The organism is Pseudomaricurvus sp. HS19 (assembly GCF_009857815.1).
Lineage (GTDB): Bacteria > Pseudomonadota > Gammaproteobacteria > Pseudomonadales > Cellvibrionaceae > Pseudomaricurvus.
On record NZ_WVVW01000011.1, the window covers coordinates 228,634 to 279,967 of the forward strand.

General features: G+C 56.0%; 38 protein-coding genes and 1 pseudogene. 21 read left to right on the forward strand and 18 right to left on the reverse strand.

Going from position 1 to position 51,334, the window contains the following annotated elements:
- Nucleotides 1-57 precede the first annotated feature (57 nt).
- Nucleotides 58-939 carry an ABC transporter ATP-binding protein gene (locus tag GSF27_RS15160; protein ID WP_202410474.1) on the reverse strand — a complete coding sequence of 294 codons (882 nt, stop codon included), beginning with the start codon at nucleotides 937-939 and terminating at the stop codon, nucleotides 58-60.
- A complete protein-coding gene (locus tag GSF27_RS15165; RefSeq protein ID WP_160970658.1) occupies nucleotides 936-2,201 on the reverse strand; it encodes an AmpG family muropeptide MFS transporter in 1,266 nt (421 codons plus the stop codon). Before GSF27_RS15165 ends, GSF27_RS15160 begins: the two co-directional genes overlap by 4 nt.
- Nucleotides 2,202-2,395: 194 nt before the next feature.
- Between GSF27_RS15165 and GSF27_RS15170 the strand changes: the two genes are divergently transcribed.
- The 4 genes from GSF27_RS15170 (at nucleotide 2,396) to groL (ending at nucleotide 6,356) form a co-directional block, all read left to right on the forward strand.
- Nucleotides 2,396-3,430, forward strand: coding sequence for a YdiY family protein (locus GSF27_RS15170; protein ID WP_160970660.1), 1,035 nt, complete (start codon nucleotides 2,396-2,398; stop codon nucleotides 3,428-3,430).
- A gap of 201 nt (nucleotides 3,431-3,631) precedes the next feature.
- On the forward strand, nucleotides 3,632-4,108 hold the full coding sequence (locus GSF27_RS15175; protein WP_160970662.1) for an FxsA family protein: 477 nt from the start codon (nucleotides 3,632-3,634) through the stop codon (nucleotides 4,106-4,108).
- A gap of 242 nt (nucleotides 4,109-4,350) precedes the next feature.
- Nucleotides 4,351-4,644 (forward strand): co-chaperone GroES, encoded by a 294-nt coding sequence (gene groES, locus GSF27_RS15180; RefSeq protein ID WP_160970664.1) that lies wholly within the window; start codon nucleotides 4,351-4,353, stop codon nucleotides 4,642-4,644.
- A gap of 68 nt (nucleotides 4,645-4,712) precedes the next feature.
- The gene (gene groL, locus GSF27_RS15185) at nucleotides 4,713-6,356 is read left to right on the forward strand and encodes a chaperonin GroEL (protein WP_160970666.1); all 1,644 of its coding nucleotides are present in this window, start codon (nucleotides 4,713-4,715) and stop codon (nucleotides 6,354-6,356) included.
- Between the two features lie 239 nt (nucleotides 6,357-6,595).
- On the opposite strand, the gene GSF27_RS15190 is transcribed toward groL, so the two are convergent.
- Complete coding sequence (locus GSF27_RS15190) at nucleotides 6,596-7,021, reverse strand: hypothetical protein (protein ID WP_160970668.1); 426 nt, start codon at nucleotides 7,019-7,021, stop codon at nucleotides 6,596-6,598.
- A gap of 233 nt (nucleotides 7,022-7,254) precedes the next feature.
- Between GSF27_RS15190 and GSF27_RS15195 the strand changes: the two genes are divergently transcribed.
- Together GSF27_RS15195 and GSF27_RS15200 are read left to right on the forward strand one after the other, a co-directional pair.
- Nucleotides 7,255-7,971 (forward strand): response regulator, encoded by a 717-nt coding sequence (locus tag GSF27_RS15195; RefSeq protein WP_160970670.1) that lies wholly within the window; start codon nucleotides 7,255-7,257, stop codon nucleotides 7,969-7,971.
- Between the two features lie 10 nt (nucleotides 7,972-7,981).
- Nucleotides 7,982-9,385: an ATP-binding protein gene (locus GSF27_RS15200; RefSeq protein ID WP_160970672.1), complete on the forward strand. Its 1,404-nt coding sequence runs from the start codon at nucleotides 7,982-7,984 to the stop codon at nucleotides 9,383-9,385.
- Between the two features lie 305 nt (nucleotides 9,386-9,690).
- On the opposite strand, the gene GSF27_RS15205 is transcribed toward GSF27_RS15200, so the two are convergent.
- Nucleotides 9,691-10,077 (reverse strand): desulfoferrodoxin family protein, encoded by a 387-nt coding sequence (locus GSF27_RS15205; RefSeq protein ID WP_160970674.1) that lies wholly within the window; start codon nucleotides 10,075-10,077, stop codon nucleotides 9,691-9,693.
- Nucleotides 10,078-10,579: 502 nt separating this feature from the next.
- On the opposite strand from GSF27_RS15205, the gene GSF27_RS15210 reads away from it, so the two are divergent.
- The 3 genes from GSF27_RS15210 to GSF27_RS15220 all read left to right on the forward strand — a co-directional run bounded on the left by GSF27_RS15210 (nucleotide 10,580) and on the right by GSF27_RS15220 (nucleotide 12,957).
- Nucleotides 10,580-11,164: a Fe-Mn family superoxide dismutase gene (locus GSF27_RS15210; RefSeq protein ID WP_160970676.1), complete on the forward strand. Its 585-nt coding sequence runs from the start codon at nucleotides 10,580-10,582 to the stop codon at nucleotides 11,162-11,164.
- Nucleotides 11,165-11,365: 201 nt separating this feature from the next.
- On the forward strand, nucleotides 11,366-12,007 hold the full coding sequence (locus tag GSF27_RS15215; RefSeq protein ID WP_237457584.1) for a urate hydroxylase PuuD: 642 nt from the start codon (nucleotides 11,366-11,368) through the stop codon (nucleotides 12,005-12,007).
- A 158-nt stretch (nucleotides 12,008-12,165) separates the two neighbouring features.
- Nucleotides 12,166-12,957 (forward strand): hypothetical protein, encoded by a 792-nt coding sequence (locus GSF27_RS15220; protein ID WP_160970678.1) that lies wholly within the window; start codon nucleotides 12,166-12,168, stop codon nucleotides 12,955-12,957.
- 35 nt (nucleotides 12,958-12,992) lie between these two features.
- Here the strand turns inward: GSF27_RS15220 and GSF27_RS15225 are convergent, their stop codons facing one another.
- The gene (locus GSF27_RS15225) at nucleotides 12,993-13,304 is read right to left on the reverse strand and encodes a Lar family restriction alleviation protein (RefSeq protein ID WP_160970679.1); all 312 of its coding nucleotides are present in this window, start codon (nucleotides 13,302-13,304) and stop codon (nucleotides 12,993-12,995) included.
- 458 nt (nucleotides 13,305-13,762) lie between these two features.
- Here GSF27_RS15225 and GSF27_RS15230 point away from each other — a divergent pair, with 458 nt between their 5' ends.
- The gene (locus GSF27_RS15230; protein ID WP_160970680.1) at nucleotides 13,763-15,280 is read left to right on the forward strand and encodes a fumarate hydratase; all 1,518 of its coding nucleotides are present in this window, start codon (nucleotides 13,763-13,765) and stop codon (nucleotides 15,278-15,280) included.
- A 134-nt stretch (nucleotides 15,281-15,414) separates the two neighbouring features.
- Nucleotides 15,415-15,756: a 4a-hydroxytetrahydrobiopterin dehydratase gene (locus GSF27_RS15235; RefSeq protein ID WP_160970681.1), complete on the forward strand. Its 342-nt coding sequence runs from the start codon at nucleotides 15,415-15,417 to the stop codon at nucleotides 15,754-15,756.
- Between the two features lie 247 nt (nucleotides 15,757-16,003).
- On the opposite strand, the gene GSF27_RS15240 is transcribed toward GSF27_RS15235, so the two are convergent.
- The 7 genes from GSF27_RS15240 to metG all read right to left on the reverse strand — a co-directional run bounded on the left by GSF27_RS15240 (nucleotide 16,004) and on the right by metG (nucleotide 25,051).
- Nucleotides 16,004-16,714 (reverse strand): electron transport complex subunit E, encoded by a 711-nt coding sequence (locus GSF27_RS15240; protein WP_160970744.1) that lies wholly within the window; start codon nucleotides 16,712-16,714, stop codon nucleotides 16,004-16,006.
- A 5-nt stretch (nucleotides 16,715-16,719) separates the two neighbouring features.
- Nucleotides 16,720-17,415, reverse strand: coding sequence for an electron transport complex subunit RsxG (gene rsxG / locus GSF27_RS15245; RefSeq protein WP_160970682.1), 696 nt, complete (start codon nucleotides 17,413-17,415; stop codon nucleotides 16,720-16,722).
- Nucleotides 17,416-17,428: 13 nt separating this feature from the next.
- On the reverse strand, nucleotides 17,429-18,487 hold the full coding sequence (gene rsxD / locus GSF27_RS15250; RefSeq protein ID WP_160970683.1) for an electron transport complex subunit RsxD: 1,059 nt from the start codon (nucleotides 18,485-18,487) through the stop codon (nucleotides 17,429-17,431).
- Nucleotides 18,488-18,811: 324 nt separating this feature from the next.
- The gene (gene rsxC / locus GSF27_RS15255) at nucleotides 18,812-21,391 is read right to left on the reverse strand and encodes an electron transport complex subunit RsxC (RefSeq protein ID WP_160970684.1); all 2,580 of its coding nucleotides are present in this window, start codon (nucleotides 21,389-21,391) and stop codon (nucleotides 18,812-18,814) included.
- A complete protein-coding gene (gene rsxB / locus GSF27_RS15260; protein WP_160970685.1) occupies nucleotides 21,388-22,029 on the reverse strand; it encodes an electron transport complex subunit RsxB in 642 nt (213 codons plus the stop codon). Before rsxB ends, rsxC begins: the two co-directional genes overlap by 4 nt.
- A 20-nt stretch (nucleotides 22,030-22,049) precedes the next feature.
- Nucleotides 22,050-22,625 (reverse strand): electron transport complex subunit RsxA, encoded by a 576-nt coding sequence (gene rsxA, locus GSF27_RS15265; RefSeq protein ID WP_160970686.1) that lies wholly within the window; start codon nucleotides 22,623-22,625, stop codon nucleotides 22,050-22,052.
- A gap of 380 nt (nucleotides 22,626-23,005) precedes the next feature.
- Complete coding sequence (gene metG / locus GSF27_RS15270) at nucleotides 23,006-25,051, reverse strand: methionine--tRNA ligase (RefSeq protein WP_160970687.1); 2,046 nt, start codon at nucleotides 25,049-25,051, stop codon at nucleotides 23,006-23,008.
- A 209-nt stretch (nucleotides 25,052-25,260) separates the two neighbouring features.
- Between metG and apbC the strand changes: the two genes are divergently transcribed.
- The 5 genes from apbC (at nucleotide 25,261) to GSF27_RS15295 (ending at nucleotide 29,554) form a co-directional block, all read left to right on the forward strand.
- A complete protein-coding gene (apbC, locus tag GSF27_RS15275; protein WP_160970688.1) occupies nucleotides 25,261-26,358 on the forward strand; it encodes an iron-sulfur cluster carrier protein ApbC in 1,098 nt (365 codons plus the stop codon).
- A 131-nt stretch (nucleotides 26,359-26,489) separates the two neighbouring features.
- The gene (dcd, locus tag GSF27_RS15280) at nucleotides 26,490-27,059 is read left to right on the forward strand and encodes a dCTP deaminase (protein WP_160970689.1); all 570 of its coding nucleotides are present in this window, start codon (nucleotides 26,490-26,492) and stop codon (nucleotides 27,057-27,059) included.
- A gap of 194 nt (nucleotides 27,060-27,253) precedes the next feature.
- Nucleotides 27,254-27,637 (forward strand): EthD domain-containing protein, encoded by a 384-nt coding sequence (locus tag GSF27_RS15285; protein WP_160970690.1) that lies wholly within the window; start codon nucleotides 27,254-27,256, stop codon nucleotides 27,635-27,637.
- A gap of 30 nt (nucleotides 27,638-27,667) precedes the next feature.
- Nucleotides 27,668-28,279, forward strand: coding sequence for a glutathione S-transferase family protein (locus tag GSF27_RS15290; protein ID WP_160970691.1), 612 nt, complete (start codon nucleotides 27,668-27,670; stop codon nucleotides 28,277-28,279).
- A gap of 87 nt (nucleotides 28,280-28,366) precedes the next feature.
- Nucleotides 28,367-29,554, forward strand: a complete 1,188-nt coding sequence (locus tag GSF27_RS15295) for an NAD(P)/FAD-dependent oxidoreductase (protein WP_160970692.1) — start codon at nucleotides 28,367-28,369, stop codon at nucleotides 29,552-29,554.
- A gap of 568 nt (nucleotides 29,555-30,122) precedes the next feature.
- On the opposite strand, the pseudogene GSF27_RS15300 reads toward GSF27_RS15295, so the two are convergent.
- The 4 genes and pseudogenes from GSF27_RS15300 to GSF27_RS15315 form a co-directional block, all read right to left on the reverse strand.
- Nucleotides 30,123-31,171: pseudogene (locus GSF27_RS15300) on the reverse strand (IS5 family transposase).
- Nucleotides 31,172-31,590: 419 nt separating this feature from the next.
- Complete coding sequence (locus GSF27_RS15305) at nucleotides 31,591-32,205, reverse strand: hypothetical protein (protein WP_202410475.1); 615 nt, start codon at nucleotides 32,203-32,205, stop codon at nucleotides 31,591-31,593.
- Nucleotides 32,174-38,617 (reverse strand): ATP-binding protein, encoded by a 6,444-nt coding sequence (locus GSF27_RS15310; protein WP_160970693.1) that lies wholly within the window; start codon nucleotides 38,615-38,617, stop codon nucleotides 32,174-32,176. Before GSF27_RS15310 ends, GSF27_RS15305 begins: the two co-directional genes overlap by 32 nt.
- A 201-nt stretch (nucleotides 38,618-38,818) precedes the next feature.
- Complete coding sequence (locus tag GSF27_RS15315) at nucleotides 38,819-39,169, reverse strand: helix-turn-helix domain-containing protein (protein WP_160970694.1); 351 nt, start codon at nucleotides 39,167-39,169, stop codon at nucleotides 38,819-38,821.
- A gap of 41 nt (nucleotides 39,170-39,210) precedes the next feature.
- Here GSF27_RS15315 and GSF27_RS15320 point away from each other — a divergent pair, with 41 nt between their 5' ends.
- Nucleotides 39,211-39,759 (forward strand): hypothetical protein, encoded by a 549-nt coding sequence (locus tag GSF27_RS15320; RefSeq protein ID WP_160970695.1) that lies wholly within the window; start codon nucleotides 39,211-39,213, stop codon nucleotides 39,757-39,759.
- 224 nt (nucleotides 39,760-39,983) lie between these two features.
- On the opposite strand, the gene GSF27_RS15325 is transcribed toward GSF27_RS15320, so the two are convergent.
- Both GSF27_RS15325 and lhgO read right to left on the reverse strand, forming a co-directional pair.
- Nucleotides 39,984-40,634, reverse strand: a complete 651-nt coding sequence (locus GSF27_RS15325; protein ID WP_160970696.1) for a carboxymuconolactone decarboxylase family protein — start codon at nucleotides 40,632-40,634, stop codon at nucleotides 39,984-39,986.
- Between the two features lie 102 nt (nucleotides 40,635-40,736).
- Nucleotides 40,737-41,954 (reverse strand): L-2-hydroxyglutarate oxidase, encoded by a 1,218-nt coding sequence (gene lhgO / locus GSF27_RS15330; protein WP_160970697.1) that lies wholly within the window; start codon nucleotides 41,952-41,954, stop codon nucleotides 40,737-40,739.
- A gap of 347 nt (nucleotides 41,955-42,301) precedes the next feature.
- Between lhgO and GSF27_RS15335 the strand changes: the two genes are divergently transcribed.
- The 4 genes from GSF27_RS15335 to GSF27_RS15350 form a co-directional block, all read left to right on the forward strand.
- Nucleotides 42,302-43,876, forward strand: a complete 1,575-nt coding sequence (locus GSF27_RS15335) for an ABC transporter transmembrane domain-containing protein (RefSeq protein WP_160970698.1) — start codon at nucleotides 42,302-42,304, stop codon at nucleotides 43,874-43,876.
- On the forward strand, nucleotides 43,873-45,996 hold the full coding sequence (locus GSF27_RS15340; RefSeq protein ID WP_160970699.1) for a peptidase domain-containing ABC transporter: 2,124 nt from the start codon (nucleotides 43,873-43,875) through the stop codon (nucleotides 45,994-45,996). The genes GSF27_RS15335 and GSF27_RS15340 overlap by 4 nt, the downstream gene beginning before the upstream one ends.
- On the forward strand, nucleotides 45,993-47,294 hold the full coding sequence (locus GSF27_RS15345) for an HlyD family type I secretion periplasmic adaptor subunit (protein WP_160970700.1): 1,302 nt from the start codon (nucleotides 45,993-45,995) through the stop codon (nucleotides 47,292-47,294). Before GSF27_RS15340 ends, GSF27_RS15345 begins: the two co-directional genes overlap by 4 nt.
- A gap of 38 nt (nucleotides 47,295-47,332) precedes the next feature.
- Nucleotides 47,333-51,334: VCBS domain-containing protein (locus GSF27_RS15350; RefSeq protein WP_160970701.1), on the forward strand; the 4,002-nt coding region annotated here is incomplete at its 3' end.

Genomic DNA, 51,334 nt, shown 5'->3' on the forward strand with positions numbered 1-51,334 from the left:
TTATCGCTCTCGCTGGTTGTCGTGGCGGGTGGTTCCGGCCCGGCGCAAGCCGGGGTGTCACTCCCGCAAACTGTGTCCGGTGAGTTTCAGGAACAGGTCGTCCAGGGTGGCATTACGCACCTGTAGCGAGTGCAGCTTGGCGCCGGACTGCATCAGCGCCTGCAGCGTGCCCTCGATTGAGCGGCTGGCGATCACCGACTGGCGTCCCTGACGTGTGACACTCTCCATCTGCTGCCAGTCGGGCGGCAGGTCCTCGGAATCGAGGCAGACAAAGACATCCTGGAAATGGCTGCGCAGCAGGTCCCGGGGGGAGCCTTCGGCAATAATCTGCCCCTTGTCGACGATCACCAGCTGGTCGCACAGCTGCTCTGCCTCATCCATGTAGTGGGTGGTGAGCACCACGGTTTTGCCCTGTTGCTTGATCTCCTCGATCAGGCGCCAGAAGTTGCGCCGCGACTGGGGGTCGAGGCCGGTGGTGGGCTCGTCCAGAAACAGTATGTCCGGGTCGTTCACCAGCGCCAGTGCCAGTAGCAGTCGCTGCTTCTGGCCACCGGAAAGTTTGGTGGCGGGCTGGTCGATAAAATCACCCAGTTGGCACTGTTCGATCAGGTGAGGGAGGGGCTGGCTGTGCTGGTAAAAGCTGGCAAACAGTTGCAGAACCTCCCGTACCGAGAGGAAATCCATCAGGGCGGTGGACTGGAACTGGATGCCCGCTTCCTGTTTGAAGGCTGGGTTGTTCTGCTTGCCCTTGTAGAGAATCTGGCCGCTGCTGGGGCGGGTGATTCCCTCCATCATTTCGATGGTGGTGGTCTTGCCGGCGCCGTTGGGGCCCAGCAGGCCAAAGCAGATGCCACGGGGAATGGCAAAGCTGAGGCCGTTGACGGCCTGCACCCGCTTGAAATGCTTGACCAGCTGTCGCACTTCCATAATTGCTGTCATGCCCGGGCCTCCTCTGCCTGGGGTGCCTCCTGCCAGGGGGCCATCACTACCAGCAGCAGCATGCCCGGCACCGCCAGCAGTGTACACAGGTAGAAGAAGGTCTCCCATCCGGTGGCTTCGACAATATAGCCGGTGGCGGCGTTGGCCAGCGAGCGGGGCAGGGCTGCCACTGCTGTAAACAGGGCGAATTGGGTGGCGGTGTAACGATGGTCGGTGGTGCGGGCGATAAAGGCCACCATGGCTGCGGTGCCCAGTCCAACCCCCAGGTATTCAAAGCCGATCACCAGGCCCAGCAGCCACAGGTTGGCCCCCACGTGCGCCAGCAGGGCAAAGCCCAGGATCGACAGCATCTGCACCACACCAAAGACCCACAGGGAGCGATTGATGCCCAGCCGGATCATGATGATACCGCCGGCAATGCTGCCGAATACCATGGGCCAGAGTGCGGCGTTCTTGGCGATGATGCCGATCTCGCTGAGGCTGAAACCGAGATCAATATAGAAGGGCGTGGAGAGGGCGGTAGCCATGTTATCGCCCAGCTTGTAGAGAAAGATAAACGCCAGTATCAGGGTTGCCTGGCGTACGCCATTGCGGTTGAAAAACTCCTGGAAGGGCTCGGTGACGGCGCTGCGCAAGGTGTGCGGTGTATAGCGGTGTTCGGGCTCATCGATGCAAAGGGTGAGGGCGATACCCAGCAGCATAAATGCAGCGGTAACCGCAAAAACGGTCTGCCAGTCAAAGTGGTCGGCCAGGATCAGGGACAGCGATCCGGGAATCAGACCGGCAATACGGTAGGCGTTGATGTGTATGGAGTTGCCGAAGCCGAGTTCTGTGTCCGGCAGAATCTCACGGCGGTAGGCGTCTAAAACAACATCCTGGCTGGCGCTGAAGAAGGCCACTGCCGCTGCCAGCCAGGTAATGATCAATAAATTGTTGTTGAGATCCAGCCAGGGCAGGGCGGCGATGCTCAGCAGCAGCATAATCTGGGTCAGCAGCATCCAGCCGCGGCGCAACCCCAGAAATGGCAGGCTGAAACGATCCATCAGCGGTGCCCACAGAAACTTCCAGGTGTAGGGCAGGTTAATCAGGGTAAACAGCCCGATCTCTTTCAGGCCGATGCCCTCGGTGCGCATCCACGCCGGCACCAATTGCGCCAGGATGTAGAGCGGCAGGCCGGAACTGAAGCCGGTGAAGATACAGATCAGGGTGCGGCGGTTGAATATCGCTTGTTGCAGGGAGCTACGGGATTCGCTGGCTGTCATGGTTACGTCGGTCTGAAAGGCAGGGCTTACCATAGCGGATTGGTCGCGCAGTGAATAGCGTTTGCCGCCGCCGGCGAATGCCTCTGTGAACTGACCGGCTAAACCATTTACACCTTTGTAGCGTAGGCATTGCCAGCTTCATTGTTTACACTATCGCGCAATGTGATACGCCTGACAAAAAACGGGGAACAGTTATGATTCGAGTGGTAGCGGCTGCGGCTCTATCCGTTGCGGTAGCGCAGGCTGCCTACAGTGGTGAACTGGTACTTGCCAATGGGGACCGGATTGAGGGTGAGCTGGTCAGTATGGATAACGGCACCATTACCTGGAAATCCCCCAGTTTTGGTGAGGTGACCGTACCCAAAGAGAAAGTGGTCAACATGACCACCGGCACCCAGTTCAAGGTGCTGGGCAACAAGGAGCCCTGTGACCTGCTGGGCATGAGCGACAATCGCCTGAACTACAAATGTGGCGATGGTCCAGTAGAGGCGGGTGACCTGCTGGCGCTGCACGACATGGTGGCTTTCACCGATTACGCCGCAGATTCCGGCTACGTCTACAAGGGCAAGCTGTCGGTCGCCGCCTCCTTCGAGCGCGGTAATACCGTCGAAGACGATATAGACGCTGCTGCCGGGATCAGCTTCCGCAAGCAGGATATTCGTCATCGTCTGGATATGTCCTACAGCGGTGAGTCTTCTGACGAAGCGCCGCTGGATGAAGAGTACGACGTGCGCTATCGCTTCGACTACTTCTTTGACGAATTCTGGTACTGGTACAACCAGGCCCGCTGGGAGGCCAGCGAGCCGGACAACATCAGCGACCGTTACACACTGGGTACCGGTTTGGGTGTGCAGCTGTGGGAAAACGCCCGCTCGGCGTTCGCACTGGAAAGCGGTGTTGATTACATCAAGGAGTACCTGGACGGTACCGAAGCTGACCGGCTCGATCCCCTCTGGAATGCCAAGGATGAGCACATGGGCTGGCGTCTGGCCTCGGACTTCCGTCACAAGCTGCCCTACAAGATCGAGCTGTTCAACGTGAACGAATTCCTGCAGTCGCTGGAAGACCAGGATGACTGGGAGGTCAGTGCCGACCTGGGGGTTACCATGCCACTTGGTCCGGGCCTGTTCACGGAATGGAAGTACGAGTACGACTACGATAACCAGCCTGCGATTGGTGCCGGCCGGGAAGACAGAAAGTTCACCATCGGTGTTAACTATCAGTGGTAACACCTGCATCAACCCCGGGCGTCGGCGCCCGGGGTTGATTTCCCGCCGATTGTCCCCATCTCTCCTGACAGTGATGCTGCCCGCAACCAGGGCCTAACCGCCACCTCTGGCTGGCTCCCCAGTTGGCTGTCCCCGGAAGGTCCGGGAACACCGCCGCCTGTTCGCGGTCCATTGCACACCCCCCAATCTGCCGGAGAGAACATGCCCCTGCTTATTATTTTCGTCATCCTGCCCATTCTGGAGATGTGGCTGCTGATTGCCGTCGGCTCGCGCATTGGCGCCCTGCCTACCATCGGTCTGGTGCTGCTCACTGCCATGATTGGCCTGGCGCTGTTGCGGCGACAGGGAGCCCGGGCGCTGGTGCGTGCCAATAAGCGCATGAATCAGGGGGAGATCCCGATACAGGAGATGGTAGAGGGGATCTTCCTCGCCGTGGGTGGCGCGCTGCTACTGACCCCCGGCTTTTTCACCGACGCCCTGGGCTTTGCCTGCCTGATTCCCGGCTTGCGCCAGCTGTTGATCGGCCGCCTGTTACGCCCGGTGATCATGCAAACCGCCTCGCGGGCGGGCACGTTTTACCACTACCAGCGGCGTCCTGACGGCTCCGAAGACATTATCGAGGGTGAGTTCTACCAGCACCGGGACCCGTCGGATCCCGCTGACAAGCGCCTGCGCTGAGCCCGCAGCGGCCGTCTTTGCGGCCTTATGCCAGGGGATTGCCGGCAAATTGAAAAATTTTCATTGGCGGGTGTTGAAATCCCTTTTTTGAGCCCCATCTAGGTACCCACTTGGTTTTTGTGGCCCCGACCCCCGGTTGGGATCACGCCTCCGCCGGCCTTGCCCGAGCGGTGCTTTTATCTAAACAGCCAAGCTAAGTGCTTGAAATCAGTCCAGAAATTGACGTTTTGGAGAAGAAACGCATGAAAATTCGTCCTTTACACGATCGTGTTGTGGTTCGCCGCAAGGAAGAAGAAAAAACTACCGCTGGCGGTATCGTTCTGCCCGGCTCCGCTAAAGAGAAGCCAAATCAGGGTGAAGTAGTCGCTGTTGGTAGCGGTCGCGTGCTGGATAACGGCGAGAGCCGTCCTGTAGACGTAAAAATTGGTGACATCGTGGTTTTCGGCAAGTACGCCGGCAGCGACACCATTGAGGTGGACGGCGAAGAGCTGGTGATCCTGGCCGAGAGCGACATCAAGGCCGTTATCGAAGGCTAAGGGCTGACCCTCTGTCTCAGACACCTAATAACGTATTGATTCAAAACGAATTTCCAAGGAGCTAAAGAATGGCTGCTAAGATTGTTAAGTTTGGCGACGAAGCTCGTCAGGGCATGCTGGCCGGTGTAAACATCCTGGCTGATGCGGTAAAAACCACCCTGGGTCCCAAGGGCCGTAACGTGGTTCTGGACAAGTCCTTCGGTGCCCCAACCGTAACCAAAGACGGTGTTTCCGTGGCCAAAGAGATCGAACTGAAAGACAAGTTCGAGAACATGGGCGCGCAGATGGTGAAAGAAGTGGCTTCCAAGGCCTCTGACGACGCCGGTGACGGTACCACCACTGCTACCGTGCTGGCCCAGGCCATTGTGAACGAAGGCCTGAAGTCTGTTGCCGCTGGCATGAACCCCATGGACCTGAAGCGCGGTATCGACAAAGCCGTTATCGCTGCGGTTAAGCACATCCAGTCCATCGCCCAGCCTTGTACTGATACCAAGTCCATTGCCCAGGTAGGTACCATCTCTGCCAACTCCGACTCCAACATCGGTGACATCATCGCCGAAGCCATGGAAAAAGTGGGCAAAGAAGGCGTGATCACTGTTGAAGAAGGCAGCGGTCTGGAAAACGAGCTGGACGTGGTTGAAGGTATGCAGTTCGACCGTGGTTACCTCTCCCCTTACTTCGTCAACAACCAGGAGAGCATGAGCGTTGAGCAGGAGTCTCCGTTCATCCTGCTGGTAGACAAGAAGATCTCCAACATTCGCGAGCTGCTGCCTGTTCTGGAAGCCGTAGCCAAATCCGGCAAGCCTCTGGTAATCATCGCTGAAGACATCGAAGGCGAAGCCCTGGCTACCCTGGTTGTGAACAACATGCGCGGCATCGTCAAGGTTGCTGCCTGTAAAGCGCCTGGTTTTGGCGACCGTCGCAAGGCCATGCTGCAGGATATCGCTATCCTGACCGGTGGTACCGTTATCTCCGAAGAGATCGGTCTGGACCTGGAAGGCGCCACCCTGGAGCATCTGGGTACTGCCAAGCGCGTTACCATGAACAAAGAGACCACTGTGATCGTGGATGGTGCCGGTGATGCCGCTGACATCCAGGCTCGCGTTGCCCAGATCCGTGCCCAGATCGAAGAGTCCACTTCTGACTACGACCGCGAGAAGCTGCAGGAGCGCGTAGCCAAGCTGGCTGGCGGTGTTGCCGTAATCAAGGTTGGCGCCATCACCGAAGTGGAAATGAAAGAGAAGAAAGCCCGCGTTGAAGACGCCCTGCACGCTACCCGTGCTGCGGTAGAAGAGGGCGTTGTTCCTGGCGGCGGTACTGCCCTGCTGCGTGCCGTTGCGGCCATCGCTGACCTGACCGGTGACAACGAAGACCAGAACGCTGGTATCGCCATCGCCCGTCGCGCCATGGAAGCGCCTCTGCGCCAGATCGTAGCCAACGCCGGTGACGAAGCCTCTGTGGTTGCTGAGCGTGTTCGCAACTCTGACGGTAACTTCGGTTACAACGCCGGTACCGGTGTTTACGGCGACATGCTGGAAATGGGTATCCTGGATCCAGCCAAAGTTACCCGTACTGCACTGCAGGCTGCTGGTTCCGTTGCTGGTCTGATGATCACCACCGAAGCCATGGTTGCCGATGCACCTGACGAGAAGGGTGCCGGCGGCGGTATGCCTGACATGGGTGGCATGGGCGGTATGCCTGGCATGATGTAATTTTTACAGCGGGGCGGGGTGACCTGTCCTGATGGTAAAATTCGGAAAAGGCTCACTTCGGTGGGCCTTTTTTGTTTGCCTTGTCCCGGGGCGATCTTTTGCATTGGCACTATGTCTGGTGGTTGGCCACAAAAAAGGCCACCTGAAAGGCGGTGGCCATAAAGGCGAACATTTGACGACGTTCGCAGAGGTTGGCAATGGGAAGCAGCCCCGGGCAGGACTGCCATCATGTCCGGTATTCAGCTCGCTTTGGCTTCAGCCCGCTCCTGCATGCGTTGCTGCATGCGCTCGAACTTCTCCAGTGGCATACCGTTGGGTGCCAACTGCAGCTCTTCGACCAGCGAATTGTCCTGAGTGACGACAGTAACGTTAAAGCCACTGTCTGTGGGAGTGACTTTCCCCACCTTGATATTCTCGTTGCCCTGCATCAGTAAGCGGGCGGAGACGAGTGTATTGATTTGATCGGCGTTGAACTTGCGCTCCATCATGGCTCGTCGATCCATGTGCTTGCCGCCCTTGAAACCACCGTGCTCGCGCATCTCGTGTTTGGGGCCTTTGCCGTCACAATCGCCACGGCCTTTGGTGTCACCGTCGAAAGCCAGGGCGCCGGCACTGGCAACGGTGGCGGCCAGCAGGGTTGAAAGCAGCAGTTTACGTTTCATCATGTGCATCTCCTGTCGATGTCTGTCTGGCGCTCCCGGATTATGTTGGGTCAGGAGGGCCGGTTTGACGAAGGGGCTGCCCCCTTGGTGAGTCCATTAAAGCAGAGAGACTGACCAAACCTTTGCCAGATGCCTGTAAAAATGTATCAAAGTGTCTCTGCACCTCCTGTGACAGTTTGATACAACTCGGCCGACGGTGGCTTTGTATAATGAGGCCAGTGGAAGGAGCTTTACCTATGACCCCCAATCACATCCTGGTTGTCGACGATCACCTGGAGATTCGCGAATTGCTGGCCAGTTACCTCACCCAGCACGGCTATGAAGTGACCACCGCCGATGGTGGTGAAGCCATGCGCAAGCTGTTGGCGGAGCGGGAATTTGACCTCATTGTGCTGGACCTGATGATGCCCGGTGAGGACGGTCTCTCCCTCTGTCGCCATGTGCGGGAGCGGCAGGGGCCGCCGGTCATCATGCTCACCGCCATGAGCGAGGACGCCGATACGGTTGTGGGCCTGGAGATGGGGGCGGATGATTACGTCACCAAGCCTTTTGTGCCCAGGGTGTTGCTGGCGCGGATCAAGGCAGTATTGAGGCGAGCCGAAAGCAGGGTGGAAGAGGTGCAGCCTTCGGCGCTTGCCAAACGCTGCTTTGATCGCTGGTGCCTGGATAACCTGCAGCGACAACTGGTACGTGATGACGGCTTGCTGGTGCCATTGAGTACGGCCGAGTTCAAACTGCTGGATGTCTTCCTGCAGAATCCGCAGCGGGTTTTGAGTCGCGATGAGCTTCTGAATTTGACCAAGGGGCGGGATGCCGAACCCTTCGATCGCAGTGTCGACAACCAGGTCAGCCGGCTGCGGCGCAAGATTGAGGCTGATGCCCAGAATCCCGCGCTGATCAAAACTGTCTGGGGTGGTGGCTACCTGTTTGCCGCCGCCGTTACCGGAGAATAAACCTGTGCGCATGCTAGCCCGTTTGTGGCCCCGTAAATTGCTGGGACAAATGATCCTGCTGGTGGTGCTGGCCCTGCTGCTGGCCCAGGGTATCAATCTGTGGTTGCTGTCCGAAGCCCACGAGCGCGCGCTGCGTTATAACAGTGAGCGCTTTATTGTGCGGCAGTTTGCCAGCGCGGTGGCCGTCATAGAGCAGACCCCGTCCTCGTTGCACCGCTCCGTGTTACGAGCCTGGCAGCGTCCGGGAGGGCGTTACCAGCTGACGGGTACAGAGCCGGAGTTGCCGGAGGATCGCAGCAGTTACGCCCGTGAATTACGTGAACAGCTGCTGGAGCGTCTGGGGGGTGAGTACGCGGCGCGCACGAAAGTCTCTATTGATGAAGTCCGTTTCCCCGAGCGCGATGCCCATCATCGTTCGGAACACCGACCGCCTGATACCTGGTTCCGTTACCGTCCCCGCCCGCCCCTGCGGGAAGTAAGGCTGGCGGTACAGCTCAATGGCGGGGATTGGCTGGTAACCCGGCAGCGCGCGCCGGATGGAACGCCAATGCTGGCCGCGTCTACCTTCATCTTTCTTTCCCTGGCATTGCTGATGGTGATCGCCGTGGTGTTCTGGCAGATGCGCCGCATTACCAGACCGCTGCAGCGCCTCGCCCGGGCGGCGGAGGATCTCGGCCGCGGCAAGAAAATTCCGCCGTTGCTGGAGGAGGGGCCGGAAGACATCAGTCACACGGTGTCGGCGTTTAACAGTATGAATCACCGGATCGAACGGTTCGTCTCTGAACGCACGCAGATGCTGGCCGCGCTGTCCCATGACCTGCGCACACCCATTACAGCGATGCGCCTGCGCCTGGAACTGATGGCCGACAGCGAGGAGAAGGACAAACTGCTGCGCAGCCTGGAGGAGATGCAGCAGATGTCGGAGGCTACGCTGGCGTTTGTGCGTCAGTCCGGTGACGGCGAGGCAACCCGTCCGGTGGATATCAATGCGTTGCTCGGCAGCCTGTGTGATGACTTGCAGGAGATGGGCATGGCCGTTGAGTGGCAGGAGGGCGAGCCTGTGGTGCTGGAGGTGCGGCCGGTCAGCCTCAAGCGCGCGTTGCGTAACTTGCTGGAGAACGCGGTGAAGTACGGCTCCTCGGCAAAGGCGTCCATGACGGCCACTGCGGGTTGGCTGACCATTGAGATTTGCGACCAGGGGCCGGGCATTCCGGAGGAGCAGCTGGAGGCTGTGTTCGAGCCCTTCAGGCGGATAGAGCAGTCGCGCAACCGGGGCACCGGCGGTACCGGTCTGGGGCTCTCTATTGCGCGGCAGATTGTCACCAGTCACGGTGGTTCCCTCACCCTGCACAACGCTGACACTGCGCAAGGCACGGGTGCCGGCCTGATAGCCCGGGTGCGCTTGCCTCGCTGAGGAGTTAGCACACAGCTGTGTAGACCGTGCTGTAGATGGATTGCCACGCTGCGCTCGCGATGACGATTTGGGTTTGTTTGCAAGCGGGATAACAACTCCAGCCCCGTCATTGCGAGGAGCGTTTTCAGCGCCGAAGTAATCCATGTTTGGCACACAGCTGTATAGACCGTGCTGTACATGGATCGCCACGCTGCGCTCGCGATGACGTGTCTGCGTGGCCGGGAGGCCGGCCTGTGGTATCGGAGGTAGCTCACAGACGAAAAAAAACCGGGCCAGGCCCGGTTTTCTGATGCTGCTGTTCGCGATTAAGCAACAGCTACGTCAACAGGGATGCTTTCCCAGATGCCGTGCTTGGTGCAGTAGGACTGGGCTACCAGCTTGGCATTCTTGTCCAGAACCACGCCGAAAGTAACGCGGGTGTTGCCTTTCTTGTCCTGACCGCCCTGGGAGCCAGCGAAGAAAGTGGCTTCGGCGATTTTGGTTTCGCGGTTGAACAGGGCCACAGAGGAGATGTAGTGGTCCATATCATCGGGATGCTGGTATTCGGCGCCTACCTGAACAGTCACTTCAAAGGTCTCACCGGCCTTGGCGGAAGGCTCGCAGTGGATGAAGGGGGAGTGACGGTCGATGTAGTCTTTGCGGGCTTCCGCTTCTACGGCGTTGATATCGGTGTAGATGTTGATCTTTGGCATGGGTACTTCTCTCGTTCGGGGCCCGGCGTGAAACCGGGCCGGGTAAATACAGGCGCCGACAGTTTACCGGCTGTCCGGTAACAATCAATAAAAGTGCTACCTTTCTGCACAAATACTTCGACTAATGTATAAACTTTGAGCGAAAGCGGTGGTCAGAACACCCGCAGGCCGGGGAGCCCTGAGGAGTGCAGTTTTTGGTCGCCGCCCGGTGTCTGCAGCGGTGGCAGCCTGAGACTCCTGTGGGTATAGTTATTGTCAGCGCCTGCGTAACAATCGCAGGTTGCGGTTGACCAGGCAGGATTCACACCTGCACCGGAGGTGTCCTCGCCGGATAGCGGAAACCGCATCTAATAAAAATTTATCTGCTTTATAGTTTATGCCTATTACTGCCGGGCTTTGCTTCACCGGCCGGTAACAGGGCTGTGCCAATATTCAAATATCGCTTCACTCGGTTGCTGCCCTGGCAGTGACCCCAATACCTGTCGAATTAAGGAAGAGATTTATGACTATTGAACTACCTCCACTGCCTTATGCCCAGGACGCCCTGGCCCCGCATATCTCCGCCGAAACGCTGGAGTATCACTACGGCAAGCACCACAAAACCTACGTCGATAAACTCAACGGCCTGCTCCCCGGCAGTGAGTTTGAAGGCAAGAGCCTGGAAGAAATCGTCAAGGGCTCGTCCGGTGGCATGTTCAACAACGCCGCCCAGATCTGGAATCACACCTTTTACTGGAACTGCCTGAGCCCAACGGGTGGCGGGGCACCCACTGGTGCCGTGGCTGATGCCATCAATGCAGCCTTTGGTTCCTTCGAAAAATTTCAGGACGAGTTCAACACCTCCGCTGCCAACAACTTCGGCTCTTCCTGGACTTGGCTGGTGAAAAAAGCGGACGGCTCTGTGGCCATCGTCAATACCAGCAATGCCGCAACTCCGCTGACCGATGACAGTGTTACTCCCATCCTGACCGTCGACCTGTGGGAGCACGCCTACTACATCGACTACCGTAACTCACGTCCCAACTATCTCGGTGCTTTCTGGGCGCTGGTGAACTGGGACTTCGTGGCGAGCAATTACGGTGGCTGATTAAGCCCCGGCGGGCGGTGACGCCGCGCACGAGACCAATAAAGGGAGCAACAGCTCCCTTTATTTTTAGCTGCCAGAATGGGTATAGTTGATGGTACTTCGGTGGCCTTTTGCCAGGGTATATCAAGGTAGAAGTCCGGAGCGACATAACAACAACAGACAGCCCGCACCGCCGTGCAGGGCCTGAACAAGGATCTCAGTATGGAAATCATGAACTTTATTAACTTCCTGGCTCGATGGGGGCATGTGCTGTTCGGCATTACCTGGATCGGGTTGCTCTACTACTTCAACTTTATCCAGGGTGGTTACTTCAAACAGGCAACGCCGGAAGCCCTGAAAGACGCCAAGGCCAAGCTGGCTCCCGAAGCCCTGTGGTGGTTCCGTTGGGGTGCCATGTTTACCTTTATCACCGGCCTGATCCTGTTGGTTGGCCTGATGAAGCAGGGCCTGATGAATGCGTACATCATCGCCGGTGCCACCATGGGTACCCTGATGTTCCTCAATGTCTGGCTGATCATCTGGCCAAACCAGAAGATTGCCCTGGGCCTGGTGCAGGGTGGTGATGCCGGTGCCGCCGCAGGCAAGGCACTGCTGGCTTCCCGTACCAACACCCTCTTCTCCGGTCCCATGGTGTTCTTCATGCTGGCCGGTCCACACTTCGTCAACGGTGGTGGTTACGGCAAAGGCATGGGCCTGGGTCTGTGGATTGTGCTGGCACTTATCGCGGCGCTGGAGGTCAATGCTATTGCCGGTAAGCAAGGCCCAATGACCACCGTAAAAGGGGTGATTCACTGCAGCATCGCCCTGACCGTGGTTCTGGCGGCACTGCTGGTGTATTTGTAAGCCTTGTCACACGCCATGAGGCACTGACCGCCAAGCGGTAACTGTGTCGTAAAAGCCGGGCCCAGCCCGGCTTTTTTGTGGGTGGCTGGTGTCTATTTAAGGCGAGCTTTGTTATAACTCTGCTCCTGTTGTAATTCATATAATTGAGACCCGATGCAATGCAGGACCGTAAGGAACCTTCACTGGGCACCATGGTGCCGAGCCGCGATGACTTCAACGAGCGCATAGGCCAGCCCAAGGCCCGGCCACAGGCCCAGAAACCGGCCCAAAAGGCGGCGGCCCCCCAGCGTCCGCGGGCCGCGGCACCGGCCACTGCCAAGTCATCACCCCTGGTTCCCCTGGCACTGCTGCTGGCGCTCACCGGTCTGGGATTGGCGGGTTTTGCCTACTGGCAGCTGCTGCTAACCCAACAGCAGGCCGCGCAGGCGGAAAAACGTATTGGCGAGTTGGAGCAGCGGCTGGCACTGTCGGATGACGAATCCACCCAGTCAGTTGCAGCCCTGCAGGCCAACCTGAAGGAGAGTCGGGAGAGTCTGAAGACTGCAGAGATCGAGATTCGCAAACTGTGGGATGCCCGCAAGGCTACCAAACAGGACGTTGCCGATAACGAAAAGGCGCTCAATACCCTGAAAAGCACCCTCAGCAAGACCAGCAAGCAGGCTTCAGAGGCCCAATCCCTGGCCAAATCCCAGGCGGACAAGCTGAAAGCGGTAAGCTCGGACGTGGCGCTGCAGGCGGAGAAGGTGGCACTGGTGGGGGATAGCAGTGATGCCCAGCAGAAACAGCTGCGCGATGCGCTGGATCGTCTCACTCGCCTGGACACCAGTCTCAGCAAGCTGCAGTCCAAAATGAACAATCACGATGAGGCCATCAAGGCCATCGACGCCTATCGCCTCACCACCAATCGGGAACTGCTGGAGATCAAGCGCAAGCTGGGTCTGGTGCAGTAGTTCTGCCTGTCGTGCTGAATTGATCCGGGGAGCCGTCAGTGCTCCCGGTCCGGTTCCACTCCCCCTCCCAAACCCTGTCGCGGCCCATGCCTGAGAATACTGGCCAGGCTGCGTACGGCGTCTTCCAGATTATGCAGGTGGCCGTGAATCTGCGGATTCGGCGACTGCACCTGTTGCCGCGAACACTTCGAGACCCGGTTCCAGTTCAACACCGCCTCTTCCGTGGTGCGCCGGTGCGGGCCCGTCGCCTTGCAGTGCTGGCAGCATACGGCGCGGGATAGCAGATGATGGCTGATGTGCATGTTGCAGCTGCCACAGAAGGGGCAGGGCTCCAGGTTTGATGCCATGGGGTACTCCATTCGGGTCTGAACAGCCAGGCAATGCGGTCGCAGCGAAAACAGCGGCGCGGCCGGGCCGGTAACTGGGGGCTATCGCTATTGTTATGGACGGTGTTGCTATAACCCGTGAGGGCTGTGAACGGCTGGTGACGGTAATTGGTCTTTTCTGAGGGGAGTCGGGGCCAAACCAGGTCGGGAAGACCCGGGACAGGAAGGGTATCCGGAGACGGCGGATATCCAGAATCATTCGGTAGATACCTCCTGGTTATCTACGTCAGTTCTCTGGAGTGTAGGCTGATTACCGGCCAATGCAACCCCGACCAAGGGTGTAGTGCGAATGGCGGGACTGCCAACGGACAAACGCAGCCGGCTGGTGTAGAATTTGCGCCTGTTTTATTCCGTGAATACCCGTGATTGCAGAAGCCAGTCTTCTGTACCGTGATAACCCAGAGTGAGAGATGTCGCTGATGACTACGGTAATCCGCAAAGACGACCTGATCGACAGCATCGCCGATGCGCTGCAGTTTATTTCCTACTACCACCCCAAAGACTTCATCAAAGCGGTTTACGAGGCCTATCAGCGCGAAGCCAACCCCGCCGCCAAGGACGCCATGGCGCAGATCCTGATCAACTCCCGCATGTGTGCGGAGGGCCATCGCCCCATCTGTCAGGACACCGGTATCGTCAGCGTTATCATGAAAATCGGTATGAACGTGCAGTGGGATACCGATTGCAGCCTGGAAGAGATGATCAACGAAGGCGTGCGTCGCGCCTACAACCACCCGGACAACAAGCTGCGCGCCTCTGTGCTGGCAGATCCGGACGGTGCCCGCAAAAATACCGGCGACAACACCCCCGCCATGATCACCACCAAGATCGTTCCCGGTGACAAGGTGGAAGTGCACGTGGTGGCCAAGGGTGGCGGTTCTGAAGCCAAGACCAAGTTCGCCATGCTCAACCCCTCCGACAACGTGGTGGAGTGGATCCTGAAGATGGTGCCACAGATGGGCGCTGGCTGGTGTCCGCCCGGTATCCTCGGTATTGGTATCGGCGGTACCGCTGACAAGGCCATGGCTATGGCCAAGGAAGCGCTGCTGGACCCGATCGATATCCAGGACCTGCGCGAGCGCGGTGCCTCCAACCGCTCCGAAGAGCTGCGTCTGGAGATCATGGACAAGGTCAACAAGCTGGGTATCGGTGCCCAGGGCCTGGGTGGTCTGACCACCGTTCTGGATGTGAAGGTAAAAGATTGCCCCACGCACGCGGCCAACAAGCCTATCGCCGTGATCCCCAACTGTGCTGCCACCCGCCTGTGCAAGTTCACCCTGGACGGTTCCGGCCCCTCCCTGCAGACCCCGCCAGACCTGAGTGACTGGCCGGAAATTACCTGGGAAGTGGGCAATGCCCGTCGCGTCAACCTGGATGAGCTGACCAAGGAAGACCTGGCCGAGTGGAAAACCGGTGAAACCGTACTCCTGTCCGGTAAGTTGCTTACCGGCCGCGACGCCGCTCACAAGCGCCTGGTGGATATGATTGCCAAGGGCGAAGAGCTGCCAGTGGACTTCACCAACCGTATGATCTACTACGTAGGCCCGGTTGATCCTGTGGGCGACGAGGTTGTCGGTCCTGCTGGTCCAACCACCGCTACCCGTATGGACAAGTTCACTCGCACCATGCTGGAAAAAACCGGCCTCATCGGCATGGTGGGTAAATCCGAGCGTGGCCCTGAGGCGATTACTGCCATCAAGGACAACAAGGCGGTTTACCTGATGGCCGTGGGCGGCTCTGCCTACCTGGTCTCCAAAGCCATCAAGGCCTCCAAGGTGCTGGGCTTTGCCGACCTGGGTATGGAAGCCATTTACGAGTTCGAAGTGAAGGACATGCCTGTGACTGTGGCTGTGGACGTGAACGGTGAGTCCGTACACACCACCGGCCCGCAGATCTGGCAGGCCAAGATCGAAGAGGGCGTGATCGAGGTGCAGTAAGCCCCGGTTACACCTCTCGTCAAAAAGGCAGACTTCGGTCTGCCTTTTTTGTGCCTGCCGGTCAGGCAGGGGTGTCAGCGGGTTGCCGGGGTGTACTACACTGGCGGGTAAGCCTTGCTGTCAGGAGCAGAACGATGACCAGACTGGTAAATGAGAGCTGCGCCGCCTGTGACCGCAATGCTATAGCGGTGGAGGCCGATGAACAGGCGGAACTGCTGCTGCAGCTACCTGGCTGGCAGGTAGTGGGGCGCGACGGTGTGCCGCAGCTGGAAAAGGTCTACAGCTTCAAGGATTTCAATGGCGCGCTGGATTTTGCCAATGCGGTAGGAGAGCTGGCGGAAGGGGCCAATCACCATCCCGCTATTCTGGTGGAGTGGGGCAAAACCACGGTCCGCTGGTGGACACATACCATCGGTGGCCTGCATCGTAACGATTTTATTATGGCGGCGAAGACCGATTATCTGCATGGGAAGTAGCTGCGAGTAGCGAGGACGCATTGCTTTGAGTAGCGAGGAGCGTGAACGCTTCGCTCGAGTTGCGAGTACAAGCTTGTCTTAGTCACAGGACAAGTCATCATGCCACTCGCCACTCGCCACTCGCCACTCGCCACTCGCCACTCGCCACTCGCCACTCGCCAGGTTCGTCATCCCCGCGCACAAGGTGAATTGCCGCTCAGCGGCAAGAGAGGGCACTCTGGGGTGGGCGGGGATCCATCTCGAACACTCAGCTAATAGTCCCCGTAGTCCGCACCCGCTTGCTGCCCTTGGCTGCAGGCGCCTCGCGACGGGCTTTCTCGCGCTTTTCCACTTCAGCATCAATCACGTTCTTCAGCGCAATCAGCATCCCCGCCACAACAAAGGCGCCGGGTGGCAGCACCGCCACCAGCAGGCCGCTGTAGTTCTGGAACAGAGTAATGGTCCAACCGGCCGCCATGGGGCCCAGCAGCAGGTCCATTTCAGCAAACAGGGTGCCGTGGCCGAGAATCTCGCGAATGGCGCCGATGGCGAGCAGCACCAGCATAAAGCCGGTACCCATCATAAAGCCGTCCAGCGCCGAGGCGCCCACCGTGTTTTTGCTGGCAAAGGCGTCGGCGCGGCCGAGGATCACACAGTTGGTCACGATCAACGGAATAAAAATACCGAGGATCTGGTAGAGCTCGTAGGTAAAGGCCTTCATCAGCAGTTCGGTGCAGGTGGTGAAGGAGGCGATGATCATCACGAAGGCCGGCAGGCGCACCGCGTCGCTGACGGTTTTGCGGATCAGGGACACAGCCACGTTGGAGCCCACCAGTACGAGGGTGGTGGCCAGGCCCAGGCCGAGGGCGTTAACCACACTGCCGCTCACCGCCAGCAGCGGACACAGGCCCAGCAGCTGTACCAGCGCCGGGTTGTTTTTCCAGAGTCCGTTATGGGTAATCTCTTTATAGGTTGCCATAGTGATCACTCAGTCTCTTGGGAGTTGGCTGCGGCCAGCGGCTGTTCATCCTGGGGCTTTTCATCCAGCGGAGTTTCGTTCAGGGGCTTTTCACTCAGGGGATGGCTCAGCTGGAAAAACTCCAGTGCCTTCTTCACCTGCTTCACCACCGCGCGCGGGGTGATGGTGGCGCCGGTAAACTGGTCAAAGACACCGCCATCCTTTTTTACCGCCCATTCAGCGGGGGAGGGGGAGTTCAGGGATTTGTCGTCAAAGCCCAGCAGCCAGTCGCTTTTCTTCAGGTCCACCTTGTCGCCGAGGCCCGGGGTTTCATTGTGGGCCAGCACCCGCACACCGGCAACGCTGCCGTCTTTATTGATGCCGATAATCAGCTTGATATCACCGCTGTAACCGTCCGGTGCCACCGCCGGAATAATGGCGGCCACCGGCTTACCCTGCTCGCGGGCGATATGGATGTTGCCACCATTTTTCAGCCCCAGCAGTTGCCAGAAGCGTGGCTCCACCGCAACTGTGTCCAGCAGCAGGTCGTTATCGTGACGCTCCAGCGGCACGATCTGCAGCAGTGCTTTCTGCGCCGCTTCACGCTCGGCGGCGGCAATGCGGTCGGCGGTGCCCAGCTCGGTACCGGCCAGGATCGCGGCGGTTACCAGGGCAAAGGCGCCCAGCAGGAAGCTGTTGGTGCTGATGGATTTACCCAGCATGGTGTTTCAATCCTTATTCACTTTTTTCTGTAGCGCGGCGGGATTTCTCGTGGCCATAGGTGCGCGGCAGGGTGTAGTAATCGATAAAGGGGGCGGCGAAGTTCATCAGCAGCACCGCAAAGGCCATGGCATCGGGGTAGTTGCCCCAGACGCGGATCAGGTAGACCAGCAGGCCCACACCGGCGCCGTAGATGAGCCGCCCTTTGTTGCTGACCGCGGAGGTGACCGGGTCGGTAACGATAAAGAAGGCACCCAGCATGGTGGCGCCGGAGAACAGATGGAACAGTGGCGAGCCGCCACTGCTGGAGCTGCCGCCGTCGTAGAAAATCACTGACATCAGGGTCAGGGTGGCGAGCATGGCCACTGGCGCATGCCAGGTAAAAATGCGGCGCGCCAGCAGATAGAGACCGCCCAGCAGGAAGCCGATATTGACCCACTCCCAGCCAGCGCCGGCAAAGTCAGCGGTGCTGAAGATCGGGTTGGCGGCGTAGACCTGGTCCACCATCAGGCCACTGGTCTGCTTGAAGGCATCCAGCGGTGTGGCGCCGGACCAGCCGTCCAGCGGTGCGTTGGCCCAGATATGGGCAAGCGCTGCGGTAATGCCTACGGTGTTCTGGCCGTCAGCAAGTGCCGGCGTGGGGGTGGCCCACTGGGTCATCTCCACCGGGAAGGAGATCAGCAGCACCACATAGCCCACCATGGCCGGGTTAAAGGGGTTGTAGCCCATGCCGCCGTAGAGGTGTTTGGCGATTACGATGGCGAAGAACATGCCCACGGCCACTACCCACCAGGGGCAATAGGGGGGCAGCGCCATACCCAGCAGCAGGGCCGTGACCAGGGCGCTGCAGTCGCGCAGGTAAAAGCCCACCGGGCGTTTGCGCAGCAGCAGGATGCCGCACTCAAACAGCAGGGCAAAGGCGCTGGCGGCCAGCACATTGAGAATGCTGCCGGGGCCAAAAAACCAGGTCAGTGCCGCCAGCCCGGGAATACAGGCCAGCATCACCTGACGCATCACACCACCGGTATCACCACGACGGGTGGCGTGGGGTGAGCTGACTTTCAAAAACGCCATTTTGTGTTCCTTTCAGTTGCCGGGGATTTGCCGGCGGTAATTCTTGCAATCATCAGCCGATGATCTGGGCTGGCGCGGTACACTGGATTCCCGCCCACCCCAGAGTGCCCTCTCTTGCAGCCAAGCTGCAATTCACCTTATGCGCGGGAATGACAAGGTTGGGTCCTCGTGTTCGCAGTGAACACCTATCACGCTGCCAGACCCCGTCTCAGTCGGCCCGGGTGTTACACAGGCAGCGCATTAATCTTGTCTTCCGTTGTTACGCTTACATGCATATTCCAAAAACCGGAGTCATTCCCGCGCAGGCGGGAATCCATCAGGGCATTACGCCTGTAGCTCGCCCTGCAGCTTCTCCAGCTTGGCTTCACTCTTTTCCACGGCCCCGCGGAAGGCGTCGATATTGGGGTCGTCTTCCGCTTCTGCCTTGGCCAGGCGCTCGCGGGCTTTCTGCAGGCGCTTCTCCGCTGACTCGATCTGGTCGCGCAGCTTCTCTTCGTCGCTCATGCTGGCCTGTGCTGCGGCCTTGGCCTTGGCGCGTTCGATAGCCTGGGCTGCAGCGTCGGGTTCGGCGGCAGCTTCGGCAGGTGTTTCCTCTGCCGCAGGCTGGCCCTGCAATTCCGGCGCGGCAGGGTTGATAGCCCGCAGCTGTTCGCGCAGCTCCTGCTGTTTGCCCTGCAGTTTGTCAAAGCCGGTTTGCAGGGCGTCGACGGTGTCGGCACCTTCGGCTTTGGCCTGCGCCAGCTTATCGCCAGCTTTCTGCAGGCGGCCCTCAAGGCTCTGCAGCTGATCGCGCAGTTTGTCCTCGTCGCTCATGCTGGAGCGGGCGGCGGCTTTGGCTTTCGCGCGCTCAATGGCGGCGGCAGCGGCGTCCTGCTCTGCAGGTGCCTGGGCCACCGGTTCCACCGGGCCCAGCTCCGCCAGTTCTTTCTCGCTGGCGGCGATCTTCTCTTTCAGCTTGTCGGCGCCGGTTTGCAGGGCCTCCACCTTGTCACTGCCTTCGGCTTTGGCCGCGGCGAGTTTCTCTTCGGCCTTGGCCAGACGCTCGCGTAATGACTCCAGGTTGGCTCGCAGCTGCTCGTCCGGGGCCATGGTCATCTTGGCCTGGGCGCGGGCAATGGCTGCAGCCACCGGGTCATCCGCCGCCGGTGCTGCCGGAGCAGCAGCGCTACTGCCATCGAAGGCGGCCAGTTTGCTCTCGGCTTCGTTCAGTTTCAGCTCCGCCTGCTTCAATTGTGCAGACAGCTTCTCCTTCATCTCGCCTTCGGCAGCGCTGATCTTCTCCTGCAGCTTTTCGACGCGACCTTTGGCGCTGAGGGCGGAACGCTCGAGACGGGCCTTCTCTTCCTCGGGTGATTTTTGAGTCGCCTGGGCGCGGGCTACGGCGGCGGCCACAATGTCCGCTTTAGGCGCGGTTGGCACTGCTTCATTGCCATTGGCTTTCTGCTCTGCCAGCTTTTTCTTGGCCTCTTCCGCCGCTTTCTGGCGAGCAAGGCGCTTGGCCTCTTTCTCGGCTTCGGCCTTGGCGATGCGCTCCTGACGGTACTCAAAGCGCTTGCGGGAGCGGTCGGACTTCTCTTTCTCGATCGCCAGCTGGCGTATGGTGCCCTTGGCGGCGCGGTAGTACTGCACCAGCGGAATGTTGCTGGGGCAGACGTAAGAGCAGGCGCCGCACTCGATGCAGTCCTTGATGTTGTGAGCTTCGAGGCGTTCGTAATCTTCAGAGCGGGCGTACCAGTACATCTGCTGTGGCAGCAGGCTTACCGGGCAAGCTTCGGCACACATGCCGCAGCGGATACAGGCCTGGGCCGGCGCTGGCGGCGGCAGCTCTTTCTTGCTGGGGGCCAGCAGGCAGTTGGTGGTCTTCACCACCGGTGCATCGTCCTGCTCCAGGGCGTAACCCATCATCGGGCCGCCGACAATCAGGCGGCTGGCTTTCTTGCCGATAAAACCGTGCTCTGCCAGCACGTGGCGGATGGGAGTGCCGAGACGCACTACCACATTGCGTTGGGTCTCCAGCGCCTCGCCCACCACGGTGGTGATGCGCTCAATCAGCGGCTTGCCATAGCGCACCGCTTCCCAGGCCGCCACGGTGGTGCCCACGTTCTGCAGCACAATGCCGATGGTGGCGGGGATCTGGCCGGCGGGCACTTCCTTGCCGGTGAGAATCTGGATCAGTTGTTTCTCGCCACCGGAGGGGTATTTGGTGGGGAAGCTGGCCACTTCCACATTGGTGCCTTCGGCGGCCTTGCGCACCGCGGCGATGGCGGCGGGCTTGTTGTCTTCGATGCCGATCACCACCCGGGCCGGGTTGCCCAGCAGGTGGGCCAGCAGTTGGGTGCCGCTCACCAGATCTGCGGGGCGGGTCTGCATCAGGATATCGTCAGCGGTGATGTAGGGCTCACACTCGGTGCCGTTGATGATCAGGGTATCGATCTTCTGGTTGCCGCGGGGGTTGAGCTTCACCGCCGACGGGAAGCCGGCACCGCCCATGCCAGTGATGCCGGCGGCGCGGATCTTCTCCAGCAGCTGTTCGTGGGAGAGCGCCGTATAGTCCTCACAGGGGGTGAACTCCACCCTGCGGTCTTCTCCATCGGGGCGGATCACCACACAGGGGCCGCTCAGGCCCGAGGGGTGGGGCAGGGTACGGTCTTCCACCGCCACCACGGTACCGGAGGTGGAGGCGTGAATATTGGCACTCACCGGGCCCTTGGCTTTGGCGATCAGCTGACCGCCAAGCACCTGGTCGCCCTCGGCTACCACTGCCTCGGCAGGTGCGCCGATGTGCTGGTTGAGGGGGAAGATCATCTCTTCCGGCAGGGAGACTTCACCCAGTGGCAATTGAAGGGATTGGGCTTTGTTTTCGGGCGGATGGATACCACCGGGGATTGACCAGATTTTCGTCACGCGGCCGCTCCATCCTGATCCTGATCGTTACTGGGTTGCTTGTCGGTAGCAATGATGTCGTGGTGCTGAACCTGGCGCTTGTGGGAAGGGTTATCCCAGTGCCAGTCCGCCAAGGTCTTCTCTACTGGCAGCATATCGATGCAGTCCACCGGGCAGGGCTCTACGCAGAGGTCGCAGCCGGTACATTCATCGGCAATCACGGTGTGCATCTGCTTGGCGGCGCCGAGGATGGCGTCCATGGGACAGGCCTGGATGCACTTGGTGCAGCCGATACACTCATCCTCACGGATATAGGCCACTTTCTTTACGTCGGTCTCTTCGCCGTGCTCTTCGTCCAGGGTGGGGGCTTCCACATCCAGCAGGTCGGCGATGGCGTTAATGGTGCTCTGGCCACCGGGGGGGCACTTGTTGATGGCGTCGCCGTTGGCGATGGCCTGGGCGTAGGGGCGGCAGCCGGGGTAGCCACACTGGCCACACTGGGTTTGGGGCAGCAGCGTGTCCACCTGGTCGACGATGGGGTCACCCTCGACCTTGAACTTGACCGCAGCAAAGCCGAGGATGCCGCCGAACACCAGTGCCAGCGCCACAAGGGCGGTGAGGGCACTGGCAAACGGGTGCGTAATCAGTAATTCGTACATGTGGTGTCACTCAACCTTGTTTACACCAGGCCACTGAAGCCCATAAAGGCCAGTGACATCAGGCCTGCCGTAATCATGCCGATGGCAGCGCCCTTGAATGGAACCGGTACATCCGCGACTGCCAGGCGCTCACGCATGGCCGAGAAGAGGATCAGTACCAGGGAGAAACCCAGCGCCGCGCCGAATCCGTAAAGGGCGGAGTGGGTGAAGTTATGGGCCTTGGCGGTGTTCTGCAGCGCCACGCCCAGTACGGCGCAGTTGGTGGTAATCAGCGGCAGGAACACGCCCAGTACCCGGTAGAGCAGGGGGCTGGTCTTCTCGATAAACATCTTGGCGAACTGCACCACCACGGCGATCACCAGGATAAAGGCGATGGTTTTCAGGTACTCCAGCCCCAGCGGCTGCAGGATGTAGTTGTGCACCAGGTAGCTGCAGATGGAGGCCAGTGTCAGCACAAAGGTGGTGGCGCCGCCCATACCGATGGCGGTTTCCAGCTTGTTGGAGACGCCCATAAACGGGCACAGTCCAAGGAACTGGACCAACACGAAATTGTTGACCAGGATTGTGCTGATCAGAATCACCACAAAATCCGTCATAGGGACTCCAGAAACGATGAGGTTATAGCCTTACCATTTTAATGGGTAACGGGTGGGGCTATTAACGGTTTTTCAAATAAACAAAATCGACAAGGTTATTCCGTGGCGCCAAGTACAAACATTGCGGCCTATCTCGTTCGCGCTCTACGTCATTCCCGCGCACTCTCGTCATTCCCGCGCAGGCGGGAAACCATGGCCCTGGCTCTTGCGGCTGCTTGGATCCCCGCCTGCGCGGGGATGACGACATAACGGGGATGACGACATAACGGGGATGACGACATAACGGGGATGGCGACATAACGGCAAATGCGCTGGCTCCACCCGCTGCGGGTAACAGCTAATGTCGGGTGGCTACAGAGGCGTGTTTTTGCCGCCCTGCCTTACATCACCCTCTGACCCGGCTTGGCGCCTTCGTGTGGCTCCAGCAGGTAGATCTCTTTCTTGCCGGGGCCGGCGGCCAGCACCATGCCTTCTGACGTGCCGAACTTCATCTTGCGCGGTGCCAGGTTGGCCACCATCACCGTGAGCTTGCCGATCAGCTCTTCCGGTTGATAAGCAGACTTGATGCCAGAGAATACGTTGCGGGTCTCGCCACCCAGGTCCAGGGTTAGCTGCAGCAGTTTGTCTGCGCCTTCCACGTGCTGGGCGTCCTTGATCAGTGCGATGCGCAGGTCCACCTTGGCGAAGTCGTCAAAGCTGATCTCCGCGGCCAGTGGTTCCTTGGCCAGTTCGCTGTCGGCGGCTGGGGCGGCAGCGGGCTGCTGGGCTGCGAGCGCTTCTTTACCGGCTTCAATCATGGCGTCCACCTTCTCTTTCTCGACGCGGCTCAGCAGTGGCTTGAACTGACCGATGGCCTCACCGCCGCGGAAGGCGATAGGGGCGGTCCAGCTCAGGCTCTCCTGCAGGAAGGCCTCGGCGTCGGCTGCCACCTGTGGCAGTACCGGCTTCAGCCAGGTCATCAGGGCGCGGAACATGTTCAGGCCCAGGGTGCAGACATCCAGCACCTGCTGTTCGGTGCCTTCCTGCTTGGCCAGTGCCCATGGTGCCTGCGCGGCAATGTATTCGTTGGCGGCGTCCGCCAGTGCCATCACTTCACGCATAGCCTTGCCGAATTCGCGGTTCTCGAAGCAGTTGGCAATCACCTGGTCGGCTTCCACGAACTGCTGCCACAGCGCTTCGTCGGCGATGGTGGTGGAGAGGTTGCCACCGCTCTTCTGTACAAACTTGGCGGTGCGGCTGGCGATGTTCACCACCTTGCCCACCAGGTCGCTGTTCACCCGCTGGATAAAGTCTTCCAGGTTCAGGTCCAGGTCGTCGACGCTGGCCGACAGCTTGGCGGCGAAGTAATAGCGCAGGTACTCGGGGTTGAGGTGATCCAGGTAGCTGCGGGCGTTGATAAAGGTGCCGCGGGACTTGGACATCTTCTTGCCATTGACCGTCAGGAAACCGTGCACGCATACCTTGGTGGGGGTGCGGAACTGGGCGGAGCTGAGCATGGCGGGCCAGAACAGGGCGTGGAAGTTGACGATGTCCTTGCCGATAAAGTGGTACACCTCGGCGCTGGAGTCCGGTTTCCAGTAGTCGTGGAAGGTGGCGGCGACGTCCACACCTTCCTGCTTGGACAGGTAGTTCTTGAACGAGGCCAGGTAGCCGATGGGCGCGTCCAGCCAGACGTAGAAGAACTTGCCGGGTGCGCCGGGGATCTCGAAGCCGAAGTAGGGGGCATCGCGGGAGATGTCCCACTCCTGCAGGCCGCTGTCCAGCCACTCCGCCAGTTTGTTGGCCACTTCGTCCTGCAGGTGACCGGCACGGGTCCACTCTTTCAGGAAGCTTTCAAATTCGGGCAGTTTGAAGAAGAAGTGCTCGGACTCCTTCTCCACCGGGGTGGCTCCGGAGATCACCGACTTGGGGTTGATCAGCTCGGTGGGGGAGTAGGTGGCGCCACAGGCTTCGCAGTTGTCGCCGTACTGGTCGTCGGTCTTGCACTTGGGGCAGGTGCCCTTGATGTAGCGGTCCGCCAGGAACAGCTCTTTCTCCGGGTCGTAGGCCTGGGTGATCTTGCGGCTGGCGATATGGCCGTTGGCCTTCAGCTTTTCATAGATGTAGGCGGACAGCTCCCGGTTCTCCTCCGAGTGGGTGGAGTGGTAGTTGTCGAAGGCAATGTGGAAGTCGGCGAAGTCTTGCTCGTGCTCGGCTTTCACATTGGCAATCTGTTGCTCTGGCGTCAGCCCCAGCTGCTCGGCCTTGAGCATGATGGCGGTGCCGTGGGCATCGTCGGCGCAGACGTAAGTGCACTCGTGACCGCGCATCTTCTGAAAGCGCACCCAGATATCGGTCTGAATGTACTCCACCAGGTGGCCCAGGTGGATGGAGCCGTTGGCGTAGGGCAGGGCGCTGGTTACCAGGATTTTGCGACGTTCGGTCATGGCGTTGGCTATCTCACTGACGATGTACGTGGGTGGGGCAGGGCGGTATTCACGAGTGTTTCGCGTATAATGCCGCTCCAGAATCCCCGGCAGGCGCCGGAGCTTGAGAGCAGGCCCCACAAAAAGCGCCGAACTATAGCATTGTTTCGGCCTGAAATCAGGGGGGTTGCCCCGTTTCAGGCCGTTATCAGGACCATTCAGGAGTCGTCATGTCATCCCCCTTGAGCCCCTTATTGCCCAACCAGATTGAAGCCCGGCTGGAGTCACTGCCGGTTGCCGACAGCGGTTGGTTGCTGGGACAGATTGGTCGTATTGAGTCCGTTGCAGTGGAGACCGGCAAGGTCTCCGTGGCGCTGGAGCTGGCGGTGCCGGCCGATAGCCTGGAGCAGTCCCTGAGCGACGCGGTATGGGAAGCCCTGCGCGGACTGCCCGGCGTGGAGAGCGTCAGCGTTGACATCGGCTGGCAGTCCCCCGAAGGCGCGGTGGCGGACGAGTCCCAGCGTATCCCCAATGTGCGCAATATTATTGCGGTGGCCTCGGGCAAGGGCGGCGTGGGCAAGTCCACCACCGCGGTGAACCTGGCGCTGGCGCTGCAGGCCGAAGGGGCGAAGGTGGGTATCCTGGATGCGGATATCTATGGTCCCAGCATTCCCGCCATGCTGGGAGTGGGTGAGCAGCGTCCGGAAGTGGTGGAGCAGAAGGCCATGAGGCCCAATATCGGTCATGGCATCGCCTCCATGTCCATGGGGTACCTGGTGACCGAGCAGACACCTCTGGCGTGGCGCGGCCCCATGGCCAGCGGCGCGCTGCTGCAGATGCTGCAGCAGACCCTGTGGCCCGAACTGGACTACCTGATTATCGACATGCCCCCCGGCACCGGCGATATCCAGCTGACCCTGTCACAAAAAGTCCCGGTGACCGGTGCCGTGATCGTCACCACCCCGCAGGACATCGCCCTGCTGGATGCCAAAAAAGGGGTGGAGATGTTCCACAAGGTGCACGTGCCGGTACTGGGGGTGGTGGAGAACATGGCTACCCATATCTGCAGCAACTGCGGCCACGAGGAGCATATCTTCGGCGAGGGCGGCGGTGAGCAGCTGGCAAGCCAGTATGGTACCCGTCTGCTGGGCTCCCTGCCCCTGAGCCTGTCAATCCGCCAGCAGGCTGATGGTGGCTGTCCCACCGTGGCTGCGGATGCGGAGTCCGCCGAGGCACAGACCTATCGCCAGATCGCCCTGCAGGTGGCGGCCGCGCTGGCAGTGAGTGTCAGCCAGACCCAGGCGCCGGTGATCGAAATCAGCGACTGATTCAGGCCGTCGCACAGTGGTGGCCAGCGGTCGCCACTGGCTTTGCCTGCGCAGGGCAAAGCCAGTATGATTTCGCCCTTTCGTCCGATTGAATTCCCGATACTTACTTCTTCAGCACAGGTTAGCCATCTATGAGCATCAAGTCCGACAAGTGGATCCGCCGCATGGCCGAGAACGAAGGCATGATCGAGCCCTTCGAGGCTGGCCAGATCCGTTACAACGCCGCGGGCGAGAAGCTGGTCTCCTATGGGACTTCAAGCTACGGCTACGACGTGCGCTGTGCCAACGAATTCAAGATCTTTACCAACGTCCACTCCACCATCGTCGACCCCAAGCATTTTGACGAAAACAGCTTTGTGGATATCCAGGAAGACGTGTGCATTATCCCGCCCAACTCTTTCGCCCTGGCCCGTACCGTGGAGTACTTCCGTATTCCCCGCAGTGTCCTGACCGTGTGTTTGGGCAAATCCACCTACGCCCGCTGCGGCATTATCGTCAACGTGACGCCGCTGGAGCCGGAGTGGGAAGGGCACGTAACCCTGGAATTCTCCAACACCACGCCGCTGCCGGCGAAAATCTACGCCAACGAGGGCGTGGCGCAGATGCTGTTCTACGAATCCGACGAGATCTGCGAGACCTCCTACAAGGATCGCGGCGGTAAGTATCAGGGCCAGCGCGGTGTGACCCTGCCCAAGACCTGATTACACAGACCAGTTCCAAAGGGCCGGTGAATACCGGCCCTTTTTATTTATGGCGCTGTTGCCCCGGGGGGCATGGGTTCATTTCTGGCCTGTCGGCTGGCGGTTTTCACGCATCAACTCTGCTGGCAACAGTTGGGCCCGGGGGCTACTCTCTTTGATTCCGATGTACGCATTCACTCAGGGAGAGAACAATAATGCTAAAGATCCTCTGCTTTTTTAAACGCCGCCCCGGCATGACCCGCGCTGAATTCCGCGCTTACTACGAAGCCAATCACGCCCCGCTGATCGAGAAGATGATCCCCTTCTACATCTCCTACAAGCGCAATTTTGTGGAAGATGTGCAGGACTACAAGCCGGCCCATATCACCAATAACACCGACGACTCTGACGAATTTGATGTGATGACCGAGCTCACCTTCTCCAGCCGGGATATGCTGGACAAGATGATGCACACGCTCTCCAATCCGGAGGTGGGTGATGTTATCGCCGCTGACGAGGCCAACCTGTTTGATCGCGACTCGGTAACCATCCTGATTGTGGACGAAGTCTCTTCACCGGAGCTTGCCCACAATGCCTGAAGATCAGGCTGTCTGGGGAGGGCCGTCATCATGCAGCTGATCGGTGTCCTCAAATCCCCCTATGTGCGTCGTACCGCCATCTCGCTGCAGATGCTGGGGGTGGCGTTTGAGCATCGCTCACTCTCTACGTTCGACAACGAGGACGAGTACCGTGCGATAAATCCCGCCCTGAAGGCGCCAACCCTGGTGTGCGACGACGGCACGGTGATGCTGGACTCGTCACTGATCCTGCAGTATGCCGAGGCGGCGCTCAGTCTCCGCTCCCTGTGGCCTGATAACCCTGCAGGGTTGCAGCGCGACTTCGCACTGGTGAGTATGGCTATGGCCGCCTGTGACAAGGCGGTGCAGTACATCTACGAGGTCTATCGCCGGCCCGAATCCGCTCAACTGGACAGCTGGCGCGAGCGGGTGGTGCAGCAGAGTCAAGGGGCGTTTACCGAGCTGGAGCGTCAGCTGCAACAAAACCCGCAGGCAGTTGCCAGCGACGAGTGTCAGTTGAGCGTCACCGCGGCGGTAGTCTGGCAGTTTGTTTGGGAGTACGCCGGCGAGCTGTTGCAGCCCTTGCAATGCCCGGGGCTGGAGGCGTTGTCCCGGCGGATGGAGTCGCACCCGGTCTTCCGGCAATTTTCGCTGTCGCCCTGATTGCGTCGGTGCAGGGAGCAGGGCGGCTGGTTTACAATGCGCGGCTGTTAGCCTTCTGATGCTCCTTGCTGCTGAGTCCTGTTGCGTATGTCCCGATCCACAGATGTTGATGTATTGATTATTGGCGCTGGCGCCGCCGGCCTGATGTGTGCCATTACCGCCGGGCAGCGGGGGCGCAATGTGCTGGTGGTGGATCACGCCAACAAGGTGGGCAAGAAGATCCTCATGTCCGGCGGCGGTCGCTGCAACTTCACCAATATGTATGTGGAACCGTCCAACTACCTCAGCGATAACAAACACTTCTGCAAGTCGGCCCTGGCCCGCTATACCCCGTGGGATTTTATCGGGCTGGTGGCCGGCCATCAGGTGCCTTACCACGAGAAAAAACTGGGCCAGCTGTTCTGCGACAATAAATCCAGTGACATTCTGGAGATGCTGTTGAGTGAGTGTGACAGCGCCGGTGTGCGCATTCAAACCCACTGCGAAGTCAGCTCGGTCAGCGCGCTGAATCCAGATTTCACGGTTGAGACGTCCATGGGAACTGTTCAGGCGCAGTCGCTGGTGGTGGCTACCGGCGGCCTCTCTATCCCCACCATGGGGGCCACTGGTTTGGGTTACGAACTGGCGGAGCAATTTGGCCTCAAGGTACTGCCGCGCCGCGCCGGGTTGGTGCCATTTACGCTATCGAAAGAGCAACTGGAGCCGTTCAAACCCTTGGTGGGCAACTCGGCAGAGGTGCGCATCCACTGCGGCAATACCAGCTTTTTTGAAAACCTGCTGTTTACCCACCGGGGTTTAAGCGGTCCGGCAGTGTTGCAGATCTCCTCTTACTGGTTGCCGGGGCAGACTATCGCTATTGACTGGAGCCCGACACAAAATCTGCAAGAGCTGTTGCAGCAAGCCAAAGCGGAACGTTCCAAAGCGGAGTTGAAAACCGTATTGGCGGGGCTGCACACCAAAGCCTGGGCGCAGGTGTTCTGTGATCATTGGCTGGGCAGCAAACCAATGAATCAATACAGTGACGCCGACATTGCCGCTATTGCCGACCGCTTGCATCGCTGGGAGATCATGCCCGCCGGTACGGAAGGCTATCGCACGGCTGAGGTGACACTGGGTGGTGTTGATACCAACGAGCTCTCTTCCAAAAGCATGGAAGCGAAGAAGCAACCAGGTCTCTACTTTATTGGCGAGGTGGTGGATGTGACCGGCTGGCTCGGCGGTTTCAACTTCCAGTGGGCCTGGGCCTGTGGTTATGCTGCCGGGGAAGTGGTGTAGCATGTTCCGAAGGAATTAGTTTGTTCACTATCGGAATTGTTTGTTCACTTTTGACAGATAAATCAACAAAAAATCTATTTTTTAGGAAAAGTGAACAGTTTTAAGCTGGTTCTTTGTGTCTGGCTGGGTATGAATGAAAGTTCCAGCCAGCGAGGGATGCTAATGCAGGGGAAAGGTCAACTCCTTATGGATATTGTATACCGCTTTATGGCTGTGCCCGTGATGACGGTGTAGCACCCTATGAAGTTATTAGCAGAGCCTCTTTCAAGCAATTCAAAATATCAAAAACCATCTACTGATTAACAGCTGAAAACTCTTCCTTTAGGGTTTATCAGCATATAAGTTTCGATAAGTTTTTTGTCATTTGAGGCAATCCCGTCAGCCATACATGCTAGCAGGCTGTTGAAAAAACACAGTCTGCCTGTAAATTCTTAACGGTAAATACAATCCACCTTGAGATGAAGATATCTTTTTTCTGACTGCTTCAAACCATGGGCTGTGTTCAATTTTATATGTTGAACATGTTGGCGGTTTTGTCTGGCTAAAACTGAATCTTTCAGACCCAGATTCAGGCCAATAGCCCCTTTAGCCGGGTTACGTTGTACGCGGCTGCCGTAAATCGGAATATCCAGGCGGTCTTTGCCCGACCTACATGGCGTAATTTGCGCATCAGGCCAAATTCCTTCATCCAACCAAAGCATTCTTCGATGCGCTTTCGTTTTAGCTGGCTGATTCGATAACCCCAGGTTTTGGTCGTCCTGCCATCAATCACACTGCCAACCGACTTCTGGGCAACGTGTGGAGTAATGGACAGGCCACGCAGCCATCGACAAATTCACCGGTATCGTAACCTTTGTCTGCACCTACGGTCATTCCCGGGCGCGAACCCTGAGCGGCCAGCATGGTCGTACCGGCATCCCACTCCTGCCGTGTACCGGCTTCTGTAACTTCAGCCTCAACAATCAGACCGTTGCGATTCTCGGTCAATAAATGCCCCATGTGGCACAGACGGGATTCCTTGCCTGCGCTCTTTCTATACAGCTTGGCGTCACCATCGGTTGTAGAAGCATGGGTTTTATTACTGCGCTTTTGTCCGTGGAAGTTCTCGCCGTCGTCATCGTCTGAACTATCCTTGGGCTTAAAGGACTTCATCGATGCACAAGCTTCCAGCAAGGTGCCGTCTACAGAAAAGTGATCACGGGACATCAGTTTTTTGGCATATGCCTGCTTTTTGATGGCGTCGAAAAACAGCTCATCAATATTACCCCGCATCAAGCGATCCCGGTTCTTGGAAAATACCGAGTGATTCCAGACGCGATCATCCATCCCCAAGCCCACAAACCAGCGAAACATCAGATCGTAGTCCAGTCGTTCCACCAGCTGCCGCTCTGATCGAATGGTGAAGAAGATTTGGAGCAGCATGGATCGAATCAGTTGTTCTGGCGGAATGGATGGCCTGCCAACTGAAGAGTACATCTCATCAAAAGCCGGCTCGATCTCTGCCAGAGCCGCATCGACGATCTTGCGTGCTTTGCGAATGGGGTGATTGTCTGGAATACGGGATTCCAGACTGACATAACTGAAAAGTGCACCCTGATTTACTGAGTCGCCGCGCATGGATCATCACCCGAGATAAGATGCTGGTATTGTCTCATTTTTGGGGTTTTTCAACAGCCTGCTAGATAGTGCGGACACATATCATGTAGAGGAGGGTGTGAAACGTAACAGTTCGGTAAATACAATAACAAGCGACCGAGCTCGGTCATAGGCAGAGTAGAAACCTTCCCCCAGCTCAGCGACTAAAGGCAGGCTCTAAACGCACGGTTAAAAATGGGGGGATTACCCTTCCAATCCAGCCCCAGTATGAATTTTATTACCATTCTAGCTAAAACTGATGTGTCCAATCTGTTTTGAGGCATTCGGATCGGAGAGGATCTTTACCGCTACCCATATGTGATGATCATTATATGTTAAGGCACCTGGCATTTGACCAATTACCCTCAAAACTCTCAACCAACATGAAGAATCATATCGGCTTATTTGTTCAGCGGTTTAAGTTCATTTTTTAGAGTATTCAACTTTTCACATAACCCATCTATAAATTCACACACACTATCTGTCGCTTGCTCAACTTCTGTTTCATCTGTAAAAGAATCGGATTCAGACCTGAACTTCAACTCTTCTTCAGCCCAGGAGGTTAAAAAGTCATATAGTTCCTGCTCTTCATCGGACAATACAGAGGGAGGTACCTTTTTATCTTTAAACGATTTTAGTGAAATAAATTCAATAAAATGCAATGCCCTATATAAGTCGACGAGCATTGAAAAACTGTCTGCTGCAAGCGATTCATATTTACCAAGCCTATTTCTCTCCCATACATTTGCTTCGGGAGAGAGTATGCTCAACGAGTCGATAATACCTCTGAATCTGGCCAATGGATAAGCATCCGGTTGTAAAGAGGTTCTGTGTTTCCACACTTTCAGAATTAATTCGACCACTTCCTTCTGATACTCTTCTTTCTTTTGAAGGTCGCTCTCATTTTCAGCTCGATCCATCACTTCTGCTAAATGATGAGACATCCATTTTCCGAGAGTGTCGCAGCTATCTGAAAAGCCCAGCTCAGTCGCCAGATGGTGACCAAGTACCAACACATCCTTCAGTGGTAACGATTTCTCCAGTTCTTCTGAAAAGATAGAGTCTTGCGTACCTCGCTTCTTTTTTGGACTCTTCGTCATACTCTGTAATTCCATCTTTACTTGCTCTTCGTGTTATTTCAACTTCAAGAATCAGATCTAAATCAACTTCACTCAGATACTTTTCTAAGTAATGTGAGGATATCTTCAGGCGGTGCCCGCCGGAAACAACATCATCACCATGTATGTATTCCCTCTGTCTGGAATCGTCTCTGACATCACCCCATGCTTCATAATGAAATACGTTGTCTCCATTAGATGAATTAACCCAACTTACCGGATAGCTATCGGACCGGCATAAGTCCAGCACTTCAACAACATTTTCAGACGGCGTAGTTTCAATCAAACGAACACCATAATTAAACACATCATTTTGATCTAAACGCGCATCACCGGAGTGTTCACTGAGCCAACCACGTAGTACAAATGGGCCATCACCTATCTCAAACTCATGACCAGCCGGTGGCAAACGGTAATCATGGGAATCATCGGACGTTTGAAGCGCTCTAATCAATGATAGCCCTGTATCAGGGCTAACAAGAGAGGAAGATATTCTTACACTACAGCGATGCTTGCTCGTTCGAATATCATGATAAGAGTCCACAACCAGATTGCCGTCATCGGAGGACAGACCAAGCTCCAGGTCAAAATCATCAACACCAATTGTTGCCACCCAATCCTCTGCCTCGACAGTAGGTGGTTTGTGAAAGCGTAATTCAAGCGGCGTCGGACAACGAAGATCACTCGACCAGTGCGGTGGTTGAGTTAGCCCCTCTAGTCTTAAAAATCCGCTTAACGTTCCATAGTCGTCGTCATCATATTTAGGCTCTGCTAATGCTTTTTCTGTCATTAGAGAGCCGAGGCTACACCACATAGCATGCCATTCCAGATAATAACTATGGCGCTCTATTGTCGGCGTGGAGCCATGACTATGGCTATATAAGGTGTAATTAGCTCTTTCTAACTTATGTTTCCTTGGTTCATTTTGCCATGCTGTTAAATCCGAGCTATTCTCCCATCGCTCAATAATCCAGGCTTCCGCCTCATCAAGAAACATTTCTTCATCTACGCCAGCAAAGCATTCTATTGCGCCAGGATACACATACCTGAGGGTATCTAATGAATCAAAACTAAATCTTCTCTCTTTGCCCCCTTCGCGAAATCCTCCACGAGAAACTCTACGCTTCGGTTTTTCTGAAACTAGGTCAGAGGTATTAATCCTATGTGCAGCTGCAATTTCTTGTTCACTGAAATCCACGAAATTACCCGAAATGAGTTTCATTAGACAAGATTTAGCGAAATGACGCATCAATACGTGCGGAAACTCTTGGTCGGTTGCAATATCCAACAGCCAACTCGCAATACGTACAACGGCCTCTGGCGTTTCGGATGCAATTCGATCAAATGTAACGATGAGCCAAAGACGTGCTGATAGCCAATAAAAAGGCACATTATCTTCACGGTAGCCCGGCATAGATTTACGGTCATATAAAGCTGTCAACGCGACTATTGTATTAAAATCACCCACCCTGGCAGATGCTCTAATACTATGAGCTGCTCTCCATCTCACCCTAGTATCTACATCACCCAAAAATGAATAGAGTTGACATGCCAGCGCTGATTCAACCAAGAAATCAGAATCAGTTGCTTTTGTTGGAATTTTTAGGCGCGTGCTCAACCGATTGATGTATCGAGTGGTAACATCTGCTATTTGTTCATCGCTGCAATAATCAGCCAGCAGTCTGATCACCGAATATATCTTGGTTAGCGGCAAGGAATCAGAATTTTTTTCCAAGCCATCTAGCAGCAAACTAACCGCTTCTTCTCTATTTAAATGTAGGCTATCAATTGCGTCTTTGAGCATCCCCCTGTCGTAGCCATAATCTTCATTGTATGAAAATTCGCCCAAGTGATTAGCAATCAGACTTGGTAAGTTTTCCTCCCTCCAGGAAGATATGGCATGAGACGATCCTACCCAAAGGTTAATGCAATCAGTTAACGTTTTAGCCCATGTATAACCGACATCATCAATTACTCGATCATCAGCAAGAAGATTCAGAAAAGTAATACGATCCTTTGATTCAAAACTCCTGCTGACTGAAATCAGGATTTCATCCGCTCCGATATAAAGCTCCTTACTTCTAGCCTCCTCTTTCTTAGCTTTTATCGAATCCACAAAATCGGCAGGTGATTCAAAGGAAATTTCTACAAGACTTATACCGTCAAGAAACTCCTCTTCTGTTTCCTCCCTAGCTCTAGGGTCAAGCTTATCGCTATCAACATCGGCCTTAATGACTTCTCTTTTTTGTTCCTTAAACTGAATGAGTTGATTCAGCGCCGAATGCCAATATCCACTATCATCGTTATACGGGATTATCTGATTTAGCGCCTGACATACTTTGGAACTACCATTCTTGTTGAACCGTAATAGCTCAGCTCTAGCGACTTCTTCTATTAGCTGCCTAGAACTTTTAGAGTTTGCAGCCGATGCCAGCTTGTTAAGAAACTCACCACTCATATCATCACAAAAATTAAGCAGCGATGCTGCCTGCGAAGAGCTTATAGTTGCTTCTGATAAACCCGTTGACATCAATGCTGGAAGGGTTTTATTAGCTAAAACTAAATCGCAATCTTCCCAATACCCGATTAGGCTTATGGCTTTAGCCATATCCAATATAGCAACAGCAGAAATCGCATCCCCCCAAGGGAAATGATCGTACCCCTCAAGAAGAGTACCGTACTCCGTTATTATCTCCGCCATCTGATTCGCTGTTTTTTGCGAAATTTCTGCCGAAAAGTGGTTTTTGGCGTTCTTTGATAACGTTGAAAATAGAGAGACGTCATGCATAGCATCGACATCAACGTCATTGGCGATATTGACTGCTATTTTGAATATTTCTCTAGCCTCATCCTTATCTACAAAGAGCAATATTCTGGACAAATCTAGAAGAATACTGATTTTCTCACTTGCCGCCGCCTTTATATCTTTGACCTCAACTGATCGTTGGTAAATATCTTTAACAACCAATAATCTCAACTCAGGTATTTTTATCAGCTTTGAAATAACCTTACGTTGACCAGAAGAATATATAGATGGCCAGTCTTTAAAACATGCCTTTGACAAAGTGAATACTGCATTCATATCAATATCAGGGATAACAGATAGATTTGCCACAGACAACGAAAGTCGGCTACATATAAACTCAAAGTAATGTTCTCTAGACATTCTCCAGGAATTTGTGAACAAAGATCCTAGTGCTGACTTAAATTTTTCCTCCGCATATTTCGGCAAAATATTGGATAGCAATATGTCTGCGCGGACAGCATAGACAGACATCAAATTTGACAGACTCTCTCTTATTTCCCTATGTTTTTCCGATTTTTTTTGTTCTTTTCTATTTTTTTCAGCCTCTTCAAGACCTTCAGGTATTGCTAAATCAATCCAATATGATTCTATTTTGACGTCGAGGCCACGATGACGCATCAACAAAGAGTAAGCCCTAAAAGCAACATCGTTTTTAAGAATGTCGTGTATGTAGATATTATCAACTAAGCGCCATTTATCTGGGCAAAGATATTCAAGGATTGCCTCAACAGGAGACAAATCCTTTCCATTGGCCGCCAGAATTTCACAGCCATTGAGTAGCATTTCCGCGTAGTTAGAACGGCCTGAAACTTCAGCGGTGTGCCGCTCTAACTCTTTTAGATCACAGTATTTCAGTATTCTTTTGTTGCATAATGACTTCTCAAGAGCCACACAATCAATTTCTTGACCGGAAAGTGCTAAAGGGATGCTAAATAGTGCTTGCCACGGCTCAGGGATACAGCCGCTATCCAGAAACTCTTGAATTGTTCCCGACTTTCCTGAAAGCAATAGGCGATCTATAAGTCTGAGCGCAACCTTGTAATGAATACTTCTTGGCTTCCAACCACAAATAAATTCATATGCAGCCTGCCAACCTTCCATATCCAATACTGAATGAGCAACAGCGGTAATATCCTCAAGCTTTATTGACCACCCCTTGATATGCGGGAACCGATAATCACTCTGTTCTGCTTCTTGTCGCTCAATATCCTCACGTCGACGATTCATCCATTCACGAAGAATACGTTTCTTTTCCCGGGCAGCAATAAAGTCTTTGTCAGCAGCTTCACGAGCAACTATATGCGACAAGAACCGGCCATGACTTTCATATGTCTTTGATGAAAAAAGTATATTTCTACCTACCGTATCGGACGCAAAATGGATAGCTAAATCTGGATTTTCATCAATAATCTTATCTACCGCGTCATCCGTTTTTATAGCTTCAACCCCAACCAACAAGGTAAATATCGCATCTGCTGGATCGCCTGCCGAACGGCATACTTTCATCGCAAGCTGTAAGCGCTGGCGCTGTACTTCTCGACGAATTATTTGGTCTTTTATAGCTAATGGTGCTTCATTTTCCTGAATGATTTCTATGATCTTTCGCCCCTGACCTGACGAAAATAGTGCTGAAGCCAGATGCATTGCAGAATATTCATCGCTCTTATGATGAGCAAAGAAATGCGCTGCTGAACGCTGATAAGCCTCTTGCAGCTTTGGTTCCGCTTTTTTTCGGACAAAGAACTCAACATCTTCATCAAGAAACCCAACTTTGTCGTCAAGAACACGCATACCGGGAAGATCAGAGACAATATCATTAACTCTCTCCTTCGATATTCCTACAACGCTAGCCAAATGATCCTTTGGAACTGGTGCAGGCAAGGCAACTAAGGACGAACAAACAAGGGACAAGGTATCAGAATCACCTTCTTTCAGTATCGCCTCTTCAAACCTGGCTTCAAAGATCTGATCTAAACCCTTACCATTTGGCCTTAAAAAAGCGATGGCTTTCTCAGGATCAGAACCCGCATAGTCGAATGCGTAGCTTTGCACCCGTGGATTCTTATTAGACAAGTTATGGAAATCCTCTACCCATGCTTCCGTTGCATTGGAATATTGGTGAGACACATTGAGTGCAGTTTCCTCAAGTGAGAAGTTAGAAATTTCTACTGAATTGTACTTGGCTGGGATAGATAACGAATCTAAGCGTCCAGTTCTCGCAGAAATCATCAGCCTTACATTACTAGGTAGATTGCCAACCTTGACTAGCTCATGAATAAAACTGGTTTCTTCTGGTTTACACTGTTTTGCACCGGTTACTGTATTGTCCGCTGCATCAATAACAATGACCAACAGTGCATCGCCTGATTGCGCCTTTAAAACATCACTTGCAGTTTCAATTCTTAAAGAAAAAGCTTTAACAAAGTCAATGGAAGAGTCTGGACTAATCAGGAGCGGTAAACGCAACCGAGCTGATGTTTCATTGATTATTTGCAAGTAGGCATCTTTGTCTCTATGTCGATAGGCCTCACTATCCATGTAAGTACCCGCACCATAACAGTCATAGGTAATCATGACTGAGCCGATGGGCAATAGATTTTCAATCTGTTTTAGTACGGTTGTCTTACCACTACCACCTTCTCCATGTAGGCAGATAAATTGATCACCATTAATCATGGCAGCTTGTATCGCTGTAGCTGCACTTCTGTTAACTGGGTTTTCAACTAGCTTGAGCCTTGGGGGACATGGGAACAGCGCACGAGGGTCAGATACATTCATCCAAGTCAGCACTGTTTCTTTAGTGATATAACTTCCTGTAGCCTCTGGCAGCATCAACTTATGAACACGATCTTTCAAATCCAGTACAAACCCGCGATCAGCACTTTGCGTTAAATTTAAGATTTCATTAATCGCGTTTTCTTCTTGCTCAAACCGAGAACCCGCACCACAGTCAGAGAAATCAAAAAGCCTAATAAATTTCTTGAAATCTCTTTTACTAAGGCCACTGGAGGCTCTCAACGCTTCATGTTTCTTGTTGCTGACATCGGAAAGTGATTTCTCAAGGTCTGCGCCAATAGGTCGATTACTGACTAGTTTGATTGTTAGCGCATCAGTACTGATCAGATCTGGCCTGGTTTTTAGTACGGCACTGAATGAATCAGCAAGCCCTTTGATAATGCTGTTATTTGAAGACTTCGACTTGGAGCTTGTCAATTCTGAAACAGTCCAGTTCTTTTCAGGCGTTGATGAGGAATACTTTAACTGCTCAATAACAATTTTTTCGGCTTGCTCTACTGTGTGGCCACCATAAAATAAACCGCAATCAACGGAATCCCATTCCGTTAACTCTTGCCCCTTTTTATCATCAAGATTTACACCTTCAACTGTTACAGCCGTTAAGGATGTATCTGGGGCTAGCAATCGTAAGGCTAAACGAAGAGCCCACCACTCATGAAAATCATCACCAGTATTGGAGGCTCTGGCACCTAAGAACTCAGCTTTCATACTTCTATATTTACCTTAGGAAGAATGAGCCACTGAAAAGAACAATACTCATCCATGAAACTCAAAAGATACTTATTTTAAAAGGTCACAGGGGCTTGTCTCTTTGCAATTACCAATGCAGCTATTGCAGCAGTGCCTATGCTCCGGGGCCCAATACCTAGATAGAAGCTATTGGGACTAATTACTTCCTGTGTGGGACGATTACTTCAGTAGAAGCGCTAATACTGCTCCAATTGCTGCCCCAGTGAGAAGGGCGTTAGTGTTGGAGTTGCTTTGTTTCGTTGTCATCAGGTCGATCGAGTTATCTTTATTGAATACTTGAGCGTTGGTTTCTGCGACTTTAATAATTTCACTTGGGGTTGTTTTCAGAGCGTCAGCTAATAGAAACAGCTGGTCCATAGTTATGGAGGCACTTCCCTTTTCGAGGCGCGAAAGTACGGGCTGCGAAAGACCTGCTGCTCTGGCAACGGTGGCTTGATCGAAGCCTAGTTCGTTTCTCCTTGTTTCAAGGATATACCCCACGATCCCATTGTAGGTAACAATCTGAGTCATTGTGCTTACTCCGCCTTTGGGTAGCTTAGTGTAGATTTTACTTGAATATTATTCTGAATGCGAATATTCTAAATACGAATAGTATTCGTTGTGAGGTTTGTATGACTTTGGTTTGTGTTAGAGAGCTATATAGGGAGAAGGCCTCAGGTCTTGTTGCCCATAATGGGCTTGAGTTGAATTATTGGAATGGTGATAAGGCGGTTTTTCATAATTCACCCGAGAGTGGGCCTGAAATCTGTAGCTATAGTGATTTCGCTGAAGGGCAGGATGTAACTGTCAAAGCAGAGCATTGGTCTGGTTTGAATGACATTTCTTTTAGGTTAAGAGAAGTACTGAGAGAGAATAAAAGCTACTGTCCGGCGAGCTTTAATTGTGAGCAGGCAGTGAGTCTTGTTGTGTATGGTGTGGCTAGTAGTCCTCAAGTGAAATCGACTGTAGCTGGTGCACTGTTGTTTGGTATTTCTGCGTATTTGCTGGGCGGAAATGGTAAGCAAATCTGTGCGGCGGTTACTGTCGGGGCTGGTCTTGGTTTAACTAAATCGAAGGCCGAGCAGCTTAGGCAGCCTGCTTCTCAAGTGTCGTTTGCTTGAATCTGGGGTTATTAGCGAATGTAAGGCGGATTTTACTAAAACCCCTTTAGTTTCAGCCGGTTAGGCGTGTTCTTAGCAAAGTGAACACTGTGATGCTTACTTTGGGTGAAAGTTGATCGAGGAGCCACATGAGGTTTGGCGAGGTATAGTGAACAAAGTAATTCCGTCAGAACAAGCAAAAAAAATCGCCACATGAGTGGCGATTTTTTTGTTGGTGTCGGGTGTTATTCCGCTCCCAATCCCTCTTTGCCGGGAGGAATCGGCAAGCGCAGGCTGTTCTGCAGGTAGGCGACGGTCTTGTACTGGCCGGCCATCAGCACCATCTCGATCAGCTGCTTCTCGTTATAGGTTTTTGCCAGCACGGACCAGGTCTCGTCGCTGATCATGGAGTTGAAATGAAGCTCTTCCATGGCGCGGATCAAGGCGCGCTCGTGATCACTCCAGCCTTCTGCATCAGAACCTTCTTTTACCCGTGCTACCTCTTCCGAAGTCACGCCATTACGCTTGGCAATCTTCACGTGGGCACCCCACTCAAACGGCGCCTGTGACAGCCAGCCGATACGCAGCACTGCCAGCTCGCGATCGCGGATGGAGATTTCGCCGTCGGATAAAAACTTGCCGCCGAAACCCATGTGCGCCAGATAGAGATTAGCGTGACGAATCAGGATCTCCAGCGACACCACGTCTTCGCGGGGTTTGCGCACGCCATCGACCACCACCATGCTGATATCGCTGAGGATTTGCTGCTGCTCGGCCGAGCGCTCTTCGGCGGGCAGGGGGGCGATGCGGGGTGGCTGACCGGTGATATAGGCCTCTCGGGCGGTGACATCGCCCGTGATGGGTTGGAATTCTGTGTGTGAGGGCTGATCGGCCATGGCGGTAACTCCTGAAACGGTTAACAGTGCTGTGAGCAGCATCATGGGACGGCATTTTAGCGTGACGGTCATGGGTTTGGGGGCTTTGAGTGTATGGTTTGGTTAAGTACTGCGAAAAGCGTTGGTCGCTTGTTGCTGCACAGTTTCCACAATGTGGCGGCCAATGGGTATGGCGGAGGTGGCGGCCGGTGACGGTGCATTACAGACATGCAGGCTGCGCGGTGTCTGTTTGAAGAGAAAATCCTGCACCATAGTGCCGTCCTGCAACACGGCCTGCGCGCGGATGCCGGCCGGATAGGGTTGCAGGTCGCCGACGGTCAGCGATGGGCAGTACTTGCGGGCCAGTTGCAGGTAACCGCGCTTGCTCAATGAATTGCGCAGCTCTGTCAGCCCAGAACGCCAATAGCGGGCCATCAATTTCCAGAAACCGGCAAAGCCCAGCATGCGCGCGGTATCGGCAGCGCTGAGATTAAAACGGCCATAGCCTTCCCGCTTCCAGCCCAGCACCGCATTGGGGCCAATGGTAATGCTGCCGTCGATCATGCGGGTCAGGTGCACCCCGAGGAAGGGTAACTCCGGATCGGGGATGGGGTAGATCAGGTGTCGGACCAACTGGTTTTTCTCCGCCGGCAGCTGATAGTACTCGCCGCGAAACGGAATGATCTGGAAATCCACCGGCAGCCCCTGCAGCTCCACCATGCGGTCGGCCTGCAGGCCGGCGCAGCAGACCAGAAACCCGGCCTGCACTGCGCCCTGGCTGGTGCCCAGGGTGATGCCATCGGGGCGCTCTGTAATGGCTGTGACGGTGGTGCTTAGTCGTACCTCGCCGCCGGCAGTACACAGCTCCTGCGCCATGGCTTCACACACCCGGGTGTAATCCACGATGCCGGTGGCCTTCACAAAGATGGCCCCAAGGCCGCTGACATGGGGCTCCCGCTGCTGCAATTGCGCCTTGTCCAATAGCTCGGCTGCGATCTGATTGTCGCCGCAGCGCGTATACAGGGCCTGCATACGTTCCAGCTCCAGTGGCGTGGTAGCCACCAGCAGCTTGCCGCATTCTTCATAGGGGATCTGGTGTTTGTTGCAGAACGTCTTGGTGGCGGCAGCCCCCTCGCGGCAGAAGCGGGCCTTGAGACTGCCTGGGGTGTAGTAGACACCGGCGTGGATCACACCGCTGTTGTGGCCGGTCTGGTGGCGGGCGAGGGAGGCTTCCTTTTCCAGTAGCAGGACCCGCTGATCGGGATAGGCCAGCTGCAGTTGCCAGGCCGTGGAGAGACCGACGATACCCCCGCCAATGACCGCCCAATCAAACCTTTCCAATGCTTTACTCCCGGGCCCGTGATCACAAGCGGCCAAGCCTAGCAGATCGGCAGCGGGTGACCAATTGGGGCTATTAATGCCGGCCTAATGCCGGAAACGAGGAAACCCGGAAACCGGTATTTCTGTAATAAGGAACAATGCCTTCTGTAATCTACTAAAGTACACTGTTGGCTGATTTGCTTCTGCTTATACTGCACGGGCAGCTGCTCCTACGCCGACATGGCATGCTCTTCGGGCAAGGTCTGCGGTTGTCCGGCGTGCTATACCCTTTTCGCAAGCTGGTTTATGCTTTGTTTGACGACTACGTTGTGAAAATCCGCACTTAATACAAGGACTTGTATTACTCGATGACCCTGTCTGATCTCAAGCGCGGTCTCAAGCCCCGCCTGCTGCTTATATCTCTGGCGATAATGCTGTTGTCACTGGCACTGCCTATTGCCATGTTGCAAATCTACGACCGCATCCTGCCCAATCATGGGGTGGGTACCGCCTGGGTGATCACCCTGGGGGTATTCTCAGCCATCGTGCTGGAATCGGTGCTGCGTTACGGGCGGGCCTGGTGGTTAAACCGCGCGGGCATGAAGTATGAGGCCTGGTCCAATGTGGAGGCAGTGCAACGACTGTTGGCCGCTGATCCTGCGGAGTTGATGACGTTGGGGCGGCACGGTGTTGAAGAAGGGTTTCAGGCGCTGCGGCGCACACAGGACTATGTCTCCGGTCAGGCCTTACTGGCGCTCTACGATGCGCCGTTTATCCTGATTTTCCTGCTGTTGATTGCCTATATCGGCGGCTGGGTAGTGGTCATCCCTCTGTTGGTACTGGCGGTGGCGTTTGTCACAGTCTATTTGCTAAGCAATCGCGCCAGCGAGTTTGCCCAGGGGGTGGATGACGCTACCGCTCTGCGGGCGCCGATTATTCAGGAATCCTTTGCCCGGGTGCTGTCGCTGAAGGCTGGCGCACTGGACAGTGCCATGCTGAAGGCGTTTGACCGGGGGCACAGACGGGTCGCTGCCGAGCAGGCAGGGCTGGATGAGTACCTGATGCGAATCCAGCTGGTGACTGCGTTTTTCTCCCAGGCAACCACGGTAATGGTGGTTATCTTCAGCGCACACCTGGTGATTTCCGGTGATATGTCCAGCGGTGCCCTGGCAGCCTGTACCTTGCTGGCCGGTCGCATTATGGCACCGGTGGGGGCGTTGTTTTCTTTCTGGAGTCAGGTGCAGCGTTCGGAGCAGGCGCAGGCCAGGGCCCAGGAGTTACTGAGTGTCGGCAGTGATACCCCGCCAGTGCGTGCCTTTGATCCCAATCCTGTGGGGGTGGAGGGGCGTAACCTGCGGCTGCCCGGTGTTGCCGGGGCGCTGTCGGTGACTGTCAAAGCGGGCAGTCTGGTGTGGCTGCAGGAGAGTGGTTGGTTGCGCTGGTCGCCCTGGCTCAGGGCGCTGGCGAAGCGGGCGCAACCGCTGGCGGGAGCCACCCGCTTTATTACCGCTCCGGATCTGGAGGCGGATCTTGCCTATGTCCCTGACGGGATCTGGATTTTCCAGGGAACGGTGATGGAAAACCTGACCACCTTTACCGCATCCAGGGAGACAAGCGCCATGGCGTGGTCGGTGAAACTGGGTTTGCATCAGCGCATTATCCAGCTGCCGCAGGGCTATCAAACCCAGCTGGCGGAGCATTTTCTCACCGGTCTTGGGCGTGGCACGGAACAGCTGCTGGGCATCGTTCGGGCGTTGGCCAAGCAGCCCAACCTGCTGATCCTGGATCACGCTGACCGCAGTCTTGATCTTGCCGCCCAGAAGGCGCTGGCCGGTGCAATCAGCGGCTTGCAGGGCAAGATGACCGTGATCGCTACCACCCAGTCTCCCGAGCTGCAGGCGGTACTGGCGCCGGCGAAGATCCTGGCGGAGGTGGATCAATGAATACAATGGCGATGGCCTACGGGGACAATATTGAGCTGCCGGAAGCGTTCAGTATCCACCAGCGAGACCTGCTGACCCTGCTTAAAGCGCTGCAATGGCAGGGTTCCATCTACGAACTGCTGACTGTCCTGCCGACGGAGCAGGCGACCTTAAGCTTGGATGAGCTGCGGGATGTGCTGGGCAGGCTGGGTTTTATGACAAGGCTGCGTCGCGGGGAAGCAGGTCTGATTCCTGCCTGCGATCTGCCCACCCTGGGGATTTTGGGGCAAGAGCGCTATGTGGTGGTGCAGGCGAGGGGCTTTGACCAGCTGGAGTTCAGTTCCGGTGGCGAGCCGCTGGAGCTGGAGCAGGGACAGTCATTGCAGTGGCTGGAAATTCAGCCCAAGTCGAAAAAGCCGCTGCCCAGAGGAACCTGGTTTGCGGAGTTGGCCAGAAACTATCACGGCGCTTTTATTGCGGTGCTGATCCTGAGCCTGGCCAATGCCGTGCTGGGTCTGGCGTTGCCGCTGTTTACCATGTCGGTTTATGACTTCCTGATTCCTTCCGGCTCCCTCACCGGGCTAATGGCAATCGGTGGCGGGGCCATCATTGCGCTGGTGTGGATGGTGGCGGACAACCGCCTCAAGGCCCGCTTGCTCAGTGACCTCGCAGCCAATCTCAATTACCAGCTGGGGCGCGCCCTGTTTGGCAAGCTGATGGCATCGCCGGCGGAGTTCCTGATGCAGTCGACCCCTTTTCAGAACGAAGCCCGCATCCGGGATGTGGATAGAATCCGGGACTTTGTGGGCGGCAGCCTGGCAGTGAGTTTGCTCGACGCCCCTTTTGTGATTGTCGCCATTATCGCGATTGCCTATCTGTCCGGCTGGCTGGTATTGGTACCCCTGTTCGGCGCCGTGTTCTATTTCCTGCTGAGTTACTACTTCGATGCCAGACAACTGCACGCCGCCAGCTATGCGGGCAAGGTCAGCCAGCGCATGCAGGAACAAAAGCGTCAGGCGATTGATGGCCTGATGGTGTTGCGGGAGTCGACAGATCACACCGACTGGCTGAACAACTTCGCCAATGAATCCATTCGTTCGGCGCGGGCCAACTTCAGTTACCGGATGGTGGCCAGCTCTCAACAGGTGGTAGGCAAGGCCGCCAACATGCTTATCGGGTTGGCAACCCTGATGACCGGTATCTATATGGTGCTCAGCGGGGTGATGTCCGCCGGTGGCCTGATCGCCGCCATGATGTTGATCTGGCGGGTAACCGGACCGCTGCAGATGGCGTTTTTCTCTGCCGCCCGGATCCGTCAGTTGCGTCAGTCCATTAACCAGATCAACGCCATTATGGATGCCCCCTATGAGCAGCCACCGGAGAAGTACTTCGCGCCGCTCACTGGCCAGAAAGCCAAAATGGCTGTAGAGCGCCTGGTGTACCGCTACTCGGCGGATCGGGATGCAGCCCTTAACGGTGTCAGTTTCCCTCTGGAACGGGGGCAGCTGATGGCGGTAGTGGGTCCCAATGGCTGTGGCAAGTCCACTTTATTGGCCTGTATGGCAGGGCTGCTGCGCCCTCAGGCCGGCTCAATCAGACTTGATGACCACGACATCCGCCAGTTCAGGAATGTGGACTATCGCAACCGGGTGGCTTATCTCAATTTGCGCATGGACTTTATCGAAGGCTCGGTGGCTGACAACCTGCGGGCTGCAGCGCCGTTGGCTACAGAGGCGGAGATGTGGGCCGCGCTGGACGCCTTTGCCATGGCCGATTGCCTGCGTAATTTTCACGATGGTCTGGATACGTTGCTGATGGAGGCTGGTGAGGTGCAACTTGAACGTACCCAGGCACTGGGTATCAAGCTCGCCCGTATGCATTTGCGGGATCCGGATCTGGTACTGATTGACGATCTGTACGACGGCAGCGATCACCCGGTGATGCTGGCGCTCAGGCAGCTGATCGAAACGCCTCCTGAAGGCAAAACCATTGTTTACGCCACTCATCACAAGGAGCTGATGTTGAAAGCGGATGTCGCCATCATTATGGATAAAGGCACCGTCGCCCAGATGGCGGCATTAAATCAGGACAAGAACGAAGATTCGGGCGAAACGTTGGTAAGTGGGGAAAGCAGCGTATGAAAAAACAACTTATTTTACGTGCCTTTCCCGACAGCAGTCAGGATAAGGCGATCAGTCGCACCTTGATCGGGGTAGCTGCATTTGTTGGCTTGCTGGGGATCTGGGCTACCTTTGCCAAGGTGCCGGAGGTATCCAAAACCCGGGGTGAAGTGTTGCCACAGGGCGGCGATATTCATGTGATCCAGAGCCTTAGCGGAGGCAAGATCCTGCAGGTCTATGTGACGGAAGGTGACGTGGTGGTGAAAGGCCAGGACATTGCCCGGCTGGATCAGTCCGTCAGTGAAGCCGACATTCGCAAGCTGGACGTGAAGTACAACGATATCCTGATGCAGATGGAGCGCCTGCGGGCACTGGAGCAGGAGCGTACGCCGGACTTTGGTGCCGAGGGTAAAAGCTTCCCGGGTATTGCCAAAGTGCAGCTGGAGCTGTTTGAAAGTCAGTCCGAGTTGAAGAGCGCGAAGTTGAAAGAGATTGACGACGAGGCAGTGAGCAAGCAGGCAGAACTGGACAGCGCCGGCAAGCAGCTTGGTTTTATCGATGAGCAGGTGCAGATCATCTATCGGGAAGAGCAGATGCTGGAAACAGCGGTGGACAAAGGGTTGATCCCCAAGCGTCAGCTGCTGGAAAAACAGGAAGCGGTATCCGCCCTGAAAAAAGAGCGGGAAGAGGTAGTCGGCAGACAAGAGACCCTGCAGAAGGAGATGCTCACCCTGCAGACCCAGCGCCGTTCCATGGAGCAGGACCTGCGTACCGAATACCGCACCAATCGCGCCGAGCTGGTGGAGCAGTTGCGGGAGGTGGAAGAAGAGCTGGCCCAGGCACACAGTGCCCTGGGGCAGAACGCGCTGCAGGCCCCGGAAGACGGTATTATCAAGTCGCTGCCCAATGCCAAGGTGGGTGCCGTCATTCAGCCAGGAGGTGTTGTGGCGGAACTGGTGCCCAGCAATCAGCCTCTTAATGTAGAGGTTCGGGTATCCCCACGGGATATCGGCTTTATTGCTGTTGGGCAGCAGGTGTTAATCAAGATAGATGCCTATGATTACTCCCGGTTCGGTGCCATTCAGGGCGAGGTGGAACGGGTTTCCCCGGCTACATTTAAGGATGAGCGTACCGGTGAGCCTTACTTCAAGGCCCATATTCAGCCGGTGAGTGAATATGTGGGTGACGAAGCCCGCGACCGCAGAATTAAAGTAGGCATGACTGTGGAGGCTGACATAACCACCGGTCATAAAACTATCCTGCAATATCTGCTGAAGCCGGTGTATACCACCGTAGATACGGCGCTCACTGAACGCTAAACCCAGATTAACTCAAAGCTTTTGACCGGGAGACAACCATGAGCAACGGCGATCACGACAAGCCAGAAGGCTCTCCCTCCAGCACAAACACTTCCGGTCGGGGTGATAGCCCCCGTTCACCGGCTGACGGCACTGCCCCGGTGGCGGAGAGCGCCGCCAAGGCCGAGCCTGCCGGGGATGCCGGCGCAAAAGGCCCGTCGGACAGATCCGATGACCAGGGTCGGAGCGACCCCAAGCGCAACAACAAAAAAGAGAAGAAAAAGAAGCCTGGTGCCCAGCTGGGAGCGGCGCTTGGCGCGGCGGGCGCGGCCCACAGCGAAGCCGTGATCGGTGTTGCGGCGGAAAATGATTTTGGTCTTGATTCCATTCAGCCGGAAGATCGTAGTGGTGGGGGTGGCTCCGGTGTCGCGCAGCCCGCTGATGCAGGCAGCGAACAGACCGATCCGGCTGTGGCAACGGATCCCTTGTCCACAGCGGGACTTGCCGCTGGTGAGGCGGACGATGATGATTTACGAGGTCTCGCTGGCGGCAGCCGCGAGGGCTCGCAAATGTTCACCTTCGATGCCAGTGGCTCAACACTGTATGAACCATCGGCACCTGACGCGGACGGCGGCTTGTTTGTACCGCAGGTGGCCACCGGCGGTGCCAGCCAGCCTTCAACGGCACCACTGTTTGCGCCGGTGTTGCATCAATCAGGTGTTGCCAGCAGCGGCACATTGCCCAATCCGTTTCTGCCGGGCCCTCACCAGGGGCAGGTGGTAGAGGACGATCTGGCGCGCCAGACCGACAGTGGCAACCTGTTGCGTCCGGGCTTTCGCTGGAGCAGTGCCGGAACCCAACAGGGAACCTATGGCTCCCTGACCGTGGATGCCCAAGGCCACTGGGTGTATCAGCTGGACAATGGCGCAACAGCCACCCAACAGCTGGGTGCTACCGATCAGACAGAAGACGTTTTTAGTTTGGTCGCCAGCGATGGTTCGGTGCATGAAATCCGTGTGTCGGTACATGGCACCAACGACCAGCCGGTGATTACCAATGTTGCCGCGCAGACGGTGGCAGAAGGCGCGGCCCTGATGCAGGGCCAACTGGCGGCCACAGATGTGGATCAGGGTGCAATCCTGACGTTCACCACGACATCCTCCGTACCCGGTTTTGTATTGCATGCCGACGGCAGCTACAGCTTCAATCCTGCGGATGGCGCCTTTGACCAGCTGGCTGTAGGCCAGAAGGCAGTGCTCAATATTCCCGTTACCGTCACCGATGAGCATCAGGCGGCCGCTACCCAGACCCTGACCATCACGGTCACCGGCACCAACGACGTCCCGGTGGTGAACGCCATTGCCGCGCAGTCGGCGCACGAAGACGCCGCCGCGATCAGCGGGCAGGTCACCGGTTCGGATGTGGATGCTGGCGATACCCTTACCTACAGCATTGCGAGTCAGGTGGATGGGTTAACGCTGAACACCGACGGCAGCTGGAGCTTCGATCCGTCCCACGCGACGTATCAGTCACTGCCGGACGGTCAGCAACAGGTTATCAACGTAGACGTCACCGGCACCGATCAGCAGGGTGCCAGCAGCGTACAGACCCTGACCATTACGGTCACCGGCACCAACGATGTGCCGACCGTTACCACCGCCCTGACCGACCAAGCCACCGACCAGGGCAGTGCCTTCAGCTTTGGTGTGCCGGCGGGTACCTTTGCCGATATTGACAGCGGAGATACGCTGACTTTAACCACCAGTAACTTGCCCGCCTGGCTGAGCTTCGATGCCACCACCGGCACCTTTACCGGCACGCCGGCCAACAGCGATGTGGGTACCACCCAGATCACGGTGACCGCCACGGATAGCCATGGTGCAACGGTGACGTCCACCTTCGACCTGGTGGTGAACAACATCAACGATGCACCGGTTCTGGACCCGATCAGCCAGGTCACCACGGTGGAAGATGGTGCGCAGATAATCGGCCAGATCACCTCGACGGATATCGATGTGGGGGATACCGCCACCTACAGCACCACGGCTACTGTACCGGGCTTTACCCTTAACGCTGACGGTAGTTATACCTTCGATCCCTCTAACGCCGCGTATCAATCCCTGGCCGAAGGTGATCCCAAAACCTTGACCATAGCGATCACCGTGACCGACGCGGCGGGTGCCACGGATACCCAGAACCTTGTCATCCAGTTGACCGGTACCAATGACATTCCGACCTTAAGTAACATTGCTGCCGTAGGGGTGCACGAAGACGATGCTGTTGTCAGTGGCCACTTCAGTGCAAATGATCCGGATGCAGGTGACAAGCTGGTGTTCAGCACTGCAAAAGCGGTCGATGGGTTTCTGCTATTGACGGACGGTAGCTACAGCTTTGATCCGGGTCACGTGGCTTACCAATCGCTGCCGGATGGACAGCAACTGGATCTCGACATCCCCATCACCGTGACGGACCTGCAAGGCGCCAGCGTTACCAAGGTTCTGCATTTATCCGTCACAGGCACCAACGATGTGCCCACGGTCAGCGCCGCACTGACCGATCAGGCCACCGATCAGGGCTCAGCCTTCAGTTTCGGTGTGCCGGCGGGGACCTTCGCCGATATTGATAGCGGCGATACACTGACATTATCTACCGGGTCATTACCCGCTTGGCTCAGCTTCGATGCCATCACCGGTACTTTTACCGGTACACCTCAGAACAGCGATGTGGGCACCACCAGCATCACCGTAACCGCCACCGACAGTCACGGTGCCAGTGTCACCTCCACCTTCGACCTGGTGGTCAACAACATCAATGATGCACCGGTGCTGGATCCCATCAGTCAGGTGACGACGGTGGAAGATGGTGCGCTGGTCACCGGCCAAATTACAGCTACCGATATCGATACTGGCGATGTGCTCAGCTTCAGCACCACCGCCTCGGTGCCGGGCTTTACCCTCAATAGTGATGGCAGTTATACCTTTGATCCCTCTAACGCCGCGTATCAATCCCTGGCCGAAGGTGATCCTAAAACCCTGACCATAGCGGTCACCGTCACTGATGCGGCCGGTGCCACCGATACCCAGAATCTCATTATTAACCTCACCGGTAGCAACGACGCGCCGGTGGTGAACAGCATCGCCGCGCAGCCGGTGCATGAAGACGCCGCAGCGATCAGCGGGCAGATCACCGGTACCGACGTCGATACGGGCGATACCATCACCTACAGCATCGCCAGTCCGGTGGATGGCTTAACAGTGAATACCGACGGCAGCTGGAGCTTCGATCCGTCCCACGCCGCTTATCAGTCACTGCCGGATGGTCAGGTCAAAGACATCACTGTCACTATCACCGGCACCGATCAAAGCGGTGCCACCGACACCCAGGATCTGGTGATCCATCTGACGGGTACGAATGATATTCCGGTGATTACAGGCCATACATCCGGTGTGGTCGTAGAAGACAATAAACTGTCCGTTAGTGGCAGGCTCAGTATTACCGACGCGGATGCAGGTGAGTCCGTGTTCCAGGCGGGCACGCTGCAAGGACAGTACGGCGAGCTGACGTTGGATGCCAATGGTGCATGGACCTATGGTCTGGACAATAGTCTGGATGCTGTACAGCAGTTGATGCCGGGTGAGAAACTGATCGATTTTGTGACGGTACAGTCGTTTGATGGTACGCCTCAGGATATTCGGATTCAGATTAACGGCACCAATGATAAGCCCCGTATTGATCACGCCGCGTCAGCCCAGACGGCTACCGAAGATGTCGCTTTCACCTTCGCTTTGCCGGCCGATACTTTTGCGGATACCGATATACACGATACTACTGCGTTGTCAGTTTCCGGGTTGCCGGCCTGGCTGCATTTTGATGCCGCTACTGGCCAGTTTTCGGGCACGCCTACCAACGCGGATGTAGGTTCGATCCAGATCACAGTCAAAGATACGGACTCCTTTGGCGCACAGATTTCCACGACCTTTAATCTGACGGTCAATAACGTCAACGACCCACCGGTACTGTCTCCAGTGTCGACTCAGAACGTGGATGAGGGTGGTGCACAA

Excerpts from the sequence above, each read along its gene's own strand:
- GSF27_RS15160 (WP_202410474.1), bottom strand. The coding sequence starts at position 939 with ATGACAGCAATTATGGAAGTGCGACAGCTGGTCAAGCATTTCAAGCGG.
- GSF27_RS15165 (WP_160970658.1), bottom strand. The coding sequence starts at position 2,201 with ATGACAGCCAGCGAATCCCGTAGCTCCCTGCAACAAGCGATATTCAAC.
- GSF27_RS15170 (WP_160970660.1), top strand. The coding sequence starts at position 2,396 with ATGATTCGAGTGGTAGCGGCTGCGGCTCTATCCGTTGCGGTAGCGCAG.
- GSF27_RS15175 (WP_160970662.1), top strand. The coding sequence starts at position 3,632 with ATGCCCCTGCTTATTATTTTCGTCATCCTGCCCATTCTGGAGATGTGG.
- groES (WP_160970664.1), top strand. The coding sequence starts at position 4,351 with ATGAAAATTCGTCCTTTACACGATCGTGTTGTGGTTCGCCGCAAGGAA.
- groL (WP_160970666.1), top strand. The coding sequence starts at position 4,713 with ATGGCTGCTAAGATTGTTAAGTTTGGCGACGAAGCTCGTCAGGGCATG.
- GSF27_RS15190 (WP_160970668.1), bottom strand. The coding sequence starts at position 7,021 with ATGATGAAACGTAAACTGCTGCTTTCAACCCTGCTGGCCGCCACCGTT.
- GSF27_RS15195 (WP_160970670.1), top strand. The coding sequence starts at position 7,255 with ATGACCCCCAATCACATCCTGGTTGTCGACGATCACCTGGAGATTCGC.
- GSF27_RS15200 (WP_160970672.1), top strand. The coding sequence starts at position 7,982 with ATGCTAGCCCGTTTGTGGCCCCGTAAATTGCTGGGACAAATGATCCTG.
- GSF27_RS15205 (WP_160970674.1), bottom strand. The coding sequence starts at position 10,077 with ATGCCAAAGATCAACATCTACACCGATATCAACGCCGTAGAAGCGGAA.
- GSF27_RS15210 (WP_160970676.1), top strand. The coding sequence starts at position 10,580 with ATGACTATTGAACTACCTCCACTGCCTTATGCCCAGGACGCCCTGGCC.
- GSF27_RS15215 (WP_237457584.1), top strand. The coding sequence starts at position 11,366 with ATGGAAATCATGAACTTTATTAACTTCCTGGCTCGATGGGGGCATGTG.
- GSF27_RS15220 (WP_160970678.1), top strand. The coding sequence starts at position 12,166 with ATGCAGGACCGTAAGGAACCTTCACTGGGCACCATGGTGCCGAGCCGC.
- GSF27_RS15225 (WP_160970679.1), bottom strand. The coding sequence starts at position 13,304 with ATGGCATCAAACCTGGAGCCCTGCCCCTTCTGTGGCAGCTGCAACATG.
- GSF27_RS15230 (WP_160970680.1), top strand. The coding sequence starts at position 13,763 with ATGACTACGGTAATCCGCAAAGACGACCTGATCGACAGCATCGCCGAT.
- GSF27_RS15235 (WP_160970681.1), top strand. The coding sequence starts at position 15,415 with ATGACCAGACTGGTAAATGAGAGCTGCGCCGCCTGTGACCGCAATGCT.
- GSF27_RS15240 (WP_160970744.1), bottom strand. The coding sequence starts at position 16,714 with ATGGCAACCTATAAAGAGATTACCCATAACGGACTCTGGAAAAACAAC.
- rsxG (WP_160970682.1), bottom strand. The coding sequence starts at position 17,415 with ATGCTGGGTAAATCCATCAGCACCAACAGCTTCCTGCTGGGCGCCTTT.
- rsxD (WP_160970683.1), bottom strand. The coding sequence starts at position 18,487 with ATGGCGTTTTTGAAAGTCAGCTCACCCCACGCCACCCGTCGTGGTGAT.
- rsxB (WP_160970685.1), bottom strand. The coding sequence starts at position 22,029 with ATGTACGAATTACTGATTACGCACCCGTTTGCCAGTGCCCTCACCGCC.
- rsxA (WP_160970686.1), bottom strand. The coding sequence starts at position 22,625 with ATGACGGATTTTGTGGTGATTCTGATCAGCACAATCCTGGTCAACAAT.
- metG (WP_160970687.1), bottom strand. The coding sequence starts at position 25,051 with ATGACCGAACGTCGCAAAATCCTGGTAACCAGCGCCCTGCCCTACGCC.
- apbC (WP_160970688.1), top strand. The coding sequence starts at position 25,261 with ATGTCATCCCCCTTGAGCCCCTTATTGCCCAACCAGATTGAAGCCCGG.
- dcd (WP_160970689.1), top strand. The coding sequence starts at position 26,490 with ATGAGCATCAAGTCCGACAAGTGGATCCGCCGCATGGCCGAGAACGAA.
- GSF27_RS15285 (WP_160970690.1), top strand. The coding sequence starts at position 27,254 with ATGCTAAAGATCCTCTGCTTTTTTAAACGCCGCCCCGGCATGACCCGC.
- GSF27_RS15290 (WP_160970691.1), top strand. The coding sequence starts at position 27,668 with ATGCAGCTGATCGGTGTCCTCAAATCCCCCTATGTGCGTCGTACCGCC.
- GSF27_RS15295 (WP_160970692.1), top strand. The coding sequence starts at position 28,367 with ATGTCCCGATCCACAGATGTTGATGTATTGATTATTGGCGCTGGCGCC.
- GSF27_RS15310 (WP_160970693.1), bottom strand. The coding sequence starts at position 38,617 with ATGAAAGCTGAGTTCTTAGGTGCCAGAGCCTCCAATACTGGTGATGAT.
- GSF27_RS15315 (WP_160970694.1), bottom strand. The coding sequence starts at position 39,169 with ATGACTCAGATTGTTACCTACAATGGGATCGTGGGGTATATCCTTGAA.
- GSF27_RS15325 (WP_160970696.1), bottom strand. The coding sequence starts at position 40,634 with ATGGCCGATCAGCCCTCACACACAGAATTCCAACCCATCACGGGCGAT.
- GSF27_RS15335 (WP_160970698.1), top strand. The coding sequence starts at position 42,302 with ATGACCCTGTCTGATCTCAAGCGCGGTCTCAAGCCCCGCCTGCTGCTT.
- GSF27_RS15340 (WP_160970699.1), top strand. The coding sequence starts at position 43,873 with ATGAATACAATGGCGATGGCCTACGGGGACAATATTGAGCTGCCGGAA.
- GSF27_RS15345 (WP_160970700.1), top strand. The coding sequence starts at position 45,993 with ATGAAAAAACAACTTATTTTACGTGCCTTTCCCGACAGCAGTCAGGAT.